Here is a 57,671-nt window from a genome sequence, read left to right as displayed (position 1 = left end):
ATTGCAGCTATAATGGTGGTAACCTTGATCAGCCTGGAATGGGTGCAGCTCAAACTTAACTGGGTTGAGAAGCTCATCACGGGCAGTCCTGTGCCGCTGATCGTTCATGGAAAGCTGCAGGAGCGCAACCTGAAAAAGGTCCGGTTAACGTTAGATTTGCTCGACAACCAGCTCCGTCAGAAAAGTGTATTGAGGCGATCGGATGTCAAGCATGCCATATTAGAGCCTGGAGGACAGATTACCGTCGTTCTGAATGAGTCTGCACAGATGGCTTCCAAGCAGGATCTGGTCCGCTTGAGCAAGGATGTTCATACCCTGCGCAGCTTGATTGAACAGCTGCTGGAACAAGGTAAGGTCCAGGCCGGCGGCCAAACAACCGGCGGCTCCAAGAGTGAGGCGAAACCAGGGCATCAGAAGGGAGAGAAGGTTTCCGACCCTTCGACAGCCGATCTTTTCCTGCAGGTAATTGGTGAGAAGGGCCCAGCCAGTCTCGAGGACAGGCTTCAATAGGAAATCTGAATAGTCAGACCCGGGATCGTGTATAACGGCATCCTGTTGGGAGATACTATGTGGTGGTCATGGTTGGCATGGCACAACAGATAGCTCATAAGGAGGCTGTACATACTAATGACAGCAAATTTAGGCGCTCACGAGGTATTGGAAATTCACGAAGTCCTGAACTGTACAATCGATGCTGCTAACACGTATCAACTGCTCCGCGGACAGGTTAGAGACCCGCAGCTTCAGCACATGATGGACCATCAGCTGCAGTTCATGATGAATGAATACAACAGCATGGTGCAGATGACGCAGCAGCAGGGCATGTCTCAAGCGGCTCCTTACCGGGCAATGAAGACTTCCCAGCCAGTATATGGTCTCGATAACCCGCAGCAGATGAGTCCGATTACAAGCGCAAGCCAGATGGACGACCGCGATATAGCTTCCTGTATGCTTGGTCTTCTGAAGTCGGCTGCCGGCCTGAAGATGAAGGGCTCGCTGGAATGTGCAAATCCGCAAATCCGCCGTGCTGTGCAGCAAGCGGCGATCAACTGCTCGGAGCAAGCTTACGAGGTATGGCAGTACATGAACCAGCAGGGCTACTACCAGGTGCCTACGATGAAAGAAGTAACGACTGACACTATGCTCGGCATGTATGCAACCGCAGGCGGCATGCAGCAGTCTATGGGCGGCAGCATGAATCAGCCAAACATGATGCATGCTATGCACCAGGGCAATATGCATCCTACATCTCATGCAGGCAGCATGCAGGATATGAATAACATGAACGCGATGCAGCAGGGGAGAGGCTACAACCATACGCTGCCGCAGTAAGCGGCATTCATTTGGCAAATGGAGGCGCACCTTCAGACGCCGTTGATAAAATCAGAAACGACCCGGTTTTCGGGTCGTTTTTGCACATGAGGCTTTACAGCCTTGCGAATGAGAAAGGAGATTCAACAGATGACGGAAAAAAATCTGCTGGCTTATTTTAAAAGCATGGAAGAAGCCGAAGCGGCTATGCAGCAAATCAAGCAGCTGAACCTGACGGACAGCTCAATCCGCCGGGTTGATGGCATGCCCGGTGATGGAAACGAGCGGATCATGAACCCGTTAACAAGTGATTTTCACAGCTTGGGCTATCTGACGCTTGATGCGCAGATCACAGATCACAATGCAGGAATTCTATCGGCTGCTAGTGTCAGCGCGAGCGGGCTCAGTTCCGGAGGTCCCGATAACCGGGTGACTGGGAGAGATGTGCTGCTTACAGCCGTTATAGATGCCAATGATTATGAACAAGCTGTACGGACTGCTGAGGAGCATGGCGGTCTCGTGTAAACGGTTGGGTTAGACGAATGAAAGATTAGGACTGTTTCGGTATTTATGATGGGACCGGGACAGTCCTATTCGCTGTCTATTTTTGTCTTTCGCCCATGCTTTGGTATCATGGTAGTGAAAGAATTACCTTCAGAAGAATCGGGAGAGGAGCATGAGAGATGGAGACGAACTATGGACTAACAATCGAAGGACTGATGAAGCACCGGTCGATTCGTAAATTTACGAATCAGCAGATTGCGGGTGAGCACCGGGCGGCAATATTGGCTGCAGCGCAGCATGCCTCAAGCTCCAGCAACATGCAGGCCTTTAGTGTAATCCGTATAACAGACAAGGGATTAAGAGAGACGTTGATGGCCATAACAGGGAACCAGAGCTACGTGCTGGAGAGTCCGGAGTTCTGGGTCTGGTGCGCGGATTTATACCGCTACACTCTGGCAGCAGGTCAGGGAACAGCTGACGCCGGGCTGGATGGAGCGAATGCAGAATGGTACACAATAGGTGCCGTAGATACAGCACTGGCCGCCCAGAATGCGGCTGTCGCGGCAGAATCGCTTGGTTTGGGCATCGTCTATATTGGCGGCATCCGTAATGATATCAGGCGTGTAGGCGAGCTGCTTAAGCTGCCGCAGCTGGTTGTTCCTTTATTCGGTATGTGCATCGGCTATCCCGATCAGGACCCAGTCGTCAGACCCCGGTTGAGTCCGGAAGCAGTCATGCATGAGAATGAGTATTCTTCGGAAGCGTATCACAGCCATATAGCTGAATATGATGAACGTCACCGGGCTTACATGAGAGAACGGTCGGGCGGCAAGCTGGAGAGCAGCTGGTCCGAACAGATGACTGCGAAGCAGTCGCAGTCAGGCAGACAGATCGGCGGCTACCTGAAGAACCAGGGATTCCGGCTTGATGATTAGGGAGGTGTAATAATTGGCTAGGTTAAAGTCTGAGCGATTCCGGCTGGATCTGGGAGAAGGGCTGTACCTGAAGGGGACCGTAACAGCCGGCGATGCTGGTCTGGTCGCAGGAAGTCCGCCGGGCAGACAAGGAATGCCTGTCCTGCTGCTCTGCCATGGGTTCAAAGGCTTCGCCGAGTGGGGGTTTATGCCTTATACGGCGGAATGGTTCGCCAGGAATGGATTCTACGCTGTGCGCTTCGACTTCTCATGCAACGGAGTGGGAGAGACAGATTTTGACGAATTAGACAAGTTTGCCGCTAACACCTATTCCCGGGAACAAGCTGATTTGGAGGCGCTGCTTGCCGCAGTCAGCCGCCGGCTGCTGCCGCTTATGGACGGGGTAGATGAGCGCTCGCTTTCCCTTCTGGGGCACAGCAGGGGAGGAGGCAATGCCATCCTGTTCGGTGCTGATCATCCGGATATTCGTGCAATAGTAACCTGGAATGGAATCGCCAATGCCAATCTGTTCGATGACAGGTTTGAAGCTGAAGCCCGGCAAAACGGCCGTGCCTATGTTGCTAATGCCAGAACTAGGCAGGAGATGCCAATTGGAGCGGGGTTCTTTGACGATCTTCAGCGAAATAGGGAACGCTTCGATATTCCAAGGCGACTGGCAGAGCTCCAGGCTCCTGTTCTGCTTATTCAAGGCGATGCAGATGCCGACAGGCTGGTCAAGGGCCATGCGCTGATGAAGAATGCCGCTCCGCAGCATGAATATGTGACCATTTCAGGTGCAGGCCATACTTTTGGCGCCGTGCATCCTTTTGAAGGGCCGACAGCTGAATTAACTGAAGCACTGGAATCAAGTCTCTCTTTTCTGTGCCGCAGTCTGTCCTTATAATATTTGCGAAGCATACACGATCATACAACAAAGCCCCTGACCGCCGAGGCGTTCAGGGGCGTTTCACATTGAATTGACGGGTACAATTTGGTACAATAAAGAAATTGGAAAAGGTGAAGGTAAATAAACAAATATTACTAATATAATTATACACTACATGGATGATTCCTGTCAACGTTTTAACCGGTTGTTGGAATCAAAGCAGTAAGGAGTGAAGCTTACGTGAACGAGAATGATCAACAGTGGCAGGCTGAACAGGCTCGCGTGACGTCTGTTGTTGACCGTATTGCAAAACGCGCCGGCGAGCTGGAGGATGAGATCGGAGATGTCCGGTCGGAAGCGGTGGAAATCCGCAAGCATTTCTGGGATGAAGTAACGGTTAACTTCAGCAACGCCGAGGATTTAACCGAGACGTATTTCAGCATGAAGCAGCAGGCTGACCTGCTTGCTGAACGGGAGCGCAGCCAGCGCCACTCCGCCGCTTACCTGAGCAAGCTTAAACGGCTGATGCAGTCGCCGTACTTTGGGAGAATTGACTTTCGGGCTGAAGAGGATGCCGAAGCTGAAACCATCTATCTGGGCATCGCTTCATTCCGGGAGGATGACAGCGATACATTCCTTGTGTATGACTGGCGGGCACCTGTTTCCAGCCTGTATTACGATTATCCGCCAGGACCGGCCGTATATGATACGCCAGGGGGAGAAGTGAAAGGTGAGCTGGAGCTTAAGCGGCAGTTTGTTATCCGTTCCGGAACGATCCGTTATATGTTTGATACCGGTGTGACCATCGGCGACGAGCTGCTGCAGCAGATGCTGAGCCGCACTTCGGATTCGGCGATGAAGAGCATAGTAGCTACCATCCAGCGGGAACAGAACCAGATCATCCGTAATGACAGCAGCCGTATGCTGATTGTACAGGGGGCTGCAGGCAGCGGAAAGACATCGGCTGCTCTCCAGCGGGTTGCCTACTTGCTCTACAAGTACCGGGGTGTGCTCACTTCAGACCAGATGGTGCTCTTCTCGCCAAACCCGATGTTCAACAGTTATGTATCGTCTGTCCTGCCTGAGCTGGGAGAAGAAAACATGCTGCAGACAACGTTTCAGGAATATCTGGAGACAAGGCTTGGCAGAGAATTTGAACTGGAGGATTCCTTCGCCCAGCTGGAATTTGTGCTGACAGCCGGACAGGAAGAGGGCTACAGCGCCAGGCTGGAAGGGATCAGATACAAGTCGTCAACTGCATATCTGGAGCTGGTTAAGCGATACCTTGACGGGCTTGTTGACAGGGGCATGCGATTCCGCCCTGTTGTCTTCCGGGGGAAGCCGGTTGTAACGGCCCAGGAGATGGTTAACAAATTTTACAGCATGGACAGTTCAATCCGGCTTGCCAACCGGCTGATCCTGGTTCGTGACTGGCTGCTGGAGCGTGTGGAGCGTTATGCGGCATCGGTGAAGGAGGAAGCTTGGGTCGAGGAGGAGATGCAGCTGCTTTCTGCTGAAGACTACCAGCGTGCATACAGCAGGCTGCGCAAACAGAAGAAGGGGTTGGGCGAAACCTTCGACGACCACGAAGCGGAGAAGGAGATGCTTGCCGAGATGATCGTTTCCTCTGCCTTAAAGCAGGTCCGCGCCAGAATCAAGCTGATGAGGTTTGCCGATGTCAAGGGGCTGTACCGGAAGCTGTTCGAAGACCGGAATGCAGCCGAGCAGGCGGCGGGTTCTCATGCGCTTCCCGAGCAGTGGGACGAGATTGCCGCCCAGACGGTACGTGAGCTGGAGCAGGGAAGACTATTTTACGAGGATGCCACACCTTACCTGTACCTTAACGAACGGCTTAAAGGCTTCAGAGCGAACACGAATGTCCGGCACATTATCATAGACGAGGCCCAGGATTACACGCCCTTCCAGCTTGAATTCCTGAAGTGGCTGTTTCCCCGGGCGAGGATGACGGCGCTTGGCGACCTTAACCAGGCTATCTATGCGCAGACATCTGCAATGGCCGATGCTGATCCGCTGACTAATCTGTACGGACCTGAACAGACCGAATGGATTCATCTGCTGCGCAGCTATCGTTCAACCCGGGAGATTGTCAGCTTCACCAGAGGAATGGTGCCTGGGGGCGATAAGATCGAGCCCTTCAACCGGGCAGGTGAGCTGCCGCTGGTTAAGCTTGTGGGCGGGCAGGACGAACTGCACCGCCAGATTATCAATCAGCTGCAGGAGTGGACGGCGGAAGGCTATGAGTCTGTGGCCGTTATCTGCCGGACAGCCGAGGAGAGCAGCAAAGCTTATTCAACGCTGGGCAGTGCGCTGTCCATGAGGCTTGTTACGAAGGATACCATGCAATTTGAGCGGGGTATCACGATCATACCAGCCTATTTGGCTAAGGGCGTGGAGTTTGATGCGGTGCTGATTTACAATGCCTCAGAGCAGGTATACCAGCATGAGAATGAACGCAAGCTGTTCTACACAGCTTGTACGAGGGCGATGCATGAACTGGTCTTGATGTCTGACGGCACACCAAGCCGTTTTGTGCGTGAACAGCCATCCGAAAACTACAGGACGGAGGGCTGAAACATGTGGTTTATCGTCGCCGGATATGTTGTGATCGTTAATATGCTTATGTTCTGCTTTATGACAGTTGACAAGCGGCGCGCGGTAAAAGGCGCTCGGCGAATTGCCGAGAAAACGCTTTTTACCACCGCTGCGCTCGGCGGAGCTGCAGGCGGAATAGCTGCTATGCAGCTTTGGCGCCACAAGACCAGACACCGGTCGTTTACATTGGGTCTTCCTCTGCTGGTTGTGCTGCACCTTGCTATTATCACTTTGATTGTAAATTATATGTGAAGTAATGTGACATAATTAAGGGGGAAGATGGCAATTGAATGAATCCATAGTATAATGAATATCAACTAATGATGATGATGCCATCCGAAGCAATCGTGCCGCTAGTGTGTTTTATAACCCGCCTAACTATCCGCTTCAATAACTCACAATTTCCACCACGATTCATGCATACCGTTGTGCTGCAGACCCATTTTTGTTTGGAGCTTCCACTTCACGGGTATTGGGGTGAAGAGAGCAAGCTCTCACCATGACCGATCTATACTTTACACTATCCTCTTCGAGCGGCAGATCGGTCTGGCTGATCGCTGGTTCAGCCGCTCTCCCAAAGTATTAATTACCTTGTAAGCAGAAGATTTCCCGTTGTTCCTATGACAGCGGTGCTAAAGTGAAGGTCCAAACAGATAGCAGGGAGTGATGAACATGGCCCGGAAAGAAATGATCGCCATGCTGCTTGCGGGTGGAGAAGGAAAGCGGCTTGGTGTTCTGACGAAAAATCTGGCAAAGCCTGCCGTCCATTTTGGCGGGAAATACCGGATCATCGATTTTACCCTCAGCAATTGTACACATTCCGGTATTGATACAGTAGGTGTTCTTACGCAGTATCAGCCTCTTGTGCTGAACCGGTATTTGGGTATCGGCAGTCCGTGGGGACTTGACCGCAGAGACGGCGGAATGGCCGTGCTTCCTCCTTATATGAAGTCCAAGGGAGGCAGCTGGTATAAGGGTACGGCTAATGCGATCTACCAGAACATGAGCTTCATCGACCGCTATGACCCCGAGTATGTCCTCATTATTTCAGGCGACCACATCTATAAGATGGATTATGATCTTATGCTTGCCGACCATAAACAGCGGGGCGCTGATGCAACCATTGCCGTCATTGAAGTGGATTGGAAGGAAGCCAGCCGCTTCGGCATCATGGCGACGAATGAAGAAGGACGCATCGTTTCATTCGAAGAGAAGCCGAAGAAGCCGTCAAGCAATCTCGCCTCCATGGGCGTATACATCTTCTCTTGGCCTGTGCTGCAGCAGTACCTGATTCGTGATGAGGAAAACCCCCAGTCAACCAACGACTTTGGCAAAGATATTATCCCGGCCATGCTGGAGGATGATATTTTCCTGCATGCCTATTCCTTTAAGGATTACTGGAAGGATGTCGGGACAATTCAGAGCCTCTGGGAGGCAAATATGGATCTGCTGTCCGACCGCACGAGCCTAAATCTGAATGATAAGGAGTGGCGGATTTATTCAGTCAACCCGAACCAGCCGGCCCACTATGTCTCGCCAACCGGCTGCGTATCCGATTCCCTTATCACGGAAGGCTGCTTCATAGAGGGCAGGGTAAATCATTCCGTCTTGTTCGCTGGTGTACAAGTCGGTGAGGATACGGTCATAGAAGACTCGGTCATCATGCCGAATGTGCAGATTGGACGCAATGTCAAGATCCGCCGGTCGATCATTGGTGAGGGTGCGGTCATAGCGGACGGCGTAACCCTTGGAACGCCTGACAAGGATAGTGACATTCATGTGGTGGCAAGCGACGAAATGGTGCTACAAAGCGAAGCTGCATCGGAGGTGGAAGCATGAGTGCGCAAATGATGGGTGTCATCAACCTGATCCAGGAGACGGATGCGCTTGAGACTCTCACAGACAGCCGCTGCTTGGCAACGGTGCCCTTCGGCGGCCGCTACCGGATGGTTGATTTTACGCTGTCCAATATGGTTAACTCGGGAATTACCAAGGTAGGGCTGTTTGCCCATACCAAATTCCGCTCGCTGATGGACCATGTGGGATCGGGCAAGCATTGGGATTTGCACCACCGTCAAAGCGGACTATTCGTGCTTCCGCCAGTGGCGGATGATATGAGCGACCTGCGCAAGGGAGACCTGTTTCATTTTTATATGCACCGCGATTACTTTGCCCGCTGTCATCTCGAGCATGTGATCATTTGCCGGAGCCATATGATATGCAATATGGATTTATCAGAAGTTCTTAAGGCGCATCTGGAGAAGGAGGCCGATATTACACTGGTCTGCAAACGGCTGGACGAGGAGCCGGCCGGGCTTGCCCGCCGGGTGCAGGTGGATGAGGATGGCCGTGTCACCGATATCCAGGAGCATTTCGGAAGGCTCGAGACAGATATCGCATCGATGGAAATGTACGTCATAAAGAAAGAACTGCTGCTTGACCTTGTTGAGACATCGCTGGCACGCGGCCAGGATCATCTCGTGAGAGATGCGATCATGTCGCGGCTTGATTCCTTGAAGGTCCAGGCGTTCTTCCATGAAGGCTACCTTGGCATTGTCAACACCTTGCCTGCCTATTTCAAGCATAATATGGAGCTGCTGCAGCCGTCTGTCTGGCGGGAGCTGTTTTTTACGCCGGGCCGTATCTATACGAAGGTCAAGGATGAGCCGCCGACAAGCTATCTGGAGGGTGCGCAGAGTGTCAATTCGCTGATCGCGAACGGCTGCGAAATCGAAGGCACGGTGATCGGCAGCATCCTGTTCAGAGGGGTCAAGGTCGGCAAGGGTGCTGTGGTCCGCAACAGTATTGTTATGCAAAATGGGATCGTCGGACCGGATAGCACGCTCGAGCATGTTGTTTTGGATAAAGAGGTAGTAATTGAGCCGGGCAGGGATATACGGGGAGTGGAAGCATCGCCTTACCTGGCTGTGAAGCGCAAGGTTATCTAGTATTCTAATGCTAAGGCAGCAGGAGATGACTTCATGAACGTATTATTTGCCGCTTCTGAAGCGGTACCCATTGTCAAAACAGGGGGGCTTGCGGATGCGGCGGGCGCACTGCCGAAGTCGCTGGTCTCGGTCGGTGTCGGAGCTGCTGTCATTCTTCCGGCATACGGGGGAATACCCGGCAGCATCCGCTCTGCCTTTCGCTGTATAGCGGAATTTCGCACGGGCTTCCGGGCCGCCCGGCGGACCTGCCTGCTGCTAGAGGCGACGTTTGATGATGTTCGCTACTATTTAATTGAAGAGCCAGGTTACTTCGGCGGGCAGCAGCTGTATGGATATCACGACACGGCTTCCCGGTTCATCTTCTTCAGTATGGCCGTACTGGATGCATTGCCTTACCTGCAGGCGAGGCCTGATATTATTCACTGCCATGACTGGCAGACCGGCTGGATACCCTACCTGCTGAAGAGCAGGTTTAGGGAAGAGCCATACGGTCAGATCCGGACAGTGTTTACGATACATAGCCTCTTATATGAGGGGAATATGCAGGCGGCTGATCTTCATGAAGTGGCTGGAGAAGAAGCGGAAGAGCACAGCGGCCTTCTTGACAGCTCTGGTTCGGGGAGCTGCCTGCGTACCGGCATCCGGTTTGCGGATAAGCTGACAACGGTCAGCCCGTCTTACGCTGCTGAAATCCGTACACCAGATTACGGTGGTGCTTATGCCGGACTGCTGCAGGAACGGGCGAAGGACTTGACAGGCATTGTGAACGGACTGGACCAGCAGCTGTTCAATCCCAGACTCGACAGCATGCTGGCACAGCCGTTCACAGGTGATATTCCTGAGGCCAAGCGTACGAACAAAACAGCCCTGCAGCGCGATCTTGGCCTGACGGCCTCCGAACACGTACCCCTTGCGGGAATCGTGACCCGGCTTGTAGAGCCGAAAGGGCTGGATTTGCTGAAAGAAGCCATGCAGCACATCCTTCAGGAGACAGATCTGCAGCTTGTCGCACTGGGGACGGGTGAGAGACGCTACGAGGAGATGCTTCTGCGGGCAGCCGGGCAGAGGCCGGACAGGGTCGCCGTGCGCATTGGGTTTGACGATGCGCTGGCCCGTAAAATATATGCCGCCTCCGATCTGTATCTCATGCCTTCGCGGGTGGAGCCCTGCGGGATCAGCCAATTAATCGCGATGAGATACGGAGCAGTGCCTGTCGTCCGGGAGACTGGGGGACTGAAGGACACGGTTGAAGCTTATGAAGAATATACAGGAAGAGGGAAAGGATTCCGCTTTCAGCCCTATGAGGCTGGCGCTTTCCTTGACACGCTGCATGAAGCGCTTGCCTGCTACAGGCAGGAGTCGCAATGGCGGCAAATCATCGATAACGGCGCTTACGCAGACTACAGCTGGAGCAGTTCCGCATGGCAGTATCGAGCGATATACAATACGCTTGCGGGAAACGGAAAGGGGTAATCATACATGGCGCGTCATCTGGTTGTCGGAAACGGAAAAATGCTTGTTAACCTGGACAAAAATTGCTTTATTCGCGATATTTACTTTCCTTACGTTGGGCAGCTGAATCATGTCGGCGGGCAGTACTGCCGCTTCGGCGTATGGGTGGACGGCTCGTTCTCCTGGCTGGACTCGCCGGAGTGGAAGATGGAGCTTGGTTATGTCGAGGACTCACTTGTTACGAATATAATTGCGCGCAATGAAGCGCTCGGTCTGGAGCTGCAAATCAACGATGGTATTCACCAGCGGGAATGCATCTATCTGAAACGCGTGGTTGTGCGGAGTACAACAGATCATGAACGCGAGGTGCGGCTGTTCTTCCATCATGACCTTATGATCGAGGGAACAGAGGTTGGTGACACGGCAGCGTTTTATCCGGAGAACAAGACCGTATTCCATTATAAGCGCTCCAGTTATTTCATGTTTAACGGCTTCTCTGATGAAGGCGGCATTATGCAGTATTCAACCGGGATCAAACGGTTCCATTCCGCTGAGGGCACATGGCGGGATGCCGAGGACGGCAATCTGATGGGTAATTCCATCGCTCAGGGCTCTGTGGACAGCACAATCGGATTCATGACGCGGGTCCCGGGCGGAGGAGAGAAGACGGTCTATTACTGGATGTCTGCCGGCCGTAACCTCGAAGAGGTGAAGCAGCTGAATCAGTATGTCAGCGACAGCCACCCGGAGAAGCTGCTCAGCCGGATTGTGATCTACTGGCGGCATTGGCTGCTGCGGACCGAGACTGACTTTGGCGACTTAACGGATGAGGTTGTAAATCTGTACAAGAAGAGCCTTCTGATTGTGCGGACGCAGACGGACGAGAACGGGGCAATTATCGCTGCGAATGATACCGATATTCTGCAGTATAACCGGGACCACTACAGCTATATGTGGCCAAGGGACGGCGCTTTAATCGCCGAGGCCATGTCGTTGGCCGGCTACCAGAGCATGATCGCGCCATTCTTCCAGTTCTGTGCGGATACGCTGTCCCCGGAAGGCTATCTGTTTCACAAATACAATCCGGATGGTACGGTGGGCTCCAGCTGGCATCCCTATCTCGTTCAGGGCGCCGAGCGGCTCCCGATCCAGGAGGATGAGACGGCACTGGTGCTCTATGCGATGTGGAAGGATTACACTTACCATCAGGTCATTGAGCTGCCGCAGTCGCATTACAGCACGCTGATCCGCAAGGCGGCCAATTTTCTGAGTGAATTTATGGAGCCGGGGATGAACCTGCCAAAGCCGAGCTACGACCTGTGGGAGGAGCGCTACGGAATCTGGACGTATACGGCGGCTTCCGTATACGGCGGTCTGATGGCTGCCGCCTATTTCACCGATTTGTTCGGCGATTATGAACGGAGCGATCATTACCGGAATACGGCGGAGGTAATCAAACAGGGCATTCTTGAGCATATCTGGGATGAAGAATCAGGCCGGTTCGCCAGAGGCTTAATTTACAAGGACGGTGCCTGGGTGAAGGATATGACGCTTGAGAGCAGCCTGTTCGGCTTGTGGGAGTTCGGGGTTCTGCCGGTGGATGACAGCCGGGTGAAACGCACGATTGAAGCAATTCGAAGCGGCCTGGGCGTCAAAACAGAGGTTGGCGGCATTGCCCGCTATACCAACGACTATTATTTCCAGCAGTCAGGGGATATTGAGAATATCCCTGGTAACCCATGGATTATCTGTACCTTATGGATTGCCAACTATGACATTGCGTCCGCCAAGTCGCTTGCGGATTTGGAGGCACCGAGAAGAACGCTGGAATGGGTGTCCAGACAGGCGCTGTCCAGCGGTGTGCTGCCTGAGCAGTTAAACCCGTTCGACGGCTCGCCGCTTGCGGTTGCGCCGCTGACCTGGTCGCATGCAACCTACGTGCAGAGCGTCTGCAAGTATGCCAGGGCTTACCGCAAGCTGAAGGGACAGGATGGCCAGCGGTAAAGACCGTGTGATAAAGATCTGGATAAGACCAGGGTAACCTTAACGATAACGCTCTCCAAGTAAAAGAACTGGGCTCCAGCTGTTCTAAAAAGAGCTGCTGGGGCCCAGCCTGCTTATTAAGCTGATCCTATTATTTCGGCTTGGTATTATGGCCTGCCTGGCGCTGTGCGCCAGAACCAGGCGAGAAGAGCACCGGCTGCGGCGGCAGCCGCACCGAAGTAAAAGCCGCTGTCAATACCAGCGAGACCGTTCAGCCATCCGGCCAGGAAGGGTCCTGCGAACATGCCGGCCGCATACATCGCCTGGTAGAACCCCATAGCGGTCGCTCGTTTGCTCTGTGATACATCCTGGATAGCCATGCCAAGAAGAATAGGCAGAGACAGTCCCTGCGCGAAGCCGTTGAATGCCTGTGTAGCCATTAATACCGGAAGAGACGGCGACCAGACGACTGCAGCCGTGAAGAGGCCGCTCAGCAGGAAGCCGGCCATTAAGATGTTCCACGGCCCGCAACGGGGTGCAAACCATTTGGTGCTGACAAGGCTCGTGAAGGCATGCGGGATCATGAAGGCAGCGACAATAAGGGTTAAGTCAACCTTGTCAGCCCCAAGATCCGCTGTCGCCTTAAGGGGTGTAAAGCCGAACATCGTAATGAACAGCACACAATGGGCTAGAATGGAGAGGATCGAGATGCGCAGTAAAATCCCTTCTCTTACAACGCCCCTCATTTCCTGCAGCGAGATCGGCTGTCTGCCGCTCAATCCATCCTTTGGCTCTTTAATGGCGAAGGCTGCCGCCAAGCCGGCGAGGCCTATGCCGATCCCGGCAGCGAAGGGGGCTTCCCAGCCGTAATGCTCGGCTAGAAATCCGCTGACTGCCATCCCCGCCAGCTGGCCCGAAACGGTCATGAAGCTGATCGTTCCCATGGCTTTCGTGGCATCCTGGCTGCGGAAATAGCCAGCATACAAAACCGTGAATGCAACCCAGGTGGAGGCACATATTCCTGCCATGACCCGGCCGGCAAGCGGCCAGACAGCGGAGCCGGGAATGGTGAACAAGAAGCAGCTGGCCGCACCGGTCAGCATGCCGAGCATGATGAACGGCTTCCGCCTGCGAAGTCTGTCGGACCAGATGCCGAGCGGCAGCCTTACCAGTATTTGCGTAAATCCATAGCTGCCGAGCACAAGCCCGATCAGCTCCATGGACAATCCCCGGAATTCCAGATAGGGAGTAAGTATGGGCATATATACATAGAGTGTTATCCAGTAGAGCAGGGTGACGATCCAGAAGAAGGTATGGTCCGCTCTGGTCGTCGCAATAGGAGGTGCATCGTTAACGACAGCGGCAGCCGCCGCCGGCCTATTAGGCGGTGAGTGTTGGATCACCTTGAATCGACTCCTGTCGTGAGCAAGAATAGATAATGGCAGCAGAATACACCAGTTTACTTTACAGGATAGGTGTTGAATTTGTCACTATGGAAAACTGGAGATGCAGGCATCGGCTGCCGAAAAATAAAACAATACACAGCTTTAATTCGTAACAAGGATAAACAGCCTGCAGCAAAGGAGTTTTGCAAGAGATGCCCTTTACCATATCGCATGCCGCATTTGCCGCACCGCTCAAGAAGCTGGCCCCACGTTATTTATGTGCAACAGGGCTTGTTCTGGGCAGCATGGCACCGGATTTGGAGTATTTTGTGGCGCTGAAGCCTTTTCGTACAATCGGCCATTCCCTGGAAGGGTTTATGCTGATTCACCTGCCGCTCTGCACCGCCTTGGCCTTCGCCTTTCACACCTTTATGCGGCCAACACTGCCCCTTATGCTGCCTTCTGCAGGCGGCGCCGACCGGTTCGCTGAACCGCGAGACAGTTGGGGACTGAACCGCTTGAAGGATTGGGTGGTCTTTATAGCCTCCCTGTTTATCGGGTTTCTGACCCACATGTTTATGGATGAGTGGACTCACAAGCATACATTTTTCTACGAGCGATTGTCCTTTCTTCGCCGGTCAGTAGCAGGTGACCATGTATATCACTGGCTGCAGTACGGATTCTCTGTCTTCGGGATCGGAGCACTTGTGCTGTACGCAGTCTACAGGTGGTGGAGGTGGAGGTCAGGGAGGGGGCGGGATGACAGACGGCCGCTTCATTCTGGAGGCGCCAAGCTTGGCTTTATCCTGCTGGCTCTGCTCGCAGCCGCGGCTGTCCTTCTCTTGAAGGCCTATTCTATCCGAGGCTTTAAGGTCGTGGAACTAATCGCAATCGCACCTTTCACTGCTGCCGCTATCGGATGGTTTACTGCTGGTGTACTGGTAATGCATAAACGCAATCTGGCGCTCGGTCTGCTTAAGCTGCTGCTTGTATTCGGTTCTGCCGGCTGGTGCTGGGCCTCGGGATGGCTGCTTGAGCGTCATGGCCTGGAGCTTGCCGGGAGGCTGCCGGGGCTGGATTATATGGACCTCTTCTACATGCGGTGGATCGGCTGCATATGGCTAATCTCATTCGTACTGCTTGTCGCCTCCTGCTGGAGAGTCAGCTGGAGAACTGCGGATCAGAAGACGGAGGTAATCAAAGGCAGCGGCTTAGGACACAATAAGCGGTATGAAAGTTAATCGGGGGAGAATAAGGGTAATAGAGCTTAACATGACAATGAGTGAAAAGGGCGTATGCTTGTGGCACTTGAATGGTTTCTAGTCGCACTGCTGATTGGTCTAACCGCTTTCTTTGTCGCTGCTGAGTTTTCGTTTGTTAAGCTGCGGCCAAGCAGAGTGGATCAGATGGTTATCGAAGGAAGACGTCATGCGCTGGCCCTTCAGCGGGTGATGGGCAACCTGGATGGCTACCTGTCTGCCTGCAGGCTGGGAATGATTCTAACCGCTCTCGGGCTTGGCTGGCTGGGTGCGCTTACGGTGGAGAGAACGGTAACGCCGCTGCTTGTCCGGCTGGAGGGTATGGAGCAGTCCACGGCAGCCGTATCCACGCTCGTAGCCTTCCTGCTGGTTGCTTTCCTGTATATCGTGCTTGGAGAGCTTGTGCCCAAGACTGCTGCGGTACAGAAGACTGAGAAGGTAGCGGCCTGGTGCGCGTTGCCGGTTATCGCCTTCTATTGGCTGATGTTTCCGGCGCTCTGGCTGCTCAGAGGAACCGCCAGTCTGCTGGCGGGCTTATTCGGCCTGCGGAAGGAATACGGCGAGTCAGAGGCGCATTCTGAGGAGGAGATCAGGCATATTTTGTCTGAAAGCTATGAAAGCGGCAAAATTAACAAGACGGAGCTTAGCTATGTCAGCCGGATATTCACATTCGACGACCTGCTTGCCAGGGAAATCATGGTACCCCGTACGGACATGGTTTGCCTATACCTGAACAAGCCGCTGGAAGAGAATCTGCAGATCATAAAACGCGAGCAGTACACCAGGTTTCCGGTTGCCAGGGAGAGCAAGGATCATATTGTCGGCTTCATTAACACCAAGCAATTCTTCCTGAAGTATGATCATAATCCGGATTTCAAGCTGGCTGGGCTCATCATGCCGCCTATGACGGTGCCGGACGTTATGCCGGTGAAGTCCCTGCTTAAGAAAATGCAGGCGGAGCAGGTGCATATTGCCCTGCTGCTCGACGAATATGGGGGCACCTCCGGCATCATTACCATAGAAGACATTCTGGAGGAAATCGTCGGCGAAATCCGTGATGAATTCGATAAGGACGAACGAAAGGCGATAGAGATGGTCGAGCCGGGCCATTACCGTGTGGAAGGCAAGGTGCTGCTTAGCGAGCTTAATGAGCTGCTGGGCACCGAGCTGCCCAATGATGATGTCGATACGATTGGCGGCTGGATTTACAGCGAGCGTCCGGAGGTTCGTACAGGTGATACCTGGGAGCACGATGAGCTGACGATTACCGTTACCGAGATGGATAAGCACCGGATCTTGAAGGCGGAGCTCCATAAGCTGTAAATCAGGCCAGAGAAACTAGGAGAAGCGCGGCTGCGCTTCTCTTTTTTGTGCCTCTGAAGGCATGATTCTCGGCCAAATTGATACGAGGGGGAGATGAGGAATTTGGACAAGAAGGAATTTTTCAACTGCTGGGCGAATATTATTGCGCTAATGCCCAGTTTTGGCGGAGTGACTTGAGCTGGGCGAGGCGTATAGAGAAGAGAATGGGATAAGGAAACGGAGTGAGTGGATTGGGTGATTTAATTACCGGTATTATTATGGGAATTGTAGAAGGGCTGACCGAGTTTCTGCCGGTTTCCTCAACAGGCCACATGATTCTCACGGCACATCTGCTGAACTTTGAAGGGGATGTTGCCAAGACGTTCGAAGTCGTCGTTCAGCTGGGGGCCGTACTGGCCGTGCTTGTTCTCTACTGGAACAGGTATATGACGATTCTGAAGGATATGCTCCGCTTCCGCTTCAATGAGCCGAACAAGCTGAACGCCATTCACATGGTGATCGCGATGATTCCGGCGGGTGTGATTGGCATCAGCCTTCACGGTCTGATCAAGGAGCATCTGTTCGGGCCGATGACCGTTATCTATGCTTTGATCGCGGGCGGTATTCTGATGATTGTGGCTGAGCGTACGAAACGTACGGTGACCGCTGAGGAAACGAATGACATTACATATAAGCAGGCGTTCGGGATCGGCATGTTTCAATGTCTGGCGCTGTGGCCCGGCTTCTCGCGTTCAGGTTCAACCATCTCGGGCGGTCTGCTCCTTGGCACAAGCCAGAAGGCAGCAGCGGATTTTACGTTCATGATCTCGGTTCCGGTTATGCTTGGCGCAACAAGCATCGACTTGTATAAGAGCCGTGAATTTCTGACAGCGGGCGATATGCCGCTCTTTCTCATCGGTCTTGCCGCTTCCTTCATTGTTGCTATGATTGCAGTCGTGACGTTCCTGAACCTGATCAAGAAGCTTAAGCTGATGTGGTTTGCTATTTACCGGTTTGTTCTTGCGGCTGTCTTCTATCTGTTCATGATGTAACCTTGGCGGCATGCATATTTTGGCAGCGGGCTGAGAACCCTATCTCCAAGGATTGGAGGGGGCAGCTGTGGGACAATCATTCTTAATAAAGGCCTTGCTGGCCTGTGCGCTGTTTATGGCAGCAGGAGCTGGCATGGAGCCGGAATATGCAAAATGGGGCCGGTTGGCGATGGAACGAACCGCCATCCGCTACGAGAAGGCCAGCATTGTCGATTACCGCTACCTGGGCCGCAGGGAAGCTGGCCAGCATAAAGCCGTGGAATCCTTCCGGCTGTGGCTGCGGCAGGCAGGAGAAGAGTTCGGCGTTGTTGTTCACATATCGGTTGATACAGTGAGCAGCAGACATACGGATGTTGTGTTTGAAGAGGTTAAGCCATAACGATATAGCAGAGGGTTGCCCTGTCGTCCTGCGGACGGACAGAGCAGCCCTTTCTGTGCTGCGCTGTCCAAGATGTACCGCGGGGATTAGCATGTATGAACAAGGAGTGAGGTTATAGGATGAATCGGACAGGAATCGGAGAACCAATGGAACCGGGCGCATCAGGCCAGGAAGCGCCGGCGATCCTCGGAATCGGTACGGCGCTTCCCCCGCACAAGCTGGAGCAGAAGGAGGCGGCGGGCAGGCTTGCGGAGGCATTCGGCAGCCAGTCGGATACGGGCAGGTGGGTCAGGCGGCTGTTCAGGCAGTGCGGAGTCGAAACCCGGTACACCTGTGAGCCGGACCTGCTGCCGGCTGCTGCGGGCAGCCGCTATCTGGGCGATCCCTTGACCTTGAAGGAGGGGGCTCCAACTACAGCGGAACGTATGGCGGTTTACCGGCGTGAAGCAGTACCGCTTGCACTTCAAGCGGCGATAGGCGCAATGGACAGCTCCGGCACTGAACCGGAGGCTCTTACCCATCTGGTAACGGTCAGCTGTACGGGACAATGGCTGCCGGGTCTTGAAACGGAGCTGATCAAGCAGCTTGGTCTGCGGCCTGATATTATGCGGATTCCGCTTACCTTTGTCGGCTGCGCTGCCGGGCTGAAGGCAATCGGCCTGGCCGGGCATATGATGGCAGGCCATCCGGGCTCCCGCATCCTAATTGTCTGTGTTGAACTTTGCACGCTTCACCTTCAGCCATCGGGAGACCGTGAGGCGCTGTATGGCGCTTCTTTCTTCGGGGACGGCGCGTCAGCTTGCGTCATAGGCTCTGCCACACGTAATTTAACCCCGCGTGACCGGGGAATATTCCGGCTTGAAGACAGCCGGTGTGTTCTGTTTCCGGATTCCGAGGGCGAAATGACCTGGGATGTAGGCGGTCACGGATTTGATCTGTATCTGTCTACACAGATTCCCAGGCTGCTTGGCAGGTTTGTTCCTGCGGAAGTCATCCAGGTGCTGGGTGAAAGAGACAGACCGGATTTTTGGGCGGTGCACCCGGGCGGTAGAGGGATCGTAGACATTATTCAGGAAATGCTGGCACTCTCGGATGAGCAGGTGCATGCCAGCCGGGCGGTGCTGCGTGAGTACGGTAATATGTCATCCGCCACCATCTTGTTCGTGCTGGAACAGATCAGGCAGACGCTGCAGGGAGAAGGCAGGGAAGAGCATACGGAAGGGATGGCCGTGGCCTTTGGACCTGGACTGACAGCCGAGCTTGTCCGCATGACCTTTATTCCCCCTGTATCGCGACAATCTATAGCGGATAGAGAGGTGGCGGTTTATGCCCCTCTTTAAGACGTTCAGGCAGCGGGCGGTAAGAGCAGAGCTGATGGATGATTTTACGCTTGGGGGCGAGGAGCTTAGAGCAGCTCTTCAGAAGCTTCGGATTTTGAATACCGTCTTTCTGGCAGCATCACCAACTCTGCACGGGGTTCAGAAGCTGTGGCAGGAAGCGGGAAAGCCCGGTGAACTATCGATTCTGGATGTCGGAGCCGGCTCGGGTGATGTTAACCGCAGGCTGCTGAGATGGGCTGACAGCTGCGGATTACAGCTGCGGATTACGCTGGCAGACGTAACAGAGGAAGCGTGCGAGGAGGCAAGGGCTTACTACCGGAGCGAACCTAGAGTAAAGGTGACCCGCCGGGATCTATTCGAGCTTCCGGAAGAGGAGGCGGACATTGTCACAGCTACCCAGCTCATCCATCACTTCGATGAGCACGAATTACCGGCAGCAGTCCAAGCAATGCTGGCAGCCTCCAGGATCGGGGTAGTTATCAACGACATACACCGCCACTGGATTCCATGGGCTGCGGTATGGACAGCAGCCCGGCTGCTGACAGCCAACCGGTATATCCGGCATGACGGCCCCTTATCCGTGGCGAAGGGCTTCCGGGCGGAGGACTGGAGGAGACTCGGCTCGGAACTGGGACGGCCCGACCTTTATTTCTCATGGCGGCCTCTGTTCCGCTATGCGGTAGTCATAAGCAGTCCGGCTGTGCAGGCTGAAGGATGGGGGATCAAACGTGGTTCAAGAGTTTGATGCAGCTGTACTGGGGGCTGGGGTAGCCGGGGCGTCTCTTGCGAAGACGCTGGCTGACAAGGGGTGGAACACGGTCCTGATCGACCGTAAGACATTCCCGCGGCATAAGGTGTGCGGCGAGTTTATGTCGCCGGAGTCCATCGGTCTGCTGCACGGGTTGCAGCTTGAGGATACCGTATCGGCACTGAATCCGGCACGTATAACGAAGGCCAGACTAATCTTTCCGAACGGCCGGATTATAGAGGTCCCGCTCCCTGGAACGGCGCTTGGTCTTAGTCGTTATGCGCTCGATACCACTCTTCACAAGGCGGCTGTCTGTTCAGGCGCCAGCCTGCTGGATGGACATGTCGTACAGGCGATATCCCAGCCTTCGGCTGGGGAGGGCTTCGCCATTCAGCTGCGGCACAGCGGAGAAATACAAACCATAGAAGCCCGCACAGTTGTCAGCGCGATGGGAGGGAGCGTTCCGGCAGGCCTTCCCGGACACCGGCGGCTGCCTGATAAGGGTGAAGGCTATATTGGGGTAAAAGCGCATTATGACAATATGGCGATCGGATCGGCAGTAGAACTCTATATTTTGAAGGACGGGTATCTGGGGCTCAGCCCGGTAGAAGACGGGAAGATCAATGCGGCAGCGCTGGTCACATCCCGGCTGGCCAAGGAAAGCGGCAGCTCTGCGATTCTGATTATGGAACAGTTCATCGACATGCACCCTCCCCTGCGGAAGCGGATGAGCCAGGCAGAGCTCATACCTGGCACGGCAGCGGCAGTATTTCCGGTTCATATCGGCTCACGCCCGCAGATTTGGGACCGCATTCCGCTTGCGGGCGATACGGCTGCCGTTATCCCGCCGCTGTGCGGAGACGGAATGGCAATGGCGCTGCGTTCCTCGCAGCTGTGTGCCGGCATGGCTGACCAGTTCCTGCGGGGCGAGCTTTCGTATGAGAACTGGCGTCAAGCCTATACGCATGCCATCCGCAGTGAGTTCCTCCGTCCGCTGAACTGGGGGAATATGCTCCACAGGCTGCTTAAGATGCCTGCTGCCGCGTGGGTGCTTCCTCAGCTGGCAAACACAGTTCCTGGCTTGTCGTCCCGGCTGGTTAGAGCAACCCGCTTATAAGCTTGTGGCTATCTGCTGCGACGCGCATCTTAGTCAGATGAATCGTTTTCCAGTAATTTGAATCCAAACGCACGGTGAACCGTATATCTACTTAATACTGGATTGGAGGCGTTCTTGGATGATTATTACGACAACACCAACGATTGAAGGAAGACCGATCTCGGATTATGTTGGCATTGTGAACGGCGAAGCGATCATGGGGGCGAATTTTGTCCGCGATTTCATGGCTTCTATCACCGATATAGTGGGCGGGCGATCAGGCACCTATGAGAACAAGCTGAAGGAAGCAAGGGATTTGGCGATCGGGGAAATGATTGAGCAGGCAAGACGTATGGGTGCGAATGCTATCGTCGGCATTGACATCGACTATGAAGTCGTTCGTGACGGCATGCTCATGGTTGCGGTAAGCGGAACGGCTGTCAGGGTGTAAGGAAATAGAAAGGCGGAGCTGCTCTTGGTCCATCAGGACCCGGGCAGCTTTTTTCGTTGAAACTTTTTGCCGGAGGCTATCGTCCTTATCGTGACAGAGTTAGCAAAAGTATCCGTTATGGCAGAGAGGGGTTAGTACAAAGGTGAATGCAAATAAGCAAAAAGGCAGGCAGATGCGGCTTGGAGTGCTTACGCTTCTGCTGCTGTTCTTATGCTGCGCGGGTGTCTATGCCCCGCAAGCATCAGCAGAGCCGGCCGGTTCCGGCATTGAAATTGAAGCTGAGGCAGGCATTCAGGGCGTAATCAAGGACGGACGGTGGACACGTCTTCAGGCGACCTTGACGAACAGGACGGACGAGACGGTCAAGGGAGAGCTTGTATTTACAGCAGCTGATCCGGACAGCGGCCGCAATATAGACTACTCCACGCTTGTCGAGCTGCCACCGGGCACCCCGATCAAGGTGGACATGTCCATTCCCGGTATGTCCTTCAACAAGGACAACAACCATCTGTCCTTCTACGAAGGAAGTGCGGAAGCGGGCGATGCCGTCAAGCTTCTGACGAGCAAGCCCTATATCAAAGCAGCCGCCGTGCAGCAGACGACGATTGGAGTGGTGGCCAGGGACCCGGATACGCTTAACTTCATGCCGCTTCTTAACCAGAAGGGGTATGACATCAAGATGGTCCCTATTGATGAGGAGCAGCTTCCGGAAGCGGCGATGCAGCTTGAGGCAGTAGATATCCTCCTGCTGAGCGATGTGGCAACGGGATCCTGGGATGAGCGGAAGGTCCAGGCGGTGCTCGGATGGGTAGAGCGGGGCGGCTGGCTGGCGATTGCCGGCGGCCCAAGCTACGCGAAGACCGCTGAAGCGTTCCGGGATGTTATGCCTGTGATTCCGGAAGGAACATCCGTTCTGAAGACGGCGGATACGCTTAACATGATTGGTGCTGCCAAGCCGCTGGATCTGGACAGCCAGCCGACGGTGTCCACCGGTAAGCTCAGGGAAGGCCAGGTCAGCATTTCGGAAGGCGGGATGCCGATCGCCGCGCATACTTCTTATGGCAGCGGCCGGATCATCTACACCGCCTTCGATCCGTCGCTTGAGCCGTTCGCTTCATGGAGCGGTTCTCCTGCCCTCTGGGCGTTCATCCTAGGCAGCCAGCATGCTTCGGATATGCTGGGCGGCTTCCTAGGCGACTATACCTCTCCTGTTAATTATTGGGAAATCAGCAGCCTGCTCAATTATTTTCCTTCCATACAGCCTCCACCCGTAGGCATGCTGATTATTTTTTTTCTCATCTACGTTATTCTAGTGGCGCCAGCTCTATATCTTCTCCTCAAGGCAGTGGACAGACGCGGTTGGGCATGGTGGATTATACCGCTCGTTTCGGTTGCCAGCAGTGTTGTGATCTTCTACGCAGGGGCCGATAACAAGAACCAGATGATGGCACATAACGTGCGGACTGTAGAGCTGGACGGGAGCGGAGGCGCGAAGGAATCCTTATATGCCGCGATGTTTGTTCCGGATGGCGGAAGAGTTGCCGTACAGTTTGAGCCTGAGGCATCTGTCGTCCCATTCCCGGAAGAAACCGGTTTTGGCAGCTTGGGAAGAGCAGAGCCCAGCAAGAAGGCGGATACATTGATTCGTACCGGAAGTGACGGGAATGAGGTTGTGTGGAATGGCGTACCGTACTGGTCTGTCAGGAAAATATGGATTGCCGGGAAGGACACGGAGGAACAGGGGATGCTTGAAACAGCGTTCCAAGAGAATAACCAGCAGCTGGAGCTCCAGGTGACGAACCGGACAGGCAGCAGCCTGACTGATGTCCATTTGCTGCTGAACGGCCAGGCTTATCCTGTTGGCGACCTGCAGGAAGGAGGCTCTGGCTCGGTTCAAGTCGCGCTGACCGGGAATCAGAATGCCGGCTATTATGATTACGGAATACAGATTTTCCCCTACCCGAGTGGCGCTGATCCCTTTATTAGGGAGAGAAGACTGTTAGACTGGTATATTAACAACAGGCGAGGGGCATTTCCGATGCAGGCTCCTATGCTGGTCGGATTCAGCAAGCGGGAGGATGCTTCTCTTATAATTAACGGAAAGGATGTAGCGTCGGATGATGTCACGATGTGGACACAGCCACTAAACACGAGTACCGCAAACGGTAAATATGTCGTGTTTCCGGGTTCCATTGCGCCAGTTATCCGTGATACTACCATGCAGAGCTACTCCTACGATCATATGTCGGCTACCCTGGATTTGACGGAAGGCGAAATGACGTTCGAGTATATGGTCCCTGCTAGGAACGGAGTAGCAGTGGAAGAGCTGGACATATACAACTATGAAGCGAAGGCCGGAGCAGTTGTAACGATCGAAATCCGCAATGTGAAGACCGGCAAGTGGGAGCAGCTGGATTTGAGTGCTTCCAAGATATCTCCGCCGGGGAAAGCGGTCGACTATATAAGCGAGACAGGCGGCGTGCTCATGAGGCTCACATCATCCGGTAAATACAGATATGCACTTCCTTCAATAGGGCTGAAAGGAACGGTGACAGGTTCATGAGGACAGCAGCTGAGCGTAAGCCGGACAGCGGCGGGAGGGCTGACGGGCCGATGATCGAGATCCGGGCTCTGAGCAAGCAGTTTGGGCAATTTCACGCTTTAAAATCTATCGATTTAACCATCGCCAGGGGCACGGTATTCGGATTCGTTGGTCCTAACGGGGCCGGAAAGTCAACGACCATGTCCATTCTGGCGACCCTGATGGCCCCAACCTCTGGCACAGCCAAGGTAGGCGGCTATGATGTTACGGAGCATCCGAAAGAGGTCCGCAAGCTGATCGGCTATATGCCGGATTTCTTCGGTGTATATGACCAGTTCAAGGCAATTGAGTATCTGCATTTCTACGCGGCAAGCTACGGCATTCCCAAGTCCGAGCGGGACCAGCTGATTCCGCAGCTGCTTGAGCTGGTCAATCTGACGGACAAGAAGAATGCTTATGTCGATACGCTGTCGCGGGGAATGAAGCAGAGATTATGCCTTGCACGCAGCCTTGTCCATGATCCCGAGCTGCTGATCCTGGATGAGCCGGCCTCTGGTCTCGACCCGAGAGCCCGAATCGAGATGCGCGAAATTCTCAAGGAGCTCAAGACGATGGGCAAGACGATCATTATCTCCTCTCATATTTTGCCCGAACTGGCCGAGATGGTGGATGAAATCGGTGTTATCGAGCACGGCGAGATGGTGGCGCAGGGCAATGTGCAGGACATCCAGAACCGGCTGCGAGTGAAGCGGATACTGGTTATCCGGACGGAAGGAAGGGAACAGGAAGCCGAGGATTATATCCGGGAGCATCCGCATGTCAAGCGGGTCAGCCGGGATGATAGAGGCATACATGTTCATTTCGGCGGGCATGACGAGGAGCAGGCGGATCTGCTGCACGGGATGATCCAGCACGGGTTCCGGCTGATCTCGTTCAGTGAGGCACAGACCAATCTGGAGGATGTGTTTCTTGAAATCACGAGGGGAGGCGGCGGCACCGAATGAGCAGAACAGAACGGCAGTCTTGGCGCAACAAATTGATCAACCCGGTGCTGAACAAGGAGTTCACCCTGAGGATGAGGACGCCGCGCTCCATGTGGGCGCTGCTTGCTTATCTGATCGCAATCGGAACGCTTGCATTAGGCTTCATGTATGTCACCCAGATGGAATCAAGCGGTGGCGGCAGCTTCGACCCGAACGCGAGCCGCATTATGTTTTACTTTATCAGTATGGTACAGCTGGGCCTGATCGCTTTTATGGCGCCGGGATTAACAGCGGGCGTTGTTAGCGGTGAACGGGAAAAGCAGACCTTGAACCTACTGCTGACTACTCAGCAGAGCTCGGCCACCATCATTATCAGCAAGCTTGTCTCATCTCTCAGCTTCATGTTGCTGATCACCGTGGCCACGCTGCCGGTATACAGCATTGTCTTCCTATTCGGCGGCATCTCGCCTGCACAGCTTGGAATGGTATTCCTGTTCTACCTGTTTACAATGCTGGCGATTGGCTCGCTCGGAATTATGTTCTCCACCTTGTTCAAGCGGACGATGATCGCCGTTATTGTGACTTATGGCGTGATGCTGTTCTTGTTTGGAGGTACGGCGTTCCTGTATCTGGTGCTGCATCAGATCATGGAGAGTATAAACCGCAGCTCAGCCTCGCCGGTAGATTTCAGCTGGATTGGATATATTCTGGGGTTAAACCCGGCAGCAGCCCTGTACAGTGTGTTCGATCCCAGCATTTCCAGCACTGTCTTTCGGGCCGGCTGGACAGGAAGCGGGCAGCAGAGTGCGCCGATTCAGCTGTGGCAGGAGTTTCTGCTGGTCTTTACCGTCATAACCGGTGCGTCTATTGCAGTGAGTATCCGGTATATCCGTCCTCGCCTGAAGAAAGCAAAAGACTAGGGCAGAGCGGCTGTTTCATAGAGGGAGGGCGAAATGATGGGCGATACGGCTGCCAGTCTGAAGCAGCAGATTCATAAGGTGCGTGCAAGAATGCTGATGCAGCAGTCCGTCAGGCTCACCGCTTGCGGACTGCTCGCCGGCAGCGGCTTCGCGGTGCTACTGCTGGCGGCCGCCAGGCTCGTTCCCATTCCTTATGCGGTATGGACAGCACTTGCCGGAATGCTGCTGCTCACCATTGGCGGATTATTCTGCTCGCTGTGGAAGGGAGTCAGCGAGCGTGAAGCTGCACGCCTGATGGACGCCGGAGGGACTGATGATGCCATCTGTACGGCGCTCGACATGCTGGAGGCGGACAGTGCGGTTGCCCGTATGCAGCGTGAGGATGCGCTTGTGGCGGCGGCTGGCTACAACGCTGAACTGCAGCGGAAGCTGCCCTGGCCCTCTGGCAAGAAGGCGGTCAGCTTTGCGGGCGGAACAGCCGCCTTGTGCGTGGCTGCTGCGGTGCTCATCATGCTTCCGAATCCGATGGATAACCGGATAGCGGAAGCGGCGGCGGCCAGGCAGGAGCTGGTGAAGCTTGAGCAGAAGGTGGATAAGCTGCAGGAAAAGCTGGACGAATCCGAGCTTGCGGATGAGACACGTAAGGCGCTGACGGAGCCGCTGGAGCAGCTCAGGAACCGGCTCGGAGAGCTTGATAAGCCAGATGAAGCGCTGTCCGAAATGGAGGATGCTGCCCGCCGCTTGGAACAGCTTGCAGCAGATCTGGACATGCGCAAGCAGGAGCTTCGGAAGTGGGCAGAGCAGATGAAGGAATCACCTCAGCTCTCCAAGCTGGGACAGGCGCTCGAGGATGCGGACAAGTCCGCATCCAAGGCAGCGCTAGAAGAGTTTAAGCAGGATGTGAAGGAGCTGACGGCGGAGCAGCGTAAGGCGCTTGCCGGGATGATGAAGCAGCTGGCTGACAATATGCCCCCATCCGGCGGGCAGGAGATGAAGCAGGCGCTGGAAGACGCTGCGGAAGCCTTGATGGATGAAGCTGCTGGTGAAAGGCTGGCCGAGGCTATAGGAGAGCTTGATGAGGCACTGGCTTCTAAATTGGCTGCAGCGGGAATGGAAGGTCTGGCCCGGGAAATTGCGGGGCAGCTGGCAGACAGCAGTCAAGCCTTGGCAGTTGCGGCTGGCAGCGGCAGGGCGTCTGCAGCCAGCGGCGGCGGCCAGGCCGGAACAGGCGGCAGCTCAGCCGGGAACGGTTCTGCTGCAGCAGGCGATGGCAGCCAAGGGTTCGGGAATGGCACGGGGTCCGGAAGCGGCACGGGTACCGGAAGCGGTACGGGCTCTGGGAGCGGTACGGGGTCCGGAAGCGGATCTGGAAGCGGAAGCGGATCGGGTACCGGGAGCGGTGCTGGCTTCGGCAGCGGCGGCCGAGGTCTCGTCACGACTCCCCGCTCGTTGACCGGGGAAGGTACCGTGGAGAGCGATGCAGGACCGGTAACCGGCGGCCAGGTTCAGAAGGGCGGCCAATCTCTTGTGTACGACGGCGGAGCCAGGAGCTATGAGGAAGTATATACCGAGTATGAAGCGGAGGCACGGGAGGCGCTCTCCCGCAGTCCGCTGCCGCAATCCATGCAGCAGCGTGTCCGTGATTATTTTGACGAAATTCAGCCAGAACGTTGACAGGCTGCAGGAGGTTGAAGTGATATGATACAATCCAAAACCGAGGTACAGGCAGCGGTCAGCCGGTTTGACCAGATCAGGCAGGAGATCGGAAAAGTCATAGTTGGCCAGCAGGAGACTGTGGAACAGCTGCTGTGGTGTCTTGTAGCAGGCGGCCATGCTCTGCTGGAAGGGATCCCGGGACTTGGCAAGACCATGCTTATCCGGACGATCGCGGACACGCTTGATCTGCAATTTTCCCGCATTCAGTTTACACCTGATCTTATGCCTTCAGATATTACGGGAACCCAGCTTGTCGAGTTTGGAACAGAGGGGCGAACGTCTTACCGGTTTCAGCCCGGGCCGATATTCGGCAATCTGATTCTTGCAGACGAAATTAACCGGGCAACGCCCAAGACGCAGAGCGCGCTGCTTGAGGCTATGCAGGAGAAGACGGTAACCGCGGGAGGGGCTACGCACAGCCTGCCGCAGCCTTTCTTCGTGCTGGCAACGCAGAACCCGGTTGAGCAGGAAGGAACTTACCCGCTGCCGGAGGCGCAGCTGGACCGGTTTCTGCTCAAAATAAATGTCTCCTATCCAAGCCGGGAGGAGCTGAAGGAAATTGTTCAGCGCACAACGTCGGCCGAGCAGGCGGCAGCTTCCTGTGTTGGGGATGCCGAGCTGCTTAAGACAGTTCAGGCATACGCCAAGGAGGTCCTGCTAGCAGAGGAGGTTCTGGAAGCTGCCGTGCAGATGATCCTGCTTTCTCACCCGCATGAAGCAGCTGCACCGGACCTTGTGCGCCAATATGTCCGCTATGGATCGGGCCCGCGCGGTGTGCAGGCGCTGGTGGCGATAGGGAAGGTGAGGGCTCTGCTGGCCGGAAGGCTGCACGTTTCCCGCCAGGATATCCGGGAAGCGGCGGTGCCAGTTCTGCGTCACCGGCTTGTGCTCGGCTATGAGGGACTGGCTTCTGGGATCAGCCAGGATGAGATTGCCAGGCAGATCATTCAGACAGTGGAGGCGGGATGGTGACAGACGGAGCTGGAGAAGCGGTAAAAGGACAGGCGCCAGGAGAACTGTTTCCGGATTTGTCGCTGCTTCACAGGCTGGAGCGGATGACGATTGCTTCAAGGAGCCGGGTAAGGGGAACGATGCAGGGGAAACGGAAGTCGAATGCACTTGGCAGCTCGCTGGAGTTTGCCGATTACCGCGCCTATACCCCGGGAGACGACTTCCGCCGGATCGACTGGAATGTGTATGGACGCACAGGCAGAGCGTATATCCGCCAGTTCTGGGATGAACAGGAAATTGCGGTCCGCTTGTGGGTGGATGTTTCCCGTTCCATGTGCTTCGAGTCCGCTGAGCTTCCCCCGACTGGATCTGGCGGACAAAAAGGGATGCTCGGCATGCACAGCACGAACAAGCTGCTGTACGCCCTGCGCCTTGCCGCCTGTATCGGCTATGCGGGGCTGGCGGGCGAGGACAAGGTTGAGGCTGCCATATTCGAAGACCGGGCTGTAAACAGAATGCCTCCGCTCCGCGGCCGCGGTTCTGCAGCCCGGCTGTTTGCGTTCTTGACCCAGGCGGCTGCTGCGGCAGATGCAGCCCGGGAACCAGCCGTGCAAGGGAACGCAGCCTTGAGCGAGCCTTTCCGCCTTCCTGGAGTGATGCCGAGGACACCCGGTCAGAGCTGGGTGTTTACCGATGGTCTATATGAATCGGGGATCGAGGAAGCCTTGTCGGCGCTCACGGCCGCCAGACAGGATGTGGTGTTCGTCCACGTGCTTGGGCCGGGTGAGCTTAAGCCGGAACTAACCGGCGAACGCAGACTGATCGATGTTGAGACGGGCAGCGGCAAGGAAGTGGCTGTGGGGCCGGCTGTCTTGAAGGCCTATCAGGCTGCTCTTGCGGAGCACTGCGAATATATACGCCAGCTGTGCTCCGCCTGCGGGTGTGCATACATACAGGTGGATACCGGGGTGCCATTCGCTGAGACGGTCCTCAAGCAATTCCATCAGCAGGGATTGCTGAAGGGATAGTGGAAGAGTGGACCGGCGGCCGGAGCAATGCCCGCAGAGTAAGCCGTTGGCTGCAACACAAGCCGGAAGGAGGGTGGACACATGCAGATCGGTTCGATGGCATCATTATGGTTTGCTCTATCACTGCCGCTTATCGTGCTCTTATATATGCTGAAGCGCACCTATGTGGACACAACTGTATCAAGCAGTCTGCTGTGGAGGAGAGTTCTAAGAGAGCAGGAGGCCAACCGGCCGTGGCAGAGACTGAGGAGGCAGCTTCTTCTGCTGCTGCAGCTGCTTGCTGCCGCGCTGCTGGTCCTGGCTCTGATGGAGCCTTATGTCGATGCCGCGGGCGGCGTTACAGAGGATCCGGCCGTCCTTGTCCTGGATGCATCGGCTAGCATGAGCGGCGCGGACGGGGAGAGCGTTGAAGCAGGCAGCTATTTTGCAGCTGCCAAGCTGGCGATGAAGGAATGGCTTGACCTGCAGCCGGCTGATAAGCCTGTAACCTTAATCAAGGCGGGGGCAGAGCCGGAAATCATAGCAGCAGGCGGACAAGAACGCGGGTTGTCAGCTGATCTTATTAACGGGTTGGAGCTGGAGTTCGGCTCCGCCGATTTACAGGCTTCCCTGTCACTGGCCGATGCGGTCCTGAGGGATGAGCCGAAGGGCAGCATCCTGCTTTTTACAGACCGTACCGGCAATCAGATGGCAGCAGAGACTGTTCACCCTCTCTCCATTATCAGCATGAAGGGGTCTACAGAAGCAGACAGCTTTACGAACACAGCTATTGCGGGCTTCGGTATTCAGCCTGAGTCCTCCGTTAACCAATCGGACCAGACAGGACTGGTTACGATTATTAACTACGGAGACCGGCCAGCCAGCGGACGATGGCATATTTATACCAGTGATACGTCCCGGCCGGTCCATACAGAGCCATTCACGCTGCAGGCGGGCAAGCGGCATTCTTATAAGGCTGCAGATCTGCCCAAGGCTGATTACTATAAGGCAGTGCTTGATATAGAAGACAGCTACAAGCTGGACAATACGGCTTATGGCTTTCCCGTATCGTCAGGCCTGCCGAGAGCACTCCTTGTGAGCAGCGGGAACCTCTTCCTGGAGAAGGCGCTGCGCCTTGCCGGAGTCCAGGTTGTCCTGGCTGACCCGCAGCGGTATGAACCGGACGGCAGCACGGCAGCTTCTATTGACTGGATCGTCATCGACAGTGTACCTGACCACTCTCTCGACTCGGCTGCATGGCAGGAGCTCATGAAGCATAAGCCGATATGGCGAATATGGTCGGCCGAGCAACCGCCTGCTGGAGCGAAGGGTATAGAGCCCAAGAACGGGAGCATCGAACGGATGGAGCATCCGGTCACCCGGTACCTGGACATGAAGGATACCCATATTGCACAGCTGGCAGAACCGATTCCCGGGGCTCCCGGCAAGCCGCTGTTAGTCTACGGGACCGTTCCGGCCCTGTACGCGGGGATGACGGACGGCAAACCCGGCATTGTATTTGCCTTTGATATCAGGGACTCAGATCTGCCGCTGCGCCCGGAATTTCCGATCCTGATTGCACAAGCAGCGGAATGGATGAACAGCGGACTTGTGTCTCACCTGGGACAGGCGGCAGCCGGACAGCAGCTGGAGATCAGCATGAATCCTGCGGCATCTGCGGCTGAGTGGGAGCTCGTTGAAGCGGTTCCCGGCTGGAAGGGGTCAGAGGCTGCCGCCTCAGCCTATCCGTCTGATCTTCAGCAGGACGAAGACGGAGCCTTGTCTACTGTTCAAGCAGCTCCCCGCCATCCTGGTCTGTACAGGCTGGTGGAAACAGGCCCGGGCCGTGAGACATTGGGCTCCAGACTGCTCGCTGTTTCTGCTGACCCGGCAGAGAGCAGGCAGGCAAGTGAGACGGGCAGTATGCCAGGATTGGTTCAGCCGGGACCTGAGAGTCCTGATGCGGGAGCAGATGCAGGCAGCGAAGCTGAAGCCGGCATCACCGGGGATGAAGGAGGCAGCAGCACGGGTGCATCTGGACATGAACAGACAGAAGCTGCAGAGAGCGGCAGCAAGCTCATGCTTGCACCATGGATTGCCGCGCTTTTACTCATCCTGATGGCACTGGAATGGGGGGTGTACCGGCGTGGGAGTGCAGTTTGATCAGCCTTTGGCACTGCTGCTCTTCATTCCGGCTGCTGTCTTTATTTACTGGACCATCTGGTCTGCACAGCGCTTGACAGGATTCAGGAAGGCGGCAGCTGTCGTTATCCGGTCGCTGATTGTCATTCTGCTGATTATGGTGACAGCCGGTATGCGGCCTTATGCTGAATATGAACACCGGGATATCGTCTTTGTCTCGGACCGGTCGGCCAGCATGCAGGCGGGCACAGCTTTGGGAGAGTGGATCGTGTCTGCACTGGAAACCAAGGATCCCGCAGATCGGGCTGCCGTTGTCTCTTACGGACTGCAGGCCATGGTCGAACGGACGTTGTCAGCTGAACCAGCCAGCACCTTCCCGTTCCGGGCAGCCGTCAATGATTCGTTCAGCCATGCCGCAAGCGGTCTGCAGCTGGGGGCAAGCCTGCTGCAGGGAGGCGGCCGGCTTATTCTCCTCTCGGACGGCGAGGATAATGTCGGAGATCTTCTGAAGCAGGGCAAGCGCCTTGCTGAGCAGGGAATCATTGTGGATGTTGTAACGTACCCGGCAGCTGAGCGTATGGATGCGGCGGTAGACTCCCTGACTGTTCCGGCTTCCCTTAAGCTTGGCGAAAAATTTACATTAGAAATTACCGTACAGAGCACGATATCCGGTGAAGCCGAGCTGCGGCTGTATGAAGATAACCGGGAGAAGGCAGTTGAGACGGTTGTATTGGAGCGAGGCGAGAACAGGTTTGCGCTGCAGAGTGTGGCGACCGAGCCTGGAATTCACCGCTACAGGGCTGAGATTAATGCAGCTGAGGATGAGCAGGCAGCCAATAATGCTGCCTATGCATTCAGCCGTGTGGATGGTCCTCCGAAGGTTCTGATTGTTGAAGGGCAGAGCGGCAGCTCCGCCAATATCACGCAAGCGCTTAAGGCTTCACTGATACCATACGAGCTCATACTCCCAGAGCAGCTTCCCGCCGAGCTTGCCGATTACGCCGGGTATGACAGCATCATCCTTCATAATGTTCCCGCTACACGTATAGCCGGAGGCCCGATGAAACATCTGGAGACCGCGGTCAGAGATTATGGCATCGGGCTTATGATGCTGGGCGGGGAAGACAGCTACGGACTTGGCGGGTACTTCAAGACGCCGGTTGAGCGTGCGCTGCCGGTCCATATGGAGCTTCAGGGCAGGCGTCAGCTGCCGTCCCTGGCCTTGATCCTGGTCATTGATAAATCAGGCAGTATGCAGGGCGGTAATATGGAACTGGCCAAGGAAGCGGCACTCCGTACTGTAGAGTTGATGCGGGATCAGGACACCGTAGGAGTGGTTGCCTTTGACGGCTCGCCGTGGTGGGTAATCGAGCCGGTTAAGCTTACCGAGAGGGACGCGGTGAATAATGCCATTCAGGGCATTCAGGCTGACGGCGGCACGGAAATTTATCCCGCGGTAAGCACTGCCCTTAACCGGATGCTTGATGTGGAAGCCGAACGCAAGCATATTATTCTGCTGACAGATGGCCAGTCTGCAGGCAACTCCGGGTACCAGAAGCTTACGAACACGATGGTAGAAGAGCAAATTACGATGTCCACGGTTGCCGTTGGGGATGGTTCGGATACAGCTCTGCTGTCCCGGCTTGCTGAACAGGCGAAAGGCCGTTACTACTTTACGAATGACCAAAGCACGATACCGGCGATCTTCAGCCGTGAAGCCGTTATGATGTCGCGGACTTATATTGTAGAAAATCGTTTCACGCCAGTGCTGGGCAGCGCAGGCGGCTGGCGCTACCTCTTCGAGGGCGGGGTTCCGGCTGTTGATGCGTACGTAGCCACAACGGCTAAGGATACAGCGGAATCGGTGCTTGTTACGCCTATGGGCGACCCGCTGCTGGCAAGATGGCAGTTCGGCTCCGGCCGGTCGGTGGCCTGGACCAGTGACGCTCAAGGCAAGTGGGCCGGAGATTGGACGCAGTGGCCGGAATTTCCGGAGGTGCTGGTGCAGTGGGTGAAGTGGACATTCCCGCAGTTCACGAGCGATCCCTACCAGATCAGCGCGCAGCAGTCCGGTCAGGATACTATGCTGGAATTCCAGGCTACTGGCGCCTCGGACTCAACTATTCCTTCGATTTCGTCGGTTATTACCGATGAGCTGGGGAGCCGGCTTGTCGTTGAACCGCTGCCGGCCGGCGGAGGGAGCTACACGGCAACTCTTCCTGCAGCAGCTCCTGGTGTCTATATGGCACAGATTCGTGAGCACACAGAAGATACCGTGGCCGGCAGCCCAGATGATGATGATAAAGCGCAGGAGTTCGAGTCCGCTGTGACGACCGGTTTTGTCGTCCCCTATTCGCCTGAATACAAGCTGACTCCCGAAGACGGGATTGCCAGACTGAAGCAGCTGGCCGAACTGACTGGCGGCCGGGTTCTGGCGGCTGACCGGCCGGAAGAAGCATTTGGTATACCTGCTGAATCCAGCAGAGAGTGGCTGGACATATCCCGGCTGCTTCTCCTAGCAAGCCTGATCCTGTGGCTGCTTGACATTGCTGTACGCCGGTTATCCTTGCCTTGGGATCGAATTGGAGCCTGGTTTGCCTTGCTGTTCAGGCGCCAGGGACGGCTGGCCCGAGAAGGCCCTGCAGCGGGAACTGACGTGCTTGCCAGGCTTCAGAACAGCAAGAGCAGGTCCGTTCGGCTGCCAGGCCGTACAGAGGAACATGGACGAACAACCGAAGCGCAGAGGGATACGGTCAGGCAGCAGTCCGGGCTTCACAAGACAGCCCAAGCCGGCATGCCAAACCCGAACCCAGAGCCGAAGTCAGAGCCTAAGTCAAAGCTCAAGCCAGAATTCAAGCCGGAGCCCAAGCCTAAGCGTGATTCGACGGCTGACGAACCATCCGCCGACGATAAGAGCGGAAGCAGTACCATGAACCGGCTGCTTGCAGCCAAGAAGAGAGGCAGACCGTGAAGCGGGCCGCCTGTTTGAACCGATGCCGGTCAGCACGGTTTCAGACGGGCGGCTTGTTTATTTGGGCTTCATACAAGTTGTTGTGCCTGTATAGGACAAGAATGAACTTGCCTGCACCATGAATGCTAATGGAACTACTGGACTTCCATAACCCGGAAGCGATACAATGCTAGTGACAAAACCTACACCGGGTGTACAGCCAGGAGGGTGTCAGCATGGAATATATGCGCAGGATGGCGGAAGAGAAGATACGCGAAGCGATCGAACGGGGCGAGCTTAAGAACCTTCCTGGAGAAGGCAAGCCCCTCAAGCTGGACGACCTGTCCCATGTGCCTGAAGAGCTGAGGTCAGGCTACATTATGCTTAAGAATGCCGGTATCGTGCCGGAAGAGGTACAGCTGGCCAAGGAAATGGTTACACTGCAGGATATGATCCGAATGGGTACGAGTGAAGCCGGGAAGGAAGAGCTGCGCAGACAGCTGACGGAGAAGCAGCTCCGTTACAGGCTGCTAATGGAACAGCGCGGCTTCACGGACAGCGGCGCATTCGGCCAGTATAAGGAACAAGTGAAGCGACAATTGGAAGGAGAGAGCAGAGATGTATCCAGAGATCACAACGACTGAATTGGCAGAGCGTCTTCGCAAGGGAGAGAAGCTTAATCTTGTGGACGTGCGCGAGCGGGATGAATGGCAGGAAGAGCATATCGCCGAGGCAAGACTGATACCGATGTCAGAGCTTGAAGACCGCCTCGATGAGCTGAATGCCGGTGAGGAGCCTGTCATTCTGATCTGCAGAAGCGGCGGCAGAAGCGGCAAGGTGTGTGACTATCTGCACGCTCAAGGTGTATCAGTGACTAATGTCACTGGCGGCATGCTGAGCTGGATGGAAGCGACCGTTTCCGGCGAATAAGGATGCAGACAGGCTGAACGGTAAGCGCAGCTTGACCGTTTAGCGATAAGTGCAGGCTGTAGACAATAAATGCCGTTCAGTGCTATAGTAACCATTGCAGAAACAACTTCATCGATTAGGGAACAGGTGCCGAATCTCCTGCCTGACAGGCGGGAGGCGGCTTAATAGGGAAGTCCGGTAGATTCCGGCACGGTCCCGCCACTGTAACGAGCTGCCTGCTTATGCCTATCGAGCATACAGGATGGACAAGCGCCGCGTTTTGCACCGGGTAACCGGGAGGACGTCCGCTTGCAAGGCTCTAGTCAGACACCTGCCTGAACCCGGATTAACGCTACCTACGCGGATCTAGGGAAGTGTTGGAGATTGACTCATGCCTTGCGAATCCGTCCCGCCTGGACAACCGGATACGTAGACGTTCTGCCTACTCGGCAGTTGAGACAACGAACATTTCCGACACTCCCGTCGGGAATGTTCTTTCTTTTTTTATCACTTATTTACTACAGGAGGATGATACACCATGACTGAACAGAACACGAAATTCCACTCCCGCTATAGGCAGGTACTCCTTACGGCTATGCTCGTACTGACGCTGGCCCTGCTTGCCGCCTGCGGAAGCGGCGATAAGACGGGGAACGGAAGCCAGACCAACACAGAAGCGAGCCAGCAGAGCGGGTCAACAGGAAACGCTGGTGCTGCGGATGAGGCGCCGGCTGAACCGGAAGCCGAACCGGCAGGTGAGACAACCTATCCGCTTACTCTGACTGATTCTACAGGCACCGAAGTTGTAATTGCACAGGAGCCTGAGCGGGTTGTGTCGCTGGTTCCGAGCGAAACGGAAATTCTGTATGCGATTGGCGCATCCGAGCAGGTAGCGGGCGTTGACGACAACAGCAATTATCCCGAGGAAGTAGCAGACAAGCCGAAAGTCGGCGGTATGGACACAAACATTGAGGCCGTGGCCGGACTTAATCCGGATCTTGTCATCGCGAACGGCAGCATGAATGGATCAACTGTTGAAGCTCTTCGCAAGATGGGAGTAACGGTGTTTGCTTCTGAGCCTAAGACAATCGAAGAGACGATTGCCCACATTGAGCAGATTGGCGTGATCGTGAATCGCCAGCAGGAGGCACAGGAAGTCGCGGAGGAAATGAGAACTGAGCTGCAGACTGTGCTGGAAGCTGTAAAAGGAGCACCGGTCAAGAAGGTGTATCTGGAATTCTCACCGGGCTGGACAGTCGGCAAGGGTAAGTTCCTTGACGAAGTGGTTACACTGGCAGGCGGTGAGAATGTAGCCGGAGACCAGGAGGGCTGGTTCGCGATGGATGCCGAGAAGATTCTGCAGGCGAATCCCGATGTCATTATCTACCCCGATATGGGCGAGGACACCACAATCATTGACGCCATCAACAGCCGTCCGGGCTGGAATGAAATCGCAGCGGTCAAGAATGGCGAGGTCCATGCAGTTTCCAATGATCCGCTTGTCCGGGTTGGCCCGCGTCTGACAGACGGCCTGCTTGAAGTCGCGAAGGCGATTCATCCGGACCGCTTCTAACAGACATACATCATGAAACTGAAAATAACAGCCTATGGAGGAGCAGCAATGCTTCTCCTTGCTGTATCTGTTGTTGTAACGCTGTCATTTGGCTCGGCGGGGCTTTCGGTTGGCAAAGTGTGGGCGATTCTTCTTCATCAGCTCCCCTGGAACGCAGATTCCCCGCCCCAGTGGACCAGGCTGGAAGAGGCCGTCGTCCTCCAGGTCAGACTGTCCCGGGTTATTCTGGCTGTATTAGTAGGCGCCTGTCTTGGACTTGCCGGCGCGGGGTTTCAGGGTGTGCTGCGGAATCCGCTGGCTGATCCCTACACGCTCGGTGTCGCTTCGGGCAGCTCGGTTGGTGCCGCATTTATCATTCTTATGGGCTTCCAGGCGGTGCTGGGCATGTGGACGGTTCCGGCCATTGCATTCGCGACCGGACTTGCGACGCTGCTTGCTGTATTCTGGCTGGGGCGAACCGAAGGACGGGTGGAGCTTGAAACGCTGATCTTATCCGGTGTTATTATACAGGCTTTTCTAGGCTCATTCGTATCGCTGATGATTTCCATGTCGAACAGCGTGGTGAATGAAATTCTATACTGGCTGATGGGCAGTCTTGCCAAGCGGGGCTGGGAGCATGTGCTGCTCATGATCCCGTTTGCCTTGCTGGGGCTGCCGGCAATCGCCGCATTTGCCCAGCCTATGAATCTGATGGTATTAGGCGAGCGGCAGGCCGCGCATTTGGGCGTACGCGTCGAGCGTACCAAGCTGGCAGTGCTCGTCATCAGCACGCTGTTAACCGCGGCAGCCGTATCGGTGACCGGTGTCATCGGCTTTGTCGGCCTGGTCGTGCCTCATTTGGTCCGGCTTATAGCCGGACCCGACTACAGGCTGATTGTTCCGCTGTCCGCCCTGCTTGGCGGCATTTATGTGCTGTGGGCTGACACGCTTGCCCGCATGGCGCTTAGTCCCAAGGAGATTCCGCTCGGCGTGCTTACCGCTCTAGTTGGAGCGCCTTTCTTTGCGTACTTGCTCAAGCGGCGCAAGGCCGGGCTTAAGGAGGGCAGCGCATGATAGAAGTGGAGCAGGTACATAAGCGTATTGGCAGCAGAGATATTCTGCAGGACATCTCTTTTACATGGAGAGAGAACAGGATGTACGGCATTATTGGCCCCAATGGTGCGGGCAAATCTACGCTGCTCAGTCTGCTGTCGGGGGTGGAGCCATACCAGTCAGGCCGGATCCGGCTTCGCGGCAGGCCGATCGAACAATATGGACGTAAAGAGCTGGCCCGCTGGCTGGCCGTGCTGCAGCAGGAAGCGCTGCCGAAGGCGGCTTTTACCGTGCGTGAGATTGTGGCTATGGGCCGTTATCCGTTTCAGAATTGGCTGGGCCAAGAGGAGGAGGATGCGGAGGAGCTGGTGGACAGGGCTCTAGAGCTTGTAGGCCTGCACGGAATGGAGAGCCGGCGGTTGAACCAGCTTAGCGGGGGCGAGAGACAGCGAGTGGCGTTAGCGAAGGTCATCGTGCAGCAGCCGCAGCTGATCCTGCTGGATGAGCCGACGACCTACCTCGACATCGGCTATCAGGTGCAGCTGCTCGATACGGTGCGGCGATTGCAGAAGAACGAAGGCTTGACCGTAGCAGCCGTACTTCATGACCTTAACTTGGCTGCACAATACTGTGACGAGCTCATCGTCCTTCAAGACGGCAAAATTGCTGCATCAGGCACGCCGGAAGAGGTGCTGACAGCGGATCTGATCCGTAGTGTTTACGGCGCGGATCCGATTGTGCTGCGGCATCCGGAGCATGGCGTTCCGCAGGTGCTGCTGCGGCGGGGCAAGGATTTAGAATGATGAGATGGGGAGAGTGCGAAGATGGGAAGAGAACAGGAACTGCGGGCCGTTATCAGTCGTGTAGGAGGACTCGATGAAGCTGCAGCTGCAGCGGCCGCCCAGCGTTTGGACAGCTTGACGAAGCCTCCGGGAAGCCTGGGCAGGCTCGAAGATATCGTTAAGCAGCTAGCAGGCATTACAGGACAGACCTTACCATCTGTTGAACGCAAGGCGGTTGTCGTGATGGCTGGCGACCATGGAGTATGCGAGGAGGGAGTCAGTGCATTCCCGCAGGAGGTCACCCCGCAAATGGTGGCCAATTTCCTCGCTGGCGGTGCGGCGGTTAATGTTCTGGCACGGCAGGCAGGCGCGGAGATAATCTGTGTCGATATTGGCATGGCCTCACCGCTGGAGCATCCCGGACTGCTGCAGCGAAATGTCAGGAGAGGCACAGCTAACATGGCGAAAGGTGCTGCCATGACCCGGGAAGAAGCGGTGGAGGCTGTCCTTGCCGGTGCCAGAATCGCGGAAGAGCTTGCAGGCAAGGGAGTGGAGCTGCTGGCAACGGGTGAGATGGGGATCGGCAACACAACTGCCAGTGCGGCAGTCTATGCGGTGCTGGCGGGCGTTCCGGTGGAGGATGCTGCCGGGCGCGGAACCGGTATCAGTGATGAGCGTCTGGGCCACAAAATCGAAGTGATCGCCCGGGCAATCAAGCAGAACGAGCCGGACGCTGCAGACCCGCTTGACGTGCTTGCGAAGGTCGGCGGGCTTGAGATCGCTGGATTGACAGGACTGATTCTGGGTGCTGCTGCCGAGCGAAAACCGATTGTCATTGACGGCTTCATCTCTTCCGCCGCTGCTCTCGCGGCTGCCCGGCTGTGTCCTGCCTCGGCAGCTTATATGATCGGCTCCCATCAGTCGCATGAGCGTGGTCACAGCAAGCTGTTGGAAGAGATTGGACTGGCGCCGTTCCTCAAGCTGGATATGCGGCTTGGTGAAGGGACTGGCGCCGTTCTGGCCTTTCATCTTATAGAAGCGGCTGTTCGCCTTCAGTCCGAGATGGCAACCTTCGAGAGCGCCGGTGTAACGAAAGGCTAGGTGATTAAAGCAATGGCCTATCTTGTAACTGGCGGCGCGCGCAGCGGGAAGAGCGGTTTCGCCGAGGAGCTGGCGTCCAGGCTGGGCAGCCGGGGAATCTATGTGGCGACTTCTCAGCCTTATGATGGCGAGATGGAAGAACGTGTTGCGCTGCATCAGGCTGCGAGGATGGAATCTGGCTTCTCCTGGGAGACGATTGAGGCGCCGCTGCGTCTTGCGGATTTACTGCTGCAGCTGGATGAGAGTCACGCCGCTGGAGGAGAAGAATCCGATGCGCCGTCCATCCTCGTGGATTGCTTGACGTTATGGTTGACGAATCAGATGCTGCTCCTGGAGGAAAACATGCAATTGTCACGTTCTGAGCGGGATGAGCAGCTGAATGCCAAGATGGAAGAGCTGGCTGCCGCCGCTGCGGCTGTCCGCTGTCCGCTTATTCTGGTGACGAACGAGGTTGGCAGCGGAATTGTACCGGAATATCCGCTTGGCCGCCGGTTCAGGGATCATGCAGGACGCCTGAACCGGCGAATAGCTGAGGTTAGCGAACGGGTTTTTCTCGTGACGGCGGGGATACCGGTAGATTTGAAGACAGTTGCGTTCCGCTGGGAGGAGCTGTAGAACATGCTGGTTCACTCTCTGCCTGATATAGCCCTGTTGATCAGCTGTGCAATAGTTGTGGATTGGGTTGTGGGCGATCCAAGGTGGCCTGTACACCCGGTTATTCTGATCGGAAGGCTGATATCCCGTCTGGAGAAGCGGTTATACCGCTCGCCGGAGGAGGGAGGAACGGCTTCGGGCCAGCGGCTGCGCGGCGCACTGCTCGCTCTGATTACGATACTGGCTTCCTTCGGCATTATGGCGGCAATCATATGGACCGGATACCGGATTCATACATGGCTGGGATTTGCGCTTGAGGTGTGGTTCATATCAACGACGATTGCTGCGAGAGGGCTGAAGGATGCGGCGATGAAGGTTTACAAGCCTCTCAAGGCCGGTGATATGGAGAGCGCACGCCTGTATACCGGCTATATTGTCGGCAGGGATACGAATGATCTCACAGAAGCGGAAACTGCGCGGGCAGCGGTTGAGACAGTAGCGGAAAATACAGTAGACGCATTCGTATCTCCTCTGATCTTCGCACTGCTCGGCGGGGCGCCGCTTGCCATGCTGTACAGGTCCGCCAATACGCTGGACTCAATGGTGGGATACAAGAACGGCAAATACATAGATTTTGGCTGGTTCTCGGCACGTTTAGACGATTGGCTGAATTTCATTCCGGCCCGGCTCACCGGGCTGCTGCTGGTGCTATCGGCGGCTGTCTGCCGGGGCATGTCAGCGGCACGGGCATTGCGCTCCATCAGGCAGTTTGCCCGGCTGCATCCAAGCCCGAACAGCGGCATTCCGGAATCGGCAGTAGCTGGTGCCCTGGGTATTGAGCTTGGCGGAATCAACCGGTATTTCGGTCAGCCTAACGAGCGGGCCAGGATGGGCTGGCCGATTCGGCCGCTGAATCGCGAAGACATAATGGATGCCTGCAGGCTGTTATATATCGTAAGTGTAATCTGGTTCGCGGGAGGAGCGGTGATATGGCTGTGGCTGCATTAAAAAGCGCACTGCAGGGTCTTGTCATGGCCGTGCAGTTCTTGACCCGGTTTCCGGTACCGGTCGCCGTACCGTTCGATCAGAGAACGGCGGCGTGGAGCACGCTGTTCTTCCCGGTGAGCGGGGCGTTGATTGGCCTGACGGCAGGAGGAACAGCATGGCTGCTTGCGGAGTGGCTCCCTGTGCTGCCGGCTGCTGTCATTATTACCGGGCTGTGGACCATGCTCACGGGCGGCCTGCACATGGATGGCTGGATGGACACAGCGGATGGCGTACTCAGTCATCGTTCGCGGGAAAGAATGCTCGAAATTATGAAGGACAGCCGGGTTGGGGCGATGGGCGTCATTGCCGCCGTCCTGCTGCTGCTGTTCAAATTTGCGGCGATAGCCGCGCTGCTGGAGATTGGACGAAGCCTGGCAGCTGCCGCCGTACTGGCATGTGTCCCTGTCTGGAGCCGCTGGTGGATGACCGTATCAATTGCCGGCTGGCCTCATGCGCGCACAGAAGGACTTGGCCAGCTGTATCAGAAGGTTGGCTTCAAGCATGCATCGGCTTCGGCTGTCACCGGCCTTGTAGTGACGGCTGCCATTATGATGCTGGCCGGGAGAGCGGATCTGCCAGGTATTTACGGCTGGAATGCTGAGATTAGCAGCGGCGCTGGAAATGTTGGCGCAGCAGGCTCCATATGGCTCAGTCTTCTGCAGTGGCCGCTGCTTGCCGTGCTGTTCGGGCTGCCTCTAGCCTGGTGGCTGGCCCGCAAGCTTGGAGGGCAGACGGGTGATACATACGGCGCCCAGAATGAGTGGGTTGAGGCGGGGCTACTGCTTGCGGCAGTTATTGCTCTGTCTCCAGCATGACCCGATCAGCAAGAGGAGGATGAGAATGCTTGAGAGGTTTGGACATGGCGGGGACCTGTTAACCGCGCAGGAAGCATTTGGCGGAACAGCCGCGGATTTTCTCGATTTCAGCTCCAATATGAACCCGCTTGGTCCGCCGCAGGCGGTTCTCGCTGTTATACAGGACTATGCACGGATCATAACAGCTTATCCGGATCCCGCATCGAGAAGACTGATTGCCAAGCTTGCCAGCCTGCATGGTGTGCCGGAGGAGAGTGTGCTGATCGGCAATGGAGCGGCGGAGCTCATTGACCTGATTATACGCGTAAAGCAGCCGAAGGCGGCAGCAGTACCGGCGCCAAGCTTTATTGAATACTCAGATGCTGTACACAAGGCCGGGGGGCAGGTATGGAATGTGCCGCTGCTTGAAGAAGAGCAGTTTGCCTTCAATGAGAGAGCGGCGGACTCGGTGGAGGCCAGACCCTCTCTATGGATATTCGGCTCTCCCAACAATCCGACCGGACGGCGGGTAGAGCCTGCGCTCATCCGGCGCCTCCTGGATGACGGCCATACGGTCGTGCTTGATGAAGCATTTATAGATTTCATGCCAGATGGAGAAGCGGCGACTCTGATTAAGGAAGCGGCAGTTCATGAACGGCTGACGGTGCTTCGCTCGATGACGAAATTCTATGCGGTACCCGGAATCAGGCTGGGATATGCGATAGCCCATCCTGATGTTGTCCGGGGAATGCGCTGGCTTCAGGTGCCCTGGAGTGTCAATTCGCTGGCTCAGGCAATTGGCGAGGCGGCGCTGGAGGACAGCGGATTTGCCGAGAGGACCCTGGAGTGGCTGGCCGCTGAGCGTCCTTATCTGGCGGAGCAGCTTGGCCGGCTGGGACTTCGGGTGTATCCCGGCGAAGCGAACTATATCTTATTCTCTCTGCCCACGGAGACAGGGCTGACTGCGGGTGATCTGCAGCGGGCGATGGGGCGGAAGGGCGTGCTGATCAGGGATGCCTCCTTGTTTGCCGGGCTGGGTTCCCAATACTGCCGTGTAGCCGTCAAGCTAAGGAGAGATAATGACCGTCTGCTGGCTGCGCTGCAGGCTTGTCTGGCATCTGATACTGGAAAGGCTGGTGCAGGGCTTGAAGTTAAATGAACGTGCTCATAAGGCTGTGACGCTGATGGTACAGGGAACAACGTCCGATGCAGGCAAAAGTCTGCTGACCACGGCGCTCTGCCGGATCTTTACCCAGGACGGCTATCGGACAGCACCATTCAAATCACAGAACATGTCGCTGAATTCCTATGTCACCTGGGATGGCAAGGAAATCGGCCGGGCGCAGGGCATGCAGGCTGATGCGTGCGGGATTGCGGCGACCACAGATATGAACCCGATTCTGCTTAAGCCAAAAGGAAATATGACCTCGCAGGTCGTGGTTCACGGGAAGCCGCTGCGGGATTATAACGCTAGAGCGTACAGAGAAGAGTATCTCGCAGAGGCTGAGGCAATTGTGCAGGACGCAATCGGCAGATTAAGAGATTCCTATGATATCGTTGTATTGGAGGGGGCAGGGAGCCCCGTGGAAATTAACCTGAAGGACCGGGAAATCGTCAACATGCGGATGGCAGCATGGGCGGAAGCGCCTGTGCTGTTAGTCGCCGATATCGACAGAGGCGGAGTATTCGCTTCGATTGTCGGCACGATGGAGCTGCTGGAGCCGCATGAGCGGGACCGGGTTGCCGGGTTTGTCATTAACAAATTCCGCGGAGATGTTTCGCTGCTGCAGCCTGGGCTGGATTTCCTGGAGCAAAAGACAGGCAAGCCGGTGCTTGGTGTCATACCCTATCTCGATGCATTGGGTCTCGAGGATGAGGATTCTCTCTCGCTTGACAGCCGGGTGGCCAGAGACGGGCTCATCTGCAGCGGCAGCAGGGCAGGCACCGGGGCGGCATCCGGCCTTCAAGAGGGCTGCGGCTCTCCTGACGGACTGCTTGATATCGTGGTTCTCCGCCTGCCGCGCATCTCCAATTTTACTGATATAGATCCTCTGTATTACGAGTCCGATGTCCGGGTCCGGTATGTGGCGGAGGCATGCGACTTTGGACGGCCTGATGCTGTGATTATACCCGGAAGCAAGAACACCGTAGAGGACTGGCTGTTTCTTCAGCAGAGCGGCCTGGCCGGACGGCTTCATGAATATGCCGCAAGCGGCGGCAGGGTAGCCGGCATATGCGGAGGATACGAGATGATGGGCAGCCGCCTGCTTGATCCAATGAAGATAGAGTCGGATAAGGAAGAGACAGCGGCATTGAACTGGTTCCCGTTCGCAGTCGTATTCGCTGCTGAGAAGAGAACGGTCAGGGTGCAGGGTGAGGCCCGGCTGCCGGGCTGGCAGGACAAGCATCCCATTGCCGGTTATGAGATTCACATGGGAGAAGTCCGCAGTGAGGGAGATTACGACCAGCCGTTCCTGCTTGCACGGGAGGAGGCGCATGTACGGACATGGAGCGGACAGAATCAAGATGAACCTGCTTATGCCGAGGGTGCGGCAAGCGGGGATGGCAGAATCTGGGGCACCTTTCTGCATGGTGTTCTGCACAACGATGATTTCCGCAGAGCCTGGCTGAACGAACTGCGGGCAGCACGCGGACTGCAGCCGATTAAGCCGCTGCTGCGTTTCAGAGAGCGGCGCGAAGCCGCGTTTGACCGGCTGGCTGACCATGTGAGGCAGCATCTGGATATGGATGTAATTTATACGATTGCGGGACTGGGGAGGAACGAATAATGCAGCCCTTTCGCACAGAACGCTTGTATCATGCAGAGTGCTGGCCTGAGCTGACATTCGCCCTCCGGGAAGATGCTATTCGTGTGACGGGTGCAGGAACACTCGAATGCACCAGCAGCGCTATTCTTAATGGCGGATTCTGTCAAGCTGATACATTCATTAACCGGCGGGTAGAGCTTGATTATGACTGCTCAGATCCGGTGACGGATCTGCAGGGCTATGTATCCATACAGGGCATGAGCGTTGCCCGTACAATCGGCCTGCTGACCGCAGCGGACTTGACGCGTGCTTCTGTCCACGAAGCAGCTGGAGAAGGCTTCAGAATGGTTGTATGCACAACTGCTGGACTCGGCAACGCTGCCAAAGCAGGGATTCCCCGCGCCGTCTTCCCATCCTATCGACCGGGTACAATCAACACCCTGATTTTTCTGGATGGTCTGATCTCGCCTGCCGCCATGCTGAACCTGATGTGTACAGCTACAGAAGCCAAATCTTCGGCACTATGGGATCTTGATGTTCGAGATGCAGAATCGGCGGGCAAGCTCGCAACAGGTACAACGACCGATGCGCTTGTGGTTGCCGCTACGCAGAGCCGTAGATACGGCGTCGAGCATGTGTATGGCGGAACGGCGGCGGCAGTCGGGCATGCGGCCGGCCGGCTTGTCTATCTGACGGTTAAAGAATCCGCTTCGTATACCGATAAATAGTTAGTCACCCGGCTTCAAGGCTCGAATAAGAGCGCCCAGGGTGCTATACTGTTCACTAGGCATCGTACATACTTCTAAGGGGTTACAATTATTCATGAATAAATATCGGGATATGCTAATCGCCCATCTTATCCGCCAGCTTGAGATATGGTTTGAGGAATCAGAGTCCATATCGGCCGCCGAAGTTCATATGCTCCTGCACACGGTTAAGGGAACCGCGGGAACGATTGGGCTGTCAGATCTTCAGGAAGCAGCCGAGCTGCTCATGGAGAAACAGAAGGACATCGAGGACAAATGGTGGGCGCCCGCTGAACTGCGGACCTTCATGGTTGATTTTGTGAAAATTGTATACAACTATCACAACAATGAAGAGCTGCGGATGGACGGGGAGGATTTATCGTCTGCCGTTATTGACAAGCTCAAGCCTCTCGTTCTGATTTTGGACGATGATATAACACTTCTTATGTATTTGAAGGAGCAGCTCGAACAGTGCGGCTGGGTGGTGGTGGCTACCCGGAGTCCTGATAAAGCCATTTCCTATTTCCACAATTTGAATCCCGATTGCTTCATCATTGATTATTTCCTTCCCCATACGAACGGACTTCGGGTGATGGAATCGATTCAGGATATTATCCGCAAGCAGCTGGCCTCTACGATCATGATCAGTGTAGACAACGATAGGGAGACACGGCTGAATGCCTTCCGGATGGGGGCGGATGATTTTCTTCACAAGCCGCTTGATATGGAAGAGCTCATCATTAAGCTGCAGCGCAAATTTGAGAAAAAACGCTGGATCGATCAGTCGCTCTTTATCGATGAGCTGACCGGGGCCTACAACCGCAAATATTTGGCCGATCACTATGCCAAGCTGCAGCTGGAGTATGAGCGCAGCAAGAAGGTATTCTCGCTTGTCGTAATTGACCTGGACCACTTCAAACAGATCAATGACGTCCACGGGCATTTGATGGGCGATTATGTGCTGTCTCAATTTGCCGAGTATATGAAAACAAATATGCGCCCTACGGATGTATTTACACGTTATGGGGGCGAGGAGTTTGTTGTGCTGCTGGACCAGACGAGGGGTATTGAAGCAATGCAGGTAATCGAGCGGCTGCGGAAGGGTTTCGAACGCCTGGTCTTTACATCCAATTCGGAGCGGATCCCAGTCACGTTCTCTGCGGGAATTGTGGAGTACTCTGGCGAGTACGCAGAGATGAAGGATTGGCTGTCACGGGCTGACCAAGCGCTGTATTTAGCCAAGCGAGAGGGCCGGAACCGGGCGGTCATGGCGGATTCGAACAGTATGGAGCTGCCAGGATGTGTCCTTCGAGTGGCGGTAATCGATGATGATCCGATTGTCCGCACCATGCTGGCGGAGAGCCTGCAGAGCCTCCTTGGCCAAACGAAGAATGCCGATATCCGGACTTACAGGGGCGGAGAATCGTTCTTTGAAGACGCGTGGCACACGGGCGGCGAGTCCTATTTGATTGTGCTCGATGGCATGCTGCAGGGAATGGACGGGCTTGAAGTATTGGAGAGAATTCGTATGATCGATAAGCCTTCCCGTTATCTGGTCATCATGCTGACTGCAAGAGGCAGTGAGGATGATATCAAGAAGGCGCTTGATCTGGGCGCGGATGATTATATGACGAAGCCGTTTAGTCTCGAAGAGCTGGAATCCCGGCTTATTCGTCTGGCAGGCCAGCTGGGTTGACGCTAGATTGTGCTGCAGAATAGATGAGGAGGGATTCCGTGCTGAGAATTACCGGTTTCCACGCTGGCCGTGAGCCAGCCCTTCTTGAGCGTGTCGAGGAGCTGCAGAGCCATACATTTGACTGGGTATGGGTGGATTTTGACAGGCCGTCTGCTGAAGAAACGGAGCTGCTCGATACGTATTTCAAATTTCATCCGCTGGCGATAGAAGATTGCGGGCATGAACTCCAGCGGCCCAAGTGGGATCAATATGAAGACATGCATTTCTTCGTGCTGCATGCCCTGCAGCCAGAAACGCTTCAAGTAGAAGAAGTCAACCTGTTTGTAGCAGACAGGCTGGTCGTGACCTACCACCTGCAGCCTTCCCGGGCAGTCGAGGAAGCTTGGCGCAAGCTCGTTAATCAGCCCAAACATCAGCGGCGGGGGCCGCTGTTCGCAGCTTATATTGTCATGGACAAGCTGGTGGATTACTATTTTCCCGTTGTCTATGAACTTGAAGACCAGCTGGCGGAGCTTGATGACCTGGACCGCAGGGACTCAGGCAAGCAGTTGATGGAGGAAGTGTTTGCGATTCGCTCCCGGCTGCTTAAGCTGCGCAAGACAATGGTCCCGATGAGAGAGCTGCTGTACCGGATAATCAATACGGAGCGCATACCGGGCATTAAGGAGCACCGGGCCTTTTTCACTGATGTCCATGACCACCTGCTCCGTTTAAATGAAATGATCGATTCAAGCAGGGAGTTGACCGCCGATATAAGGGACAGCTATCTCTCCTACAATTCGGACCGGATGAATACAATTATGAAGACCCTGACGGTCATTACGACAATATTTATGCCGCTTACGTTCATTGCGGGTCTGTATGGCATGAATTTTGCGAATATGCCGGAGCTGGAATGGCGCTGGGGGTACTTTGCAGTTTTGGCGGTGATGGCGCTGCTTGGGTCAGGCATGTTTGTGTGGTTTAGGCGCAAGGGCTGGTTTCGCTAGACAGATTCAACAGCAGGCTTAACCTTTCTTAGAGGTGAAGCCTGTTTTTCTGTATGATTCCTGTCCCTGTATCCATAATAATTCCAGCAACGTTAAGAAAACCTTAAGCATCCCTTAAACATTCTTATAAAGTGTCCGGAACCGGGACAACGGCTGAGTTTCTCGTGTATAGTGGGAATAAAGCCGTATTTTTGTGTTGATAAGGAGAGCTGACGTATGATGAACCGCCGGATATTAATCGTGGACGACGACCGGGAAATTGCGGAGCTGATTGATATTTATTTGCGGAATGAAGGTTATGTGACCGAGCTGGCACATGATGGGCAGCAGGCCCTTGACGTGTTCGAGCGGCAGCCTGCCGATTTGGTGGTGCTGGATATTATGATGCCGCATATCGACGGTCTGGAAGTGTGCAGGAGGCTGAGGCGCGAAGCCAGCATACCGATTCTGATGTTAAGTGCTAAGGCAGAGGATATGGATAAAATACTCGGTCTCATGACCGGGGCGGACGATTATATGGTGAAGCCGTTTAACCCTCTTGAGCTGGTTGCGCGCGTAAAGTCGCTTCTTCGCCGTTCATTCCAATACAGCGCGGCGGGACCTGTGGAGAAGGAAGAGGCGGGCATCGTACGGCTGGGTCCGCTGCGGATTGACAAGGCCACGCATTCCGTTCATGTGGATGGACGGGCGCTTCATCTGACGTCTACAGAATTTGGCATCCTGCATTTGCTGGCTTCATCTCCGGGCAGGGTGTTCAGCGCTGAGGATATTTTCCAGCAGGTGTGGAAAGAAAAGTATTTCGAATCCAATAACACCGTGATGGTACATATCAGCAAGCTGCGTGACAAGCTGGAGCAGGAGACAGGAGACAAGCTGATTGTTACTGTATGGGGAGTTGGATATAAAATTGAAGGCTAACAAAACGAACGGCATGATGCTGCGCTTCATCGGCCAGCTTATCCTCAGTGTTATCTTGTCTGTTGTGACGGTTTATTCGATGATTATCCTGGGTGAGCGGGTGACACGTGATATTTATTTTGCCCGTTCATTCGCGATCGAGGTGCTGCGCACCTTCGGAGAAGGCTTTGTGATGCTGGCCAGCTGTGCGTTCTTCTTCGTGATGTATCTGTGCTTGTTCCAGTGGAGATGGTACCGGTATGTAAATGAAATCAATAGCTCGGTCATGCATATTGCCGAAGGGAATTTCGATCACAAGGTTCCCGTGAGGCAGAACAACCCGCTCGGGGACCTTGCCTTCTACACGAACAGGCTGGTCACCCAGCTTCGCAAGTCACTGGACGAAGAACGCAAGGCAGAGCAGACCAAGAACGAGCTGATCACGAATGTATCCCATGATCTTAGAACGCCGCTTACTTCCATTCTCGGGTACCTGGGATTGGTCGAGCAGGACAGATACCGTGATGAAGTGGAGCTGCGCTATTATATCCAGATTGCCCATGATAAGGCCCGGAGGATGAATGTGCTGATCCAGGATTTGTTTGAATATACGCGTATGCGGCATGACAGTGTCCCGCTTAGGCGGCTGAGGTTCAATCTGGTTGAAATGCTCGGTCAGCTGCTGGTGCACTTTCGCGTTGCATTGGATGAAGCGGGCGTGACAGGCAATTTGCGTGCCGGAGCTCAGCATGTCTATGTGTTTGGTGATCCCGACAAGCTGGTAAGGGTCTTCGAGAATCTGCTTCATAATGCAGTCATCTATGGAAAAGACGGCGGACGTGTAGATGTGGAGATTCGCACTGTGCTTGAGGATGCAGTCGTCGAGGTGATAAATTACGGCGATCCGATCCCGAGTGTGGATCTTCCCCACATCTTCGACCGCTTCTACCGGGTGGATAAGTCCCGCGCGGAGCATACCGGGGGCTCGGGTCTTGGACTAGCCATTGCTAAGAGCATCGTGGAACGTCATGGCGGCTCGATTGGAGCGAGCAGCGACAGCGCCCAGACCGTATTCCAGGTTCGTCTGCCGCTGTATAAGGAGGACCAGGAGAACAGCCGCGCAGTGGTTAACGGGGCTGTCGTCAAGTAGTTCTGATCACTTGTTTAGTAATAGCCTTTGCTGTGCGGATTGCGCAGCAAAGGCTGTTTTTGTGACCGGAAAGCAGCTGATGCTGCCGGATTCTGTCCAAAATAATAGAACGATAAGGCAATCTTAAGAATTTCTTATGAATTGGTTAGCCTCTTCTTAAATCTCCTCATCTACAATGAAAACAGTCAACAAAGAGTGCGGAAGCCTTGCTATTGGGGGCGTAGAAGTTGAAGCAAAGCATTGTGGAATGGGGAGAGTGAAGAGTGATGTTTAAACAGGTGGCCATGCTGCTCTGTGTAGCTGCAGCAGCAGTTGTCGGCTTTAAGTGGATATCGGCGGAGCCAGCCCTGTCAGCAGAGCTGAAGCCGGAGTTAACGGCAGCATCGGCAATTTTGATGGATGCAGATTATGGAACAGTGTATTATGAAATGAATGCTGATGATGCGCTGCCTCCGGCCAGCATGTCGAAGATGATGACGGAGATCGTTCTCCTGGACCGGATTAAGGATGGCTCGATCGCATGGGATGATAAGGTTACGATAAGCGCTTATGCTGCCAATGTGGTTGGGGCAGGGACAGGAGCAGCGGAAGGCCAGCAGCTGACTGTAAGGGAGCTGTTTGCCGCGATGACGGTGCATTCAGCTAATGATGCCGCTGTGGCACTGGCCGAGCATGCAGCAGGTACGGAAACACGGTTTGTGGAATGGATGAACGCCAAGGCGCAAGTAATCGGCTTGTCTCAGCGTGCTTTCTTTGCCAATGCGACGGGCTTGTCGTCGGCTGACCTGGTTGCCTTCGCGCAGGCGGCTTCCCATGGGGAAACAAGCTTGACAGCCAGGGACACAGCGAAGCTGGCGGCTTATCTGGTGAATGTGTATCCGGATGTGCTGGATGTGTCCAAACGCAGTGAGGTAACGGTTGACCAGAGCCGTATCGTTCTGAGCACGACGAACATGATGCTCCCGGGAGAAAATCATGCTTACCCTGGAAGCGACGGGCTAAAGACGGGGTATACGCAGCGGGCAGGCTACTGCTTCACTGGCACGGCGGAACGGAATGGGAAACGCCTGATTGCCGTCGTAATGGGGACGCCTACGAGCGATGCGCGTTTCACGGAGACGAAGAAGCTGTTTCACTACGGGTTCGGACGGGATACAGCGGACAGCTGGAAGGCTATGCTGAGAGCAGTGCTTACTTAAATAAGGTCGGAATTGAGACCGGCGGCGCACGGGCAATCGTGGCTGTCGGTTGTTTTTTGCTTAAGCGATTATTACAATGGACAAATGAACAACAACTTTGCCTGACACAGGAGTGATTGGAGCGAGTGGAAAAGCTAAACAGGCCAATTCGGAATTCTGCCCGGGCGGTAATCATCCAGAACGGTTGTGTACTGCTCACCAAAAACAAGGATGATGGCGGCTTCTTCTATCTGTTTCCCGGCGGCGGCCAGGAGCATGGCGAGGAGCTTCGTGATGCGGTTATGAGAGAATGCATAGAGGAAACAGGGCTGCCCGTCAAGGTGGGAGACCTCATTCACGTGCGGGAGTACATAGGAAGCAACCATGAATTCTCGGAGACAGATGCAGGTATCCATCAGGTGGAATTCTTCTTCTCGTGTGAGCGGGAGACGGACGGCCCCGAGCCGGTAATGAACGGGGATCTTCCGGATTCTTATCAGGTAGGTGTCGAGTGGGTTGAGGTTGAACGGCTGGCAGACATCCGCCTGTATCCGGCGAGTCTTGGAGATAAGCTTGCGGGGAAGCGGGACCTGCCCTGCTATATGGGAGATATCAATTAGGCTGGCCGGCAGGCCTTTGGCAGTACTAGCTGTGAAGAAGAGGGGAACGAGGTATGCTGCAATCTGCTTTGCCTGTGGACTTGGTGCTTCCTGAGCTGACATCAGCGCTTGCCAGGTCATCGAATGCGGTTCTGGTGGCTCCTCCGGGAGCAGGTAAAACGACCCGTGTGCCGCTCGCTGTGCTGGAGGAGCCCTGGATGGCCGGGAAGAAAATTCTGATGCTGGAGCCAAGGCGTATGGCGGCCAGATCGGCCGCGCATTACATGGCTTCCAGTCTGGGGGAGAAGGTTGGCGGAACGGTGGGCTACCGGGTGCGAATGGACAGCCAGACAAGCAAACATACACGGATAGAGGTCATAACGGAAGGTATTCTAACCCGCATGCTGCAGACCGATCCTTCACTTGAAGAAGCCGGAATTGTCATCTTCGATGAATTTCACGAACGCAGTCTTCAAGCGGATCTTGGATTGGCGCTCTGCCTGGAGGCGCAGCGGGTTCTCCGGGAGGATCTCCGTCTTCTTGTCATGTCCGCAACTATTGAAGCAAAACCGGTTGCCAGCCTGATGGGCGGTGCGCCCGTTATTATCAGTGAAGGAAAACGGTACCCGGTCGAGACCCGGTATTATCCCCGGCAGGGAGCCGCTGAACAGCTGGCTCAGCACACGGTACGGGTGATTAAGCACGCCATTGCACATGATTCCGGCGACATCCTGGTCTTCCTGCCGGGAGAAGGAGAAATTCGGCGGGTGCAGGGCTTGCTGTTAAGCAGCGGTCTCCCGGATGCTGAGGTGCTTCCGCTTTATGGAGCACTGTCCCAGGAGGCTCAAGAGAAGGCGCTGGCAAGGGGAGCCGCTGGCAAGCGGAAAATCGTGCTCTCCACCTCTATTGCGGAGACGAGTCTGACGGTTGAGGGCGTCCATGTGGTAATAGATGCCGGGCTTATGCGGGTGCCGCGTTTCTCCCCGCGTACCGGTATGAGCAGACTGGAGACCGTGCAGGTGTCAGCAGCCTCTGCCGAGCAGAGAAGAGGGCGTGCGGGCAGGCTGGGTCCTGGGGTATGCTACCGGCTCTGGACAGAAGAACAGCAGCAGCAGCTGGAACCAAGCGGCAAGCCGGAGATGATGGAGACGGATTTGGCCCCGCTTATGCTCGAGCTTGCCGCGTGGGGCACACATGACCCTGCGCAGCTTTCATTCCTCGACCAGCCGCCTGAGGGTGCCGTTAACCAGGCTGTGGAACTATTGCAGCTGCTGGGTGCGATGGACAAGAGCGGCCAATTGAGCATCCACGGCAGGAAGATGGCTGAGCAGCCGCTGCATCCGAGGCTGTCGCACATGGTATTGCGGGCCATGGAACATGAAGAACGGCTTGGAGTTCTGGCCTGTGATCTGGCTGTCCTGCTCGCCGAACGGGATGTTCTGCGATGGCAGCAGAAGGACGCTGCTGAAGCGGACATTGTGCTGCGTCTGCAGGTTCTCCGGGCTGCCGGCCATGAGGGTGAGACGGCATTTCGGGGCGGACTGGCGGAAATGAAGGCCGCGAAACGTCTTGTGCAGGAAGCTTCGCGTCTTAAACGAAGCTTCGGATTACAGCAAGCGCTAAGTGACGGCAGCTATGATCATTTAAGCGGTGTCCTGTTGGCTTACGCTTATCCGGATCGCGTGGGCATGCCGCGCCGCAGCGGAGGCGCAGGGCTTCAGTTAAGCGGAGGCAGGGGGGCGGTATTGCAGCCGGTTCAACCTCTCTCGGCAGCCCCGATGCTGGCAGCTGCCGAGCTTGACGATACGGGAACAGCTGGGCGCATACGGCTTGCTGCCTGGCTGGAGCCTGCAGAGCTGGAGCGTTATTTTGCGGATTCCATTAAAGAAACAAGGTCGGTGTTCTGGGATGCGCAGTCAGGCACTGTCAGGGCAAGACTTTACCGGACCTTTGGCTCGTTAATTCTGCAGGAGCGGACACTTGCCAGACCAGATCCGCAGGAGGTTGCAGCCGCTTTGATGGAAGCGGTAAGAACGGAAGGGCTGGACATCCTCCCATGGAACAAGACAGCAGTTGCGTACCGGCAGCGGCTCGCATTCCTCCATCAAGCGGATGCTTCCTGGCCGGATGTATCGGATGAAGCCCTGCTGGAGAGGCTGGATGACTGGCTGCTGCCTTTTCTTGACGGGCTTGGCAGCCGCAATGATCTTCAGCGTCTTCAGGTTCAACAGGCTCTGGAGGCTCTGGTTCCTTGGGACAAACGGCAGCGTCTGAATGAAGGCGCCCCGACGCACTGCACGGTTCCAAGCGGGTCGCGTATCCCGGTTGATTACAGTGACCCTTCTTCACCGGTTGTGGCGGTGCGCCTGCAGGAGCTGTTCGGCCTGCACACTACACCGCTTATCGGCTTCGGTCGTATGCCCGTAACGCTCCATCTGCTGTCTCCGGCCAGCCGCCCGGTGCAGGTGACACGTGATTTGGCCAGCTTCTGGCGCAATACGTATCACGAAGTGAAGAAGGACCTAAAGGGCCGCTACCCTAAGCATTATTGGCCGGATGACCCGCTGACCGCCGTACCTACGAACCGGGTTAGGCCCAGGCAGCAGGGATAACGTGCAAGCCGGCAGGCAGGGCTCAGATTGGCTGAGTTGTAGTGGACTGGAGGATTGGTGATTGGTCTGGGCCGGACTGGTCTAGGCTCGACTAGTGGTCTAGTCTGGATTGGGCACTGTACTGTACTGTACTGGGGTTCTTGCCGTTGGGTTAGTGTTTAAGGTTGCCTTAGAATGGCTGCGTCCCAAGCTGTATACATTGGACAGTATTGTCCATATTAACAACTGGGTTACGCGGAAAGGAGGGGGAACCATGACATCGAACCACAAGCAGGATCAAGCTCAAAACTCGGCTGAACATGCGCATCGCGCTGTTATGCAGGCGGAGGAGCACCCATCCGAGCAAATGATCGACCAAGCTTCGCACTCGCTTGTTCATGCCGAGGCAGCTATGCACCAAGCCGATGAGGCAGGCTCCGGACAATCGATGGAGGCAACGAAGAGTCAGCTGCGAAAGGACCGCAACCGTCTGGAGGGCAACTGATTCATTAAAATTTTTAACTGACAAATAGGGGCGTCCCAAAAGTCTTAACGACTTAGGGATGCCCCTACTTCAATTACAAAACAGACAACACCATAAATTCTAAACATTCCTGTCTGCGCTAAGATTCCGTCTTAGACAAAAAAAGGGGCGCCTCGTATGATGGGGGTAGGGGAAATCGGAAGCCCTAATAACCCATCAGGAGGCGCTTACTATGAAGTCTACTGTAAGAAACGCAACAAATCAACGTATTGAACGAATTACCATGCAGCATGTTGTTGTGGGAATCGACATCGCCAAGGATGCGCACGCCGCGCAGATCACGGATTTCCGTGGACGTTCGCTCACTTCGAAACACCTGTCTTTCACCAATTCACTAGAAGGCTTTGAGAGGCTCCTCGATTGGATCAAGAAAGCGCAAGCGAAGCACAGTCTCACCTCTTTGCTTGTAGGACTGGAGCCAACAGGACATTACTGGTTCAATCTTGCAAACTGGCTTCTTCAGCAAGGGATTGAGGTCGTGCTGGTTAACCCGGTCACGACGCATCGCAATAAGGAAAATCGGGACAATAGTCCGTCCAAGAATGACCCTAAGGACGCCCTAGTCATCGCGGATGTAGTCAGCAGAGGCTATTACACCGAATATTCACCCCATGCAGCTGTGTTCAGGCGGTTAAAGACACTTATGAGTGACAGAGAATTTTGGGTAAAGCAGTCTGCCTGTTTTGCCAATCGCATCATTCGCTGGATTGACCTTTACTTTCCGGAATTCCGTCAGGTTTTCCCGAATTGGGCGACTCTCCGTTCACTGGCATCACTTAAGGCTTTCCCTTTGCCGAGCGACCTTGAAGGGCTGGATGTCGATGCTGTCATCGCCCAGTGGCGAGATCAAGGCATGAAGCGTGCCTCCGGTGTCAGCGGTAGAGCCAAGGCAGCAGAGCTTCTGGCGGCTGCAACGCGCAGCATTGGAGATAGACAAGCCCTGCAGGAAGCCAGAGATGACATTGACCGTCTGCTTGCTGCCTATGAGCATACGGCTGCCATGCTCGATGACATAGAACAGGCACTTGAGTTATTACTGGCAGACATCCCCTTAATAGAGCAACTGCGGAGCATCCAAGGGCTTGGCACCATTGCCTTGGCCGCCATTTTGAGTGGTACGGGCGATTTGCGTCATTACGCTCACGGTCAGCAAATACTGCGACGCGCCGGTCTCAATCTGGCTGAGCGAACATCTGGCAAGTTCAAGGGGCAGGTCAAGGTCTCCAAACGCGGAGACAGCACTTTGCGTAAACATCTATACTGGGGCATGTTGAGTTTGGTTCAGCGGCATCCTGACTTCAAGCAGTGGCATGCGAATAACCGGGCAAGGGGAATGAAGAAGCAAGCCTCACTTTTCAAACTAATCGGCAAACTGGCACGCATTCTCGTTGGTATGGCGCAACGGGGGGAGTCCTACCGTGAATGCGCAGACCTTGTAGCCGCTTAAAGACCGCAACCCACTACTAACCTCCAAGTTTCGCTTACGAGGATTGACTCATTCGCGGGATTTTCGGCATAACACGCACAAGAGAACCGAGTATGAGTTTCGGAAGGGCATAGACCCGTTATCTAAACGAGATCGGTCTCCACGCCATGGACAGGTATAACGAAGGAATGTGAGGGCATAGACCCGTCGAGATATGGGAGGGTGAACCTCCATGGGCCATGTGGGGTTGTGCAGGATAGCGTTTTCAAAGGGCACGTAAATCGCTGCCTCTGTTCCTGCATGTCCGCAAACCGATCCATGGGTCAATTGCCCCCCTCACGTCCAACCATCTAACCACTCCAAAACGTGAAATCCTGCGAATGAGTGAGCATTCGTGAGAAAACTCCTTAAATACGAGGGA

49 protein-coding genes and 1 riboswitch (1 of these 50 running past the window's edge) are annotated in these 57,671 nt (G+C 55.3%); of the genes, 48 read left to right on the top strand and 1 reads right to left on the bottom strand.

The features are described 5' to 3' along the window. From DNH61_RS08625 to DNH61_RS08575, 11 genes are all read left to right on the top strand, one after another. Positions 1 to 510 carry the 3' portion of a DUF421 domain-containing protein gene (locus tag DNH61_RS08625; RefSeq protein WP_111146254.1) on the top strand. It extends 186 nt beyond the left edge of the window, so the window shows 510 of its 696 coding nt (coding positions 187–696); the start codon falls outside the window, past its left edge; its stop codon occupies positions 508 to 510. 117 nt (positions 511 to 627) lie between these two features. After that, on the top strand, positions 628 to 1,332 hold the full coding sequence (locus DNH61_RS08620; protein ID WP_111146253.1) for a spore coat protein: 705 nt from the start codon (positions 628 to 630) through the stop codon (positions 1,330 to 1,332). A gap of 129 nt (positions 1,333 to 1,461) precedes the next feature. Then, positions 1,462 to 1,836, top strand: a complete 375-nt coding sequence (locus DNH61_RS08615; RefSeq protein WP_111146252.1) for a hypothetical protein — start codon at positions 1,462 to 1,464, stop codon at positions 1,834 to 1,836. Positions 1,837 to 1,994: 158 nt separating this feature from the next. Continuing rightward, on the top strand, positions 1,995 to 2,750 hold the full coding sequence (nfsA, locus tag DNH61_RS08610) for an oxygen-insensitive NADPH nitroreductase (protein WP_111146251.1): 756 nt from the start codon (positions 1,995 to 1,997) through the stop codon (positions 2,748 to 2,750). A 13-nt stretch (positions 2,751 to 2,763) separates the two neighbouring features. Continuing rightward, positions 2,764 to 3,633 (top strand): alpha/beta hydrolase family protein, encoded by an 870-nt coding sequence (locus tag DNH61_RS08605; protein ID WP_111146250.1) that lies wholly within the window; start codon positions 2,764 to 2,766, stop codon positions 3,631 to 3,633. Positions 3,634 to 3,855: 222 nt separating this feature from the next. Next, positions 3,856 to 6,207 (top strand): RNA polymerase recycling motor HelD, encoded by a 2,352-nt coding sequence (gene helD / locus DNH61_RS08600; protein ID WP_111146249.1) that lies wholly within the window; start codon positions 3,856 to 3,858, stop codon positions 6,205 to 6,207. 3 nt (positions 6,208 to 6,210) lie between these two features. Further along, positions 6,211 to 6,480 carry a DUF1294 domain-containing protein gene (locus DNH61_RS08595; protein ID WP_111146248.1) on the top strand — a complete coding sequence of 90 codons (270 nt, stop codon included), beginning with the start codon at positions 6,211 to 6,213 and terminating at the stop codon, positions 6,478 to 6,480. Between the two features lie 420 nt (positions 6,481 to 6,900). Then, positions 6,901 to 8,067, top strand: coding sequence for a glucose-1-phosphate adenylyltransferase (locus tag DNH61_RS08590; RefSeq protein ID WP_111146247.1), 1,167 nt, complete (start codon positions 6,901 to 6,903; stop codon positions 8,065 to 8,067). Next, a complete protein-coding gene (glgD, locus tag DNH61_RS08585) occupies positions 8,064 to 9,176 on the top strand; it encodes a glucose-1-phosphate adenylyltransferase subunit GlgD (protein WP_181438626.1) in 1,113 nt (370 codons plus the stop codon). Before DNH61_RS08590 ends, glgD begins: the two co-directional genes overlap by 4 nt. A gap of 33 nt (positions 9,177 to 9,209) precedes the next feature. Beyond that, positions 9,210 to 10,649 (top strand): glycogen synthase, encoded by a 1,440-nt coding sequence (locus DNH61_RS08580; RefSeq protein WP_111146246.1) that lies wholly within the window; start codon positions 9,210 to 9,212, stop codon positions 10,647 to 10,649. A gap of 6 nt (positions 10,650 to 10,655) precedes the next feature. Next, on the top strand, positions 10,656 to 12,632 hold the full coding sequence (locus DNH61_RS08575; RefSeq protein ID WP_111146245.1) for a glycoside hydrolase family 15 protein: 1,977 nt from the start codon (positions 10,656 to 10,658) through the stop codon (positions 12,630 to 12,632). A gap of 146 nt (positions 12,633 to 12,778) precedes the next feature. On the opposite strand, the gene DNH61_RS08570 is transcribed toward DNH61_RS08575, so the two are convergent. Next, positions 12,779 to 14,014 carry an MFS transporter gene (locus tag DNH61_RS08570; RefSeq protein WP_245948056.1) on the bottom strand — a complete coding sequence of 412 codons (1,236 nt, stop codon included), beginning with the start codon at positions 14,012 to 14,014 and terminating at the stop codon, positions 12,779 to 12,781. A 194-nt stretch (positions 14,015 to 14,208) separates the two neighbouring features. On the opposite strand from DNH61_RS08570, the gene DNH61_RS08565 reads away from it, so the two are divergent. From DNH61_RS08565 to DNH61_RS08385, 37 genes are all read left to right on the top strand, one after another. Beyond that, complete coding sequence (locus DNH61_RS08565) at positions 14,209 to 15,237, top strand: DUF4184 family protein (RefSeq protein ID WP_111146244.1); 1,029 nt, start codon at positions 14,209 to 14,211, stop codon at positions 15,235 to 15,237. 54 nt (positions 15,238 to 15,291) lie between these two features. Next, positions 15,292 to 16,578: a hemolysin family protein gene (locus DNH61_RS08560; RefSeq protein ID WP_342771381.1), complete on the top strand. Its 1,287-nt coding sequence runs from the start codon at positions 15,292 to 15,294 to the stop codon at positions 16,576 to 16,578. A 230-nt stretch (positions 16,579 to 16,808) separates the two neighbouring features. Then, a complete protein-coding gene (gene bacA / locus DNH61_RS08555) occupies positions 16,809 to 17,609 on the top strand; it encodes an undecaprenyl-diphosphate phosphatase (RefSeq protein ID WP_111146243.1) in 801 nt (266 codons plus the stop codon). A 67-nt stretch (positions 17,610 to 17,676) separates the two neighbouring features. Further along, on the top strand, positions 17,677 to 17,988 hold the full coding sequence (locus DNH61_RS08550) for a DUF3889 domain-containing protein (RefSeq protein ID WP_111146242.1): 312 nt from the start codon (positions 17,677 to 17,679) through the stop codon (positions 17,986 to 17,988). A 119-nt stretch (positions 17,989 to 18,107) separates the two neighbouring features. Beyond that, on the top strand, positions 18,108 to 19,328 hold the full coding sequence (locus DNH61_RS08545; protein WP_245948054.1) for a type III polyketide synthase: 1,221 nt from the start codon (positions 18,108 to 18,110) through the stop codon (positions 19,326 to 19,328). Next, the gene (locus DNH61_RS08540; RefSeq protein WP_111146241.1) at positions 19,315 to 20,073 is read left to right on the top strand and encodes a methyltransferase domain-containing protein; all 759 of its coding nucleotides are present in this window, start codon (positions 19,315 to 19,317) and stop codon (positions 20,071 to 20,073) included. The genes DNH61_RS08545 and DNH61_RS08540 overlap by 14 nt, the downstream gene beginning before the upstream one ends. Beyond that, positions 20,057 to 21,193: an NAD(P)/FAD-dependent oxidoreductase gene (locus DNH61_RS08535; RefSeq protein WP_111146240.1), complete on the top strand. Its 1,137-nt coding sequence runs from the start codon at positions 20,057 to 20,059 to the stop codon at positions 21,191 to 21,193. The genes DNH61_RS08540 and DNH61_RS08535 overlap by 17 nt, the downstream gene beginning before the upstream one ends. Positions 21,194 to 21,311: 118 nt before the next feature. Continuing rightward, positions 21,312 to 21,623, top strand: coding sequence for a YbjQ family protein (locus DNH61_RS08530; RefSeq protein WP_111146239.1), 312 nt, complete (start codon positions 21,312 to 21,314; stop codon positions 21,621 to 21,623). A 142-nt stretch (positions 21,624 to 21,765) separates the two neighbouring features. After that, a complete protein-coding gene (locus DNH61_RS08525; RefSeq protein ID WP_146240969.1) occupies positions 21,766 to 24,186 on the top strand; it encodes a DUF7408 domain-containing protein in 2,421 nt (806 codons plus the stop codon). A gap of 50 nt (positions 24,187 to 24,236) precedes the next feature. Further along, a complete protein-coding gene (locus DNH61_RS08520; protein ID WP_111146316.1) occupies positions 24,237 to 25,169 on the top strand; it encodes an ABC transporter ATP-binding protein in 933 nt (310 codons plus the stop codon). Beyond that, complete coding sequence (locus DNH61_RS08515; RefSeq protein ID WP_111146237.1) at positions 25,166 to 26,068, top strand: ABC transporter permease; 903 nt, start codon at positions 25,166 to 25,168, stop codon at positions 26,066 to 26,068. The genes DNH61_RS08520 and DNH61_RS08515 overlap by 4 nt, the downstream gene beginning before the upstream one ends. A gap of 33 nt (positions 26,069 to 26,101) precedes the next feature. Further along, the gene (locus DNH61_RS26285; RefSeq protein ID WP_181438625.1) at positions 26,102 to 27,742 is read left to right on the top strand and encodes a hypothetical protein; all 1,641 of its coding nucleotides are present in this window, start codon (positions 26,102 to 26,104) and stop codon (positions 27,740 to 27,742) included. Positions 27,743 to 27,766: 24 nt separating this feature from the next. Continuing rightward, the gene (locus DNH61_RS08505) at positions 27,767 to 28,756 is read left to right on the top strand and encodes an AAA family ATPase (RefSeq protein ID WP_111146236.1); all 990 of its coding nucleotides are present in this window, start codon (positions 27,767 to 27,769) and stop codon (positions 28,754 to 28,756) included. Continuing rightward, positions 28,750 to 29,763: a DUF58 domain-containing protein gene (locus DNH61_RS08500; protein WP_111146235.1), complete on the top strand. Its 1,014-nt coding sequence runs from the start codon at positions 28,750 to 28,752 to the stop codon at positions 29,761 to 29,763. The genes DNH61_RS08505 and DNH61_RS08500 overlap by 7 nt, the downstream gene beginning before the upstream one ends. An 81-nt stretch (positions 29,764 to 29,844) precedes the next feature. Next, positions 29,845 to 31,905: a vWA domain-containing protein gene (locus DNH61_RS08495; RefSeq protein WP_111146234.1), complete on the top strand. Its 2,061-nt coding sequence runs from the start codon at positions 29,845 to 29,847 to the stop codon at positions 31,903 to 31,905. Next, entirely contained in the window at positions 31,889 to 34,855 is a 2,967-nt protein-coding gene (locus DNH61_RS08490) for a VWA domain-containing protein (protein ID WP_111146233.1), read from the top strand. The genes DNH61_RS08495 and DNH61_RS08490 overlap by 17 nt, the downstream gene beginning before the upstream one ends. A gap of 215 nt (positions 34,856 to 35,070) precedes the next feature. Continuing rightward, positions 35,071 to 35,478, top strand: a complete 408-nt coding sequence (locus DNH61_RS08485; protein WP_111146232.1) for a DnaJ family domain-containing protein — start codon at positions 35,071 to 35,073, stop codon at positions 35,476 to 35,478. Then, positions 35,453 to 35,764: a rhodanese-like domain-containing protein gene (locus DNH61_RS08480; protein ID WP_111146231.1), complete on the top strand. Its 312-nt coding sequence runs from the start codon at positions 35,453 to 35,455 to the stop codon at positions 35,762 to 35,764. Before DNH61_RS08485 ends, DNH61_RS08480 begins: the two co-directional genes overlap by 26 nt. Before the next feature lie 107 nt (positions 35,765 to 35,871). After that, positions 35,872 to 36,096: riboswitch (cobalamin riboswitch) on the top strand. Between the two features lie 185 nt (positions 36,097 to 36,281). Then, positions 36,282 to 37,316, top strand: a complete 1,035-nt coding sequence (locus tag DNH61_RS08475) for an ABC transporter substrate-binding protein (RefSeq protein ID WP_111146230.1) — start codon at positions 36,282 to 36,284, stop codon at positions 37,314 to 37,316. A 12-nt stretch (positions 37,317 to 37,328) separates the two neighbouring features. Further along, positions 37,329 to 38,369, top strand: coding sequence for a FecCD family ABC transporter permease (locus DNH61_RS08470; protein ID WP_111146229.1), 1,041 nt, complete (start codon positions 37,329 to 37,331; stop codon positions 38,367 to 38,369). Then, positions 38,366 to 39,151 (top strand): heme ABC transporter ATP-binding protein, encoded by a 786-nt coding sequence (locus DNH61_RS08465; RefSeq protein ID WP_111146228.1) that lies wholly within the window; start codon positions 38,366 to 38,368, stop codon positions 39,149 to 39,151. Before DNH61_RS08470 ends, DNH61_RS08465 begins: the two co-directional genes overlap by 4 nt. A gap of 21 nt (positions 39,152 to 39,172) precedes the next feature. Next, positions 39,173 to 40,231 (top strand): nicotinate-nucleotide--dimethylbenzimidazole phosphoribosyltransferase, encoded by a 1,059-nt coding sequence (gene cobT / locus DNH61_RS08460; protein ID WP_111146227.1) that lies wholly within the window; start codon positions 39,173 to 39,175, stop codon positions 40,229 to 40,231. Positions 40,232 to 40,243: 12 nt separating this feature from the next. After that, complete coding sequence (gene cobU / locus DNH61_RS08455) at positions 40,244 to 40,846, top strand: bifunctional adenosylcobinamide kinase/adenosylcobinamide-phosphate guanylyltransferase (RefSeq protein WP_111146226.1); 603 nt, start codon at positions 40,244 to 40,246, stop codon at positions 40,844 to 40,846. A gap of 3 nt (positions 40,847 to 40,849) precedes the next feature. Further along, positions 40,850 to 41,833: an adenosylcobinamide-phosphate synthase CbiB gene (gene cbiB, locus DNH61_RS08450; RefSeq protein ID WP_111146225.1), complete on the top strand. Its 984-nt coding sequence runs from the start codon at positions 40,850 to 40,852 to the stop codon at positions 41,831 to 41,833. Then, a complete protein-coding gene (locus DNH61_RS08445; RefSeq protein ID WP_111146224.1) occupies positions 41,815 to 42,687 on the top strand; it encodes an adenosylcobinamide-GDP ribazoletransferase in 873 nt (290 codons plus the stop codon). The genes cbiB and DNH61_RS08445 overlap by 19 nt, the downstream gene beginning before the upstream one ends. A gap of 25 nt (positions 42,688 to 42,712) precedes the next feature. Next, positions 42,713 to 43,825 carry a threonine-phosphate decarboxylase CobD gene (gene cobD, locus DNH61_RS08440; protein ID WP_111146223.1) on the top strand — a complete coding sequence of 371 codons (1,113 nt, stop codon included), beginning with the start codon at positions 42,713 to 42,715 and terminating at the stop codon, positions 43,823 to 43,825. Next, positions 43,746 to 45,455 (top strand): cobyric acid synthase, encoded by a 1,710-nt coding sequence (locus tag DNH61_RS08435; protein WP_111146222.1) that lies wholly within the window; start codon positions 43,746 to 43,748, stop codon positions 45,453 to 45,455. Before cobD ends, DNH61_RS08435 begins: the two co-directional genes overlap by 80 nt. Beyond that, positions 45,455 to 46,162 (top strand): adenosylcobinamide amidohydrolase, encoded by a 708-nt coding sequence (locus tag DNH61_RS08430; protein ID WP_111146221.1) that lies wholly within the window; start codon positions 45,455 to 45,457, stop codon positions 46,160 to 46,162. The genes DNH61_RS08435 and DNH61_RS08430 overlap by 1 nt, the downstream gene beginning before the upstream one ends. 94 nt (positions 46,163 to 46,256) lie before the next feature. Continuing rightward, positions 46,257 to 47,876 (top strand): GGDEF domain-containing response regulator, encoded by a 1,620-nt coding sequence (locus DNH61_RS08425; protein ID WP_111146220.1) that lies wholly within the window; start codon positions 46,257 to 46,259, stop codon positions 47,874 to 47,876. Between the two features lie 38 nt (positions 47,877 to 47,914). Beyond that, the gene (corA, locus tag DNH61_RS08420; protein WP_245948052.1) at positions 47,915 to 48,865 is read left to right on the top strand and encodes a magnesium/cobalt transporter CorA; all 951 of its coding nucleotides are present in this window, start codon (positions 47,915 to 47,917) and stop codon (positions 48,863 to 48,865) included. Positions 48,866 to 49,081: 216 nt separating this feature from the next. After that, positions 49,082 to 49,783, top strand: coding sequence for a response regulator transcription factor (locus tag DNH61_RS08415; protein WP_425452230.1), 702 nt, complete (start codon positions 49,082 to 49,084; stop codon positions 49,781 to 49,783). Further along, a complete protein-coding gene (locus tag DNH61_RS08410; protein ID WP_245948051.1) occupies positions 49,773 to 50,912 on the top strand; it encodes a sensor histidine kinase in 1,140 nt (379 codons plus the stop codon). The genes DNH61_RS08415 and DNH61_RS08410 overlap by 11 nt, the downstream gene beginning before the upstream one ends. 266 nt (positions 50,913 to 51,178) lie before the next feature. Then, a complete protein-coding gene (locus tag DNH61_RS08405; RefSeq protein ID WP_111146218.1) occupies positions 51,179 to 52,111 on the top strand; it encodes a D-alanyl-D-alanine carboxypeptidase family protein in 933 nt (310 codons plus the stop codon). A gap of 125 nt (positions 52,112 to 52,236) precedes the next feature. Continuing rightward, positions 52,237 to 52,710 (top strand): NUDIX domain-containing protein, encoded by a 474-nt coding sequence (locus tag DNH61_RS08400; protein ID WP_111146217.1) that lies wholly within the window; start codon positions 52,237 to 52,239, stop codon positions 52,708 to 52,710. Positions 52,711 to 52,763: 53 nt separating this feature from the next. Continuing rightward, on the top strand, positions 52,764 to 55,301 hold the full coding sequence (gene hrpB, locus DNH61_RS08395; protein WP_111146216.1) for an ATP-dependent helicase HrpB: 2,538 nt from the start codon (positions 52,764 to 52,766) through the stop codon (positions 55,299 to 55,301). A 253-nt stretch (positions 55,302 to 55,554) separates the two neighbouring features. Continuing rightward, positions 55,555 to 55,785 carry a hypothetical protein gene (locus DNH61_RS08390; RefSeq protein WP_111146215.1) on the top strand — a complete coding sequence of 77 codons (231 nt, stop codon included), beginning with the start codon at positions 55,555 to 55,557 and terminating at the stop codon, positions 55,783 to 55,785. A gap of 211 nt (positions 55,786 to 55,996) precedes the next feature. Beyond that, the gene (locus DNH61_RS08385) at positions 55,997 to 57,271 is read left to right on the top strand and encodes an IS110 family RNA-guided transposase (RefSeq protein WP_111145096.1); all 1,275 of its coding nucleotides are present in this window, start codon (positions 55,997 to 55,999) and stop codon (positions 57,269 to 57,271) included. Positions 57,272 to 57,671 lie beyond the last annotated feature (400 nt).

It is taken from the genome of Paenibacillus sambharensis (genome assembly GCF_003233845.1).
Lineage (GTDB): Bacteria > Bacillota > Bacilli > Paenibacillales > Paenibacillaceae > Paenibacillus_I > Paenibacillus_I sambharensis.
Note: the sequence above shows the minus strand (reverse complement) of the source record. Positions and strands in the feature narration are given on the sequence as shown.

Excerpts from the sequence above, each read along its gene's own strand:
- DNH61_RS08620 (WP_111146253.1), top strand. The coding sequence starts at position 628 with ATGACAGCAAATTTAGGCGCTCACGAGGTATTGGAAATTCACGAAGTC.
- DNH61_RS08615 (WP_111146252.1), top strand. The coding sequence starts at position 1,462 with ATGACGGAAAAAAATCTGCTGGCTTATTTTAAAAGCATGGAAGAAGCC.
- nfsA (WP_111146251.1), top strand. The coding sequence starts at position 1,995 with ATGGAGACGAACTATGGACTAACAATCGAAGGACTGATGAAGCACCGG.
- DNH61_RS08595 (WP_111146248.1), top strand. The coding sequence starts at position 6,211 with ATGTGGTTTATCGTCGCCGGATATGTTGTGATCGTTAATATGCTTATG.
- DNH61_RS08590 (WP_111146247.1), top strand. The coding sequence starts at position 6,901 with ATGGCCCGGAAAGAAATGATCGCCATGCTGCTTGCGGGTGGAGAAGGA.
- glgD (WP_181438626.1), top strand. The coding sequence starts at position 8,064 with ATGAGTGCGCAAATGATGGGTGTCATCAACCTGATCCAGGAGACGGAT.
- DNH61_RS08580 (WP_111146246.1), top strand. The coding sequence starts at position 9,210 with ATGAACGTATTATTTGCCGCTTCTGAAGCGGTACCCATTGTCAAAACA.
- DNH61_RS08575 (WP_111146245.1), top strand. The coding sequence starts at position 10,656 with ATGGCGCGTCATCTGGTTGTCGGAAACGGAAAAATGCTTGTTAACCTG.
- DNH61_RS08565 (WP_111146244.1), top strand. The coding sequence starts at position 14,209 with ATGCCCTTTACCATATCGCATGCCGCATTTGCCGCACCGCTCAAGAAG.
- DNH61_RS08560 (WP_342771381.1), top strand. The coding sequence starts at position 15,292 with ATGCTTGTGGCACTTGAATGGTTTCTAGTCGCACTGCTGATTGGTCTA.
- DNH61_RS08545 (WP_245948054.1), top strand. The coding sequence starts at position 18,108 with ATGAATCGGACAGGAATCGGAGAACCAATGGAACCGGGCGCATCAGGC.
- DNH61_RS08540 (WP_111146241.1), top strand. The coding sequence starts at position 19,315 with ATGCCCCTCTTTAAGACGTTCAGGCAGCGGGCGGTAAGAGCAGAGCTG.
- DNH61_RS08530 (WP_111146239.1), top strand. The coding sequence starts at position 21,312 with ATGATTATTACGACAACACCAACGATTGAAGGAAGACCGATCTCGGAT.
- DNH61_RS08520 (WP_111146316.1), top strand. The coding sequence starts at position 24,237 with ATGATCGAGATCCGGGCTCTGAGCAAGCAGTTTGGGCAATTTCACGCT.
- DNH61_RS08515 (WP_111146237.1), top strand. The coding sequence starts at position 25,166 with ATGAGCAGAACAGAACGGCAGTCTTGGCGCAACAAATTGATCAACCCG.
- DNH61_RS26285 (WP_181438625.1), top strand. The coding sequence starts at position 26,102 with ATGATGGGCGATACGGCTGCCAGTCTGAAGCAGCAGATTCATAAGGTG.
- DNH61_RS08505 (WP_111146236.1), top strand. The coding sequence starts at position 27,767 with ATGATACAATCCAAAACCGAGGTACAGGCAGCGGTCAGCCGGTTTGAC.
- DNH61_RS08500 (WP_111146235.1), top strand. The coding sequence starts at position 28,750 with ATGGTGACAGACGGAGCTGGAGAAGCGGTAAAAGGACAGGCGCCAGGA.
- DNH61_RS08495 (WP_111146234.1), top strand. The coding sequence starts at position 29,845 with ATGCAGATCGGTTCGATGGCATCATTATGGTTTGCTCTATCACTGCCG.
- DNH61_RS08485 (WP_111146232.1), top strand. The coding sequence starts at position 35,071 with ATGGAATATATGCGCAGGATGGCGGAAGAGAAGATACGCGAAGCGATC.
- DNH61_RS08480 (WP_111146231.1), top strand. The coding sequence starts at position 35,453 with ATGTATCCAGAGATCACAACGACTGAATTGGCAGAGCGTCTTCGCAAG.
- DNH61_RS08475 (WP_111146230.1), top strand. The coding sequence starts at position 36,282 with ATGACTGAACAGAACACGAAATTCCACTCCCGCTATAGGCAGGTACTC.
- DNH61_RS08470 (WP_111146229.1), top strand. The coding sequence starts at position 37,329 with ATGAAACTGAAAATAACAGCCTATGGAGGAGCAGCAATGCTTCTCCTT.
- DNH61_RS08465 (WP_111146228.1), top strand. The coding sequence starts at position 38,366 with ATGATAGAAGTGGAGCAGGTACATAAGCGTATTGGCAGCAGAGATATT.
- cobT (WP_111146227.1), top strand. The coding sequence starts at position 39,173 with ATGGGAAGAGAACAGGAACTGCGGGCCGTTATCAGTCGTGTAGGAGGA.
- cobU (WP_111146226.1), top strand. The coding sequence starts at position 40,244 with ATGGCCTATCTTGTAACTGGCGGCGCGCGCAGCGGGAAGAGCGGTTTC.
- cbiB (WP_111146225.1), top strand. The coding sequence starts at position 40,850 with ATGCTGGTTCACTCTCTGCCTGATATAGCCCTGTTGATCAGCTGTGCA.
- DNH61_RS08445 (WP_111146224.1), top strand. The coding sequence starts at position 41,815 with ATGGCTGTGGCTGCATTAAAAAGCGCACTGCAGGGTCTTGTCATGGCC.
- cobD (WP_111146223.1), top strand. The coding sequence starts at position 42,713 with ATGCTTGAGAGGTTTGGACATGGCGGGGACCTGTTAACCGCGCAGGAA.
- DNH61_RS08435 (WP_111146222.1), top strand. The coding sequence starts at position 43,746 with ATGACCGTCTGCTGGCTGCGCTGCAGGCTTGTCTGGCATCTGATACTG.
- DNH61_RS08430 (WP_111146221.1), top strand. The coding sequence starts at position 45,455 with ATGCAGCCCTTTCGCACAGAACGCTTGTATCATGCAGAGTGCTGGCCT.
- DNH61_RS08425 (WP_111146220.1), top strand. The coding sequence starts at position 46,257 with ATGAATAAATATCGGGATATGCTAATCGCCCATCTTATCCGCCAGCTT.
- DNH61_RS08415 (WP_425452230.1), top strand. The coding sequence starts at position 49,082 with ATGATGAACCGCCGGATATTAATCGTGGACGACGACCGGGAAATTGCG.
- DNH61_RS08405 (WP_111146218.1), top strand. The coding sequence starts at position 51,179 with ATGTTTAAACAGGTGGCCATGCTGCTCTGTGTAGCTGCAGCAGCAGTT.
- hrpB (WP_111146216.1), top strand. The coding sequence starts at position 52,764 with ATGCTGCAATCTGCTTTGCCTGTGGACTTGGTGCTTCCTGAGCTGACA.
- DNH61_RS08390 (WP_111146215.1), top strand. The coding sequence starts at position 55,555 with ATGACATCGAACCACAAGCAGGATCAAGCTCAAAACTCGGCTGAACAT.
- DNH61_RS08385 (WP_111145096.1), top strand. The coding sequence starts at position 55,997 with ATGAAGTCTACTGTAAGAAACGCAACAAATCAACGTATTGAACGAATT.